This window comes from Pseudoalteromonas sp. PAB 2.2 (genome assembly GCF_001938575.1).
GTDB classification, from domain to species: domain Bacteria; phylum Pseudomonadota; class Gammaproteobacteria; order Enterobacterales; family Alteromonadaceae; genus Pseudoalteromonas; species Pseudoalteromonas lipolytica.
Genome location: NZ_LYPI01000027.1, coordinates 1 through 41914 on the forward strand (window position 1 = coordinate 1; position 41914 = coordinate 41914).

The window sequence follows — 41914 nt, forward strand, 5'->3', positions numbered from 1 at the left end:
GCTGACCTATAACTTGGTCAGGTATCAAATGGTGCAGATGTGTAATACTTTAAATGGAGACTACTTGCCGTATCAACTTAGCTTCAATGGGGCGTTGGCTCATATCATGCGCCTAATAGTAGGGCTTCCATACTCGTCACCGGGAGCAATCCCGAGGCAACTCCAAAACTTCTACTCAATGAGTGAGAGTTTAATACTTGAGCCCAGGCGAGAAAGATCCTTCCCTAGAGTCGTTAAGAAAAAACCAAGCCGATACCCTCGAAAATACAATGCCGCTCACCTTAAGTGAACGGCATTAGCCCTTATAGGCTGCTTTTTTGGTTGGAAAATCAATTAATTAAAATACATAGCTTGATGCACGTTCGAGTAGTTGCGACGATTTAATATTCCCCACTACACACTGTTTAATATCTGCTTTTTTAAACACTTTAATGTGATCCTTTTTGCTCTGATCGAGTCCGCGAATAACAACACTGACGTGCTCATCGTCGGGTAAGCTTCGTAAACCACTGCCATAATCACACAACGATAATGCAATACTGTTATTTACACTGTTTGTTAGGGCCATCATTTGCTGCTGCTGCTCTTTTGCGCGCGCTTGCTTTTTCTCTGCAAGTTGTTTGCGTAACCTTTGCTGCTTCAATGACAGCGTTTGTTGCTCTTTTTCAAGCTCTTTAATAGAGGCTTGTAACTCTTTTTTACGTTGCTCAAGTGCTTGATTTTCAGCTTCCTTATCATGACGACGCTCAAATTCAATATCACGTTTTTCGCGTTCAAGATCACGAATTTCACGGCTAATATCACGCTCTTGCTCAGCCACTTCACGGACTTGCTCTGCACTTTCACGCATCATTTCCATCGCGTGCTGATACGCTTCTTGCGTTTTAACGACCACAGCGTCGCTTATCACCTGCACATGGTCACCAAGAATCTCAATGTCGCTTATTTCATCAAAATTAATATCTGGCATAGGTGGCAAAGGAGCATCAGGCACCGATGCAAAAATAGTTGACCATCGCGACCCCCGCACGTCAAAACTAAACACCACACCTTGGTGCTGTAAATAACTTGCTGACACGTTGCTCACTTTGTTATCCGTATCTTGCTTTAAAGCAGCCGTAAGAATTTTTTCCATAATTCCCACTTCACGTTGAATTTTATCTAACTCATCACTACTTTGTGCAAACACTGGGTTCACTGTTGCTACACCACATAGCAATAACACCGCACTGGCTATCATGTTCTTTGGCATTTTAATACTCCACGTTGTTGGCAACGGTTGGCATGGGTCGGCCATCCACTTGCTCTGCTAAATCATTCAATTGCATACGCAAGTATGCTTGGTCTTGGGCGCGTTGCGTTTTGATATAAGCAAGCACACTGGCAATATCTTCTTGTCGCTCTACACGACCCGTTTTAATCGCTTCTTTCGCTAGCTGATACATATGCTGTTGCTGTATGTCATTTTGTGCTGTTAGCATGTTCTGCAATTGATCTATTTGTTTTTGTTGTGACTCTAATAAACGAGTTTGCTTAGCCACTTGCTCAAGCAACTGTGAGTCTGTTTGTTCTGGGCTGGTTATTAATAACCAGGCACACAATGCGATAGACGCAGCCATCGCCCATAAACCAGAACCAAAATACACAGCCTGCTTTTGCGTTTGTGGCATACAAGAACCACGATCCCAGTCAGGTACTTGTAACGGTTGATAGTTAAGACTATGCTGCTGCCACTTTGTCGCATTTTCCATCATCAAGGCATACTCAGGATTACTTTCGAGCAACCTAATTTGCTCTTCCGTTAAACTTTCACCTTCTAGCCATGCTGTAAATAACGACTCTAAATTAGCCATCTACTGCCTCCAAATGCACTTTTAACTTACCTAACGCACTGTATAATCTTGATTTAGCAGTATTAGTTGAAATACCTAACTGCTCTGCAATTTCCTCAAATGTGCAATGCTGAAAAAACTTTAACTCTACAACCAAACGCTGCTCCCACGGCAAATTGTTCATCATACTTTTAAGCTCATTATGCTGTTGAGATTGCTGTTGATTCGCTTCTATTTCACTACGCTCACAGGCTTCTTCGGGTAAAGCATCTAGGCTTTGGTGGTGCTTACGGCGACGATAATACTCAACACTTCGTCTATGCACGATTTGGTAAAGCCAAGTATTAAAGCTGCAATCTCCTCGAAAGCTAGGCAAACTCTTATACACAGAAATAAACACTTCTTGCATTAAGTCCATTGCATCATCAGGGTGACTCAACATTCGCAAACAATAGTTATAGACCTGCGTTTCATATTGCTTCACTAATTTCAACCATGCCCGTTTATTGCCTTGTTGCGCCTTGGCAATTAATGTGTCGAGTGATTGAAAAAACACGGTAGCCTCGTCATGTTATTTATCTATCGTAAAAAGGGGTAATGTATAAAGTTAGTCGAGGGAAGGAAAAAAATAGTTTGCTTTAATAATAAAAAACCCCAAATTTTTATTTGGGGCTGCAATTTATTCTGCTGATTGGGTATGTAAGCTGCATTGCTTGGCAAGAAACAGCTCTAACTGTTGACTAAACAGCCTAAAATCGCGGATTCGCCCGGTGGTTTTACGCCACACAATACCAATATCTCGGTATGCGTCGCTTTGTGATGGCGTTGCCACCATGTCTTTTTTCTCTAGAATGCCGGCGTTAATCGCCATTTGCGGTAAAAAAGTAACGCCCAGTTGATGCTCAACCATGCTCAGTAACGTATGTAAGCTGGCCGCTTCAAACGGGTTAATGCAACTTGAGCGATTTAAATGGCAAGCACTTAAGGCATGACCTGTCATACAGTGCTCTCGCTCTAGCAAAAACACACTGGCATCGGGCAACAAGTTAAAGTCTTCGACACCTTTCGCTGGCATATAATCTTTATGGTGAACTAAGCTAAAGTGGTCTTTAGCGAGCACTTGGGTGTGAAACTTTTCGGTATCGAACGGCAACGCAAGCAACGCGATATCAATTTGCCCGTGTTCAAGCTTATCCAGTAACTTTTCACTGGTATCTTCAACAAGTACTAACTCAAGCTCGGTAAATGTTTGCTTGCAAAAGTGATACAACGGCGCCGCGATAAAGCTGGCGATGGTAGGGATCACGCCTAAGGTTAACTTACCACTTAACGGGGTTAAAAAGCTTTTGGTGAGTTCTTTCAAACTTAGCGTATCGTCAATGATTTTACGTGCTTTCTCTACGACCTCTTCCCCAATGGCAGTAAACATTAAGCTGCGATTTTCACGCTCGATAAGCTGACAACCTAAGGTTTCTTCTAAGTTTTGAATCGCACTGCTTAACGTGGACTGACCAATAAAGCAGGCACTTGCGGCACGACCAAAGTGTTGGTGCTGATGAACGGCGAGTAAATATTGTAGTTGTTTAATACTGGGTAAGTTATTCATACTCTTTTTTACTACCTGCAAATAAAAAGACCCCAATACCTAGGGCATTGAGATCTTTTCAAGCTAAAAGTCTGTTAGTACTTTTTAAACGCCGAAGGCTGTTCTCAGTACGTAGAAAATAACAATAGCAAGGGCTGCGCCAACTGGCAATGTAATTACCCAAGAAACTACAATGTTTCTTACAACACCCATGTTAAGCGCTGCGATACCACGCGCCATACCAACACCTAATACAGCACCTACAAGCGTTTGTGTTGTAGAGATTGGTAAACCCGTGCCTGATGCAATAACAACCGTTGATGCAGCAGCTAGCTCAGCAGCGAAACCACGGCTAGGTGTTAAGTGAGTAATACCTTCACCGATTGTTTTGATTACTTTCTTACCTAAAATAGCAAGGCCAGCAACAATACCCAAACCACCCAGTGGTAGAATCCACCATGCGATAGCGGCTTTCTTAGCAATTTCACCGTTGTGCTCAACAATGTTTACAACAGCAGCTAGTGGACCAATCGCGTTTGCAACATCGTTCGAACCATGGGCGAATGCCATACAACAAGCTGTTAATACCATTAATACCGCGAACACTTTTTCAACGTTATTAAATTGCATTTTCTTGTCAGCTTTAGGATCAATTTTTAAGCGTGAAATAGCAAACTTACCAATAATACCAACCACGACAGCGATCGCGATAGAAAGTGCGTAACCCTCAACAGCGCCTAGGTTAATACCAATGTGCTTCAAGCCTTTCTTAATCGTAACTAAAGACATAATGAAGCCCGCTAGACCCATATACACAGGGACAAAGCGCTTAGCGTTTTTAAGTGGAGCATCGGTATCAAAAATAAGCTTTTGCGCACTCATAAAGATAAGGTAAGCAATAAAGCCCGAAATTGCAGGTGTTACAATCCAACTCCCCACAATGCCCAGTACTTTATTCCATTGGATTGCTTCGCTGCCAACAGCCACTAAAGCAAAACCAATAATCGCACCGATAATTGAGTGAGTAGTCGATACAGGCCAGCCAAGGAAAGAGGCGATTAATAGCCAGCTACCTGCAGCAAATAACGCGGCAATCATACCTAAGATCATAAGCTCAGGTATATCAATAAATGGCGTGGCGTCGATAATTCCTTTACGAATAGTTGATGTAACCTCACCACCGGCAAGGTAAGCACCTGCGAATTCAAACACCATCGCAATAATAATTGCTTGTTTGATAGTAAGTGCTTTTGAACCTACTGATGTACCCATCGCATTGGCAACGTCATTTGCACCAATACCATAAGCCATGAAGAAACCGACTGCTGCGGCAATTAAAACTAAAAAAGTGCCGTAATTTGCAATGATATCCATTGTGTGAAACCTTTAATTTTTCGTATTTGAACTGATTTTAAATTAACGAGCTAACATCAGCTCAAGACGAGAACCTACGCGCTCTGCAATATCAGCTAGATCGCCGACCCACTCAATGATCTTGTACAAGAACATCACATCAATTGGGTTTAGTTCATTTTCAACGGCGCGCAATTGACGGCGTATTTTGATTTGCATGTCATCCGTGTCTTGTTCGATTGCATCCAATTCAACGAGCATTTTTTCTACTAAAGTCACTTCGCGACCTTTGAAGCCCGTTTCAAGTAGCTCATCTAACTCGTTAATTGCTTTTGATGCTTGTTTTGTCGCATCAACACAACGTGTTACATAAGCAAGAAAATCTTCTTGAATTTCTACCGGAATCGTCATTTCTCGACCAATTACACGACCTGCAATGTCTTTTGCTTTATTCGCAATTTTGTCTTGTTGGGTAACAAGCTCTAACAAATCGGTACGCTCAACTGGCATAAATAAGCCGCGCGGTAGTTGAAGGCGAATGTTACGTTTCATGTCATCCGCTTCACGTTCTAAATTACGAATGTTTAGACGGATTTCCTCCGCTTCTTTCCATTCTTCTTTAAAAACGTGATTAAAGAAAGGGATCAAGGCTTTGCTTGCTTGATGTACTTTCTTAATGTGATCTTCCATAGGCTTAATAGGAGATTTAGCAAAAACCCCTAAAAATGCATTTGTAGGCATAACTGACCCTTTATAAATTAGTATGCTTTGGCAGGTTCGAATTTTACAGCATTGTGTACGATTTTGAACGCTTTTTCTGCCTGACATCACCAATAATAGACAAAGCGGCCTAAAGCCGCTCGGTTTAAAAATGAAAAGTGCTTAAAAATTTACAGCGACTTTTCGATATCTGCTTGAGATGTATGACGAATATCTTTACCGTTCACAAAATAGATAATGTATTCTGCGATATTCTGACAACGGTCGCCAATACGCTCAAGTGAACGAACTGACCACACTAAATCCATAATTTTAGGGATTGAGCGTGGATCTTCCATCATATATGTCATAATTTGACGCGTAATTGCTTCATATTCACGGTCAACTTTTGCATCTTCTTTGTGAACTTCGAAGGCACATTGCACATCCATACGGGCAAATGCATCAAGTACATCATGAAGCATCTTCGACACTTGGCGACCCATATTTTCAATATTAACAAGAAGATCTTGTTGATCTTTGGTAAATGAATCAAGCGCCACTTTTGCAATGCGCTCTGCTTCGTCACCAATGCGCTCTAAGTCGGCGATTGTTTTCGCAATCGCAATAACTAAACGTAAATCACTAGCAGCAGGCTGACGACGTGCAATAATGCGTGTGCATTCTTCGTCAATATTGACTTCCATGGCGTTTACTTTGTAGTCGTTTTCACGGACTTTTTGCGCCAATTCTGCATCACCTTTACTAACCGCATCAAGCGCACTATTTAACTGCTGCTCAACTAAGCCACCCATGCTAAGTACATGGTTACGAACATTTTCAAGCTCTTCATTAAAGCGACCTGAAATATGCTTATTAATATTATGTTCCATTGTCTACCTCTATAAAATTCGTTTACGTTACCAAGTGTTTTATTCGACTAGCCGTAGCGGCCAGTGATGTAATCTTCTGTTTTCTTTTTACTTGGTGTCGTAAATAAGGTGTTGGTATCTGAATACTCTATCAATTCGCCCATGTACATAAACGCTGTTTGGTCTGATACACGCGCGGCTTGTTGCATGTTATGAGTAACAATAACCACGGTAAACTTATTCTTTAAGTCGTTAATGAGCTCTTCAATAACTAATGTAGAAATTGGATCAAGTGCCGATGTTGGCTCATCTAACAAGAGCACTTCTGGCTCAATCGCAATTGATCGCGCAATCACAAGACGTTGCTGCTGACCACCTGATAGGCCAAATGCACTATCGTGAAGACGATCTTTTACTTCATCCCACAATGCAGCACCACGTAAAGATTGCTCAACGACTTCGTCTAATTTACGCTTTTCTTTAATTCCTTGTAAGCGTAGGCCATAAACAACATTTTCGTAGATTGATTTTGGAAATGGATTCGGACGTTGGAATACCATACCAACATTACGACGCAGTGCGGCAACATCGACACTTTTATCGTAGATGTTATGACCATGTAGTAAAATTTCACCGGTGATACGACAGCTATCAACTAAATCATTCATACGGTTAATACAACGAAGCAGCGTCGATTTACCACACCCCGATGGGCCGATAAACGCTGTTACCTGACCTTTGGGAATCTTCATATTCACGCCGCTAAGCGCTTGTTTATCACCGTAGTATAGATCTAAATCTTTAATCTCTAACGCAGTTTGCTCTGCGGTTAGATTCTCTAAGTCTAGTTTTGCCGCGCTTTTCGCTTGGTTTACGTGTGGTGCAACTGTAATCATCTCTGTCTACCTATAAAAATTCTGTATTAATGCTCTAGAGCTCTAAACTTTTCGCGTAAATGGTTACGAATACCAATCGCGGTGATATTCAGGGCGATAATTACTGAAACCAGTAAGAATGCCGTGGCATATACCAGCGGACGCGCCGCTTCTACGTTCGGGCTTTGGAAACCAACATCATAAATGTGGAAACCTAAGTGCATAAATTTTCTATCTAAATGTACGTATGGGAAGTTGCCGTCTAGTGGCAATGTAGGCGCCATTTTAACCACACCCACTAACATAAGTGGCGCAACCTCGCCCGCGGCACGTGCAACCGCTAAAATTAATCCAGTCATAATCGCTGGGCTGGCCATTGGAATAATAATACGCCATAAGGTTTCAGCTTTTGTCGCACCCAGTGCTAATGAACCGTGGCGAACAGTACTTGGAATACGTGATAAACCTTCTTCTGTTGAAACGATAACCACAGGTAAGGTTAAAATCGCAAGGGTCAATGCCGACCATATCACACCTGGCGTACCAAAAACGGGGCTTGGCGATGATTCAGGGTAAAATAATTGGTCAATACTGCCACCCAACATGTAAACGAAGAAACCCAGACCAAATACACCGTAAACAATAGACGGTACACCCGCAAGGTTGATAACGGCGATGCGAATCATCTTCGTGACAGCATTTTTGGCTGCATATTCGTGCAAGTAAATTGCCGCAACCACACCAAATGGCGTCACAATAACGGCCATCAGTAATACCATGAACACGGTACCGAAAATCGCAGGGAATACACCCCCTTCGGTGTTTGCTTCGCGCGGATCGTCTGACACAAACTTACCTAGCTGTACAAAGTAATGACCTAACTTAGCAAAGAACCCCATGTCATTTGGGAACCACACATCAAGCACTTGATAAAGTGGTAATGTAACAACCTCACCGCGCATATCTTTTACGGTTACTTGGTCACGCTTTGCTTCTTTGCGTAGCGCAAAAAGTTGTTTTTCAAGTACCGAGTATTCTTCACGTAGCTCAGCACGGGCAGCTGCCAGCTCTGCAACACGTTCATCGGTAAGTTCATTATCAAGCTGATACGCTTTTTCTTTTAAACGTAAGCGCTCAAGTTCATAGTTAATGTGACCAATGTCGCCATTTTGCAGATCAAGTGCTTGGTCATTTAACTCAACAGCACGCTCAACAAGATCATAGAGTACGTCTATTTTGTTCTCTGTGATAACTTCGCCGTCTTTAATAACTTGGTCAACATAGCCGTAAAAATTACCATTTTTACTGCGCTCAAATACGGCAAGTTCAGCCGGCGCTGTGCGTGATTTGATATCGGTTTCTAATACCCAACGGAAATCTAAATCAACGTATTCACGGTTACCGGTTTTAATTAATAAACGTTCTAACTGCTCTTTGTCGTAATGAGATAAATCAACGCCTGTTGCCTCAATACGTGACTTTGCAACGAGCTCACGATCATAAACTTCACCAATCACAGTTTGTTTTGCAACTGAGCCTTGTAACTCAAGTTGAATAACTTCTGATGGCCAGAAAAAGCTTAAACCTTTCCAAGCAATCATGGCTAACAAACCAAGAACTGAGATTAAACTGATGCTCACCGCACCACCGGTCATCCAAATCCAAGGAGAACCAGACTTAAACCACTGCTTTACCATGTCGTGTCTCTCCACCTACATTGAACTGTATTTATCACGCAGTTGCTGACGAACAAACTCAGCCACTGTGTTGAAAATAAATGTGAATATGAATAGTACAAACGCTGCTAAGAATAGAATGCGATAATGCGAGCTGCCTACTTCTGACTCTGGCATTTCAACCGCGATATTCGCTGCAAGTGTTCGCATACCTTGGAAAATACTCCAGTCCATAATAGGCGTGTTACCTGTTGCCATAAGTACAATCATTGTTTCACCCACTGCACGGCCAAGACCCATCATCACTGCTGAGAAAATACCTGGGCTTGCAGTAAGAAGAACCACACGTACCAGTGTTTGCCATTGTGTTGCACCGAGTGCCAGTGAACCATTCGATAAATGTTTAGGAACACTGAACACCGCATCTTCTGCAATCGAGAAAATAGTGGGGATAACCGCAAAGCCCATCGCAATACCGACAACGAGCGAGTTACGTTGGTCGAATGTCATGCCTAATTCATTGGTGAGGTACTGACGAACATTACCATCGAATACCCATGATTCAATTGTGCCACTCATCGCAAATGACAACCAACCAATAAACAGCACAACCGGAATCAATAAGATTGAGTGCGAACCTTCAGGCACACGGTGACGAATAGAAGCTGGCAGCTTATTCCAACCAAATGCAGTCAGTAAGATACCAATCGGTAGTAACAGCAGTAAGCCCACAATCGCTGGTAAATGCTCTTCAATTAACGGCGCTAACCAAAGACCGGCTAAGAAACCTAAAATAACGGTCGGTAACGCTTCCATAATTTCAACGGTTGGCTTTACGACTTTACGCAGCTCACTCGACATGAAATATGCGGTGTAGATAGCCGCAGATAAGGCAATTGGTACCGCAAATAACATCGCGTATAGTGCGGCTTTAATGGTACCGAATGAAATTGGCACTAACGAAAATTTAGACTCAAAATCATCACTCGCTGAAGTTGACTGCCAAATGTATGAAGGTTCAGGGTAACCTTCGTACCAAACCTCTTGCCATAATGCAGACCACGTTACTTCTGGGTGCTCATTATGGATTTCAATCACTTTCAATGCATCATCAGCAAGAATAAGTGCAGCATTTGAACGCGGCGCAATTGCGAAATTATCAATTGGGCCGTCACTGACTTTACCTTGCCACAGCTTTGCTTCACTGGTGGTGTAGTAAATGCCTAGTTCGCCATTGGCACCCGCAGTAAAGAAAGTGCGGCGATAGAATTCAGTGAAAATACTTAACTTTGATTGTTTGCTGGTTTCAAACGCGCGAATTTTTTGAAACTCACGGCCTTCGTCGGTATTCACCTCAAACCACTGCGAAACTTCGCCATTATCATTGGCAAGCATCAATGAGTTTGCACCGGCAAGTAATTGCGTAGAAACGAGGTTTGCGTTTTCTTCGTTTGCAGCAAGTACTTGAATAAGCTCTACCTCAGACGGATAGCGCGTATCGTAAACATAAATTTGGTTAGCTGAGCGAATCAAGGTGCGCGTCGTATCTGGCGACATTAATAACTCATCAACACGGCCATCAATATCAAGCTCTGTGCGCTCAACGCTCCATTCAACTTCGCCAGTGAACATGTTCTCTTCAGCTAAAAAGCTGCTAAATAAAACACGTTTATCCGCAGTTAACGCAACCACCGCGGTTTTATCTTCGTAATGGCTAAATGCAAACTTCTTAATGGCAGCGCCTTGCTCATCAACTTCTAACGCCACTTTACCCAGAGGGTAATCTAAACGAGGCGTTAATTGACGCTCATTGTTAGGGAATGTGACCAAAAACTTCGGCACCACAACCATAACAGACCCGTTTTCAAGGCCATAAGCGTATTGCCCTTGAAAAGGAGCTGAGCTTGCAAAACTGCTTACATCACTGGGGAGTTCAGTGTTAAGAGTGGTGATTTTTTTACCGAAGTGTTGTTTTTCAACATTGTAAAAATCAACCGTGCCTTTTTCGCCTAGTAAAAAGGCAACTTCGGTTTGTTCTTCAATACCGAGCCCAACAATTTCTGACGCATTTTGTAGTTTTACACTGTTACGTGTCTCTACTTTTGCTGATTCAAAAATAGGTTGAACAACATAAAGAAGGTAAAAGAAAATTAGTAACAGCGCGACAAGCACCATTACACCACCTGCGGAAATACCCCACTTGGCAAACCGATCTTTAAATAGACGGCTTCTATCCGTATGAAAGGTCGGTTTATTCGGATTGGAAGTCATCAAAACACCCTTAAATCTTAACGTTGGGCGCATTATATTTCACCAAGATGACAGTATTGTTACAAACGTCATATTTCAGTGTAATAAAACAGGTATTTTAGATACGGGGTTTATCCCTAAAACATGACCAAAATACTACCAAAAACAATACTCTAAGAATGCCAAAGGAATTAAGCTAACAATTTGTTATCGCTAATTTTTTATTACTCTATGGAAAAAATTGGACAAACGTTAAATCAGCATTAATACTCAATGTGACTTATTTTTTTCAATAATAAGAATCATCTTAACCCAACGCCTCCTTCCTTTTTTGCATTTTTCAGAGGCTTTTTATAGAGAATTAAATATGAAGCAGTTAGTAATTACTATTTTAGGTCCCGATAAACCGGGCCTCGTCGAAGATATTTCAGCCACGATTTTAAGCCATCATGGCAATTGGTTAACCAGTAACTTAAGTCATTTAGCGGGCCATTTTGCGGGCATTATTGAAGCCGCAGTTCCTGAAGAACACTTGCAAGAATTGCAAGATGCGCTGCACAGCTTACCGCATTTAGAGGTAAGGATTGAGCGCGGCACTGATACCTTACCTGACGTGCCTTCTGAAGAAATTAATTTTGTGATCACCGGTAACGATAGACCAGGCATCGTGCAAGAGCTTGCCAGTGTCATTCGCCACAAAGGCGCTAACATTACGCATCTCAATTCAAAACAACAGAGTGCGCCAAATTGGGGAGTGCCTATTTTTAGCGCGGTGGCCACCGTTGCGCTACCAGTGGGGATGAACAAAGACGAAGTCATCAGTGCGCTTGAATCGATTACCACCGATCTTATTGTTGATATAGAAGATGCTTAATCAACGACTATAAGGGCACAAATAACCCTTGATACCTAACGACGTGTCACATTAGTGACACGTATGTCACATAACCGTCATCTGCATCCTCTATATTCTAACTAGCCAGAAACGTTGGAAAAACAGATGAACGCAAGTCACTCCTCTTCACACGCCGTCACTTACTTTGCCAAAGAGCTTAGTTGGCTGTCTTTTAATGAGCGCGTACTGCAAGAAGCAAAAGACAAGTCGAACCCAATCATCGAACGAATGCGCTTTTTAGGGATTTATTCAAACAACATGGACGAATTTTTCCGTGTGCGTGTCGCCGATGTTAAGCGTCGTATTCTACTTAACAAACTGCCTGACGCGAATTTTGAAGAAGACGAAATACTGTTACAGCAAATACAAAAAAAAGTACTGCAACTAGGTAAGAAATTTAATCAAATTCATAAGGATATTTTAGCCGACTTAAATGAGCACAATATTCATGTTGAATTACCCGAAAAGTTAAGCGAATTCCATTTAAACTGGCTAGAAAAATTCTTTCACGACAGTGTATTGCAACATATTTTACCTATTTTGATCACAGAGAAAAAAGACTACTCCGATCAAATTAACGACACAATGACCTACTTTTTTGTCGAAATGAGTACGCAAAAAAGCCATTACGCAATGCTTGAAGTCCCTACCGACCGAGTGCCGCGTTTTATTATTTTGCCGCCAGAGAAAACTCGTCGCCATAAAACCATTGTGATGCTGGATGACATCATCGCTTATTTTATTCGCGATGTGTTTAGCAGCTTTTTTAGCTTTGATGATATTCAGTGCTATGCAATTAAATTAACCCGTGATGCTGAGTACAATCTAGATGATGAACTTGAAGAAGGGTTGCTCGATAAAATGTCGAAGGGGCTAAAACAGCGGATTTATGCCGAGCCTGTACGCCTTGTTTATGATGAAAGCATGCCCGATGACATGCTCAGTGTCATGAAAAAACGCCTCAATATAAGCCAGCATGATGCGCTTATTCCTGCAGGACGCTATCGCAATTTTAGAGACTTTATCGCCTTTCCGAATGTGGGTCGCCAATACTTAGAAAATAAACCATTGGCGGCGTTAAAAAGTGCTGCATTTAATCAGTTTTCAAGTGTGTTTGACGCGATTTCAGCACACGATATTTTACTCTACTACCCCTATCACACCTTTAATCATTTATTAGAGTTTGTCCGCCAAGCTGCGTTTGACCCTGATGTTACGCAAATTAAAGTAAATATATATCGCGTTGCGAGCCAATCGCGCTTAGTGTCAACGCTGATTAATGCTGCAAAAAATGGCAAGCATGTCACAGTTATGGTTGAGTTAAAGGCGCGCTTTGACGAGCAAAATAATATTGAGTGGGCGAAAACGCTTAGTAATGCTGGGGTTAAAGTTATTTTTGGTATTCCCGCATTAAAAGTGCACAGTAAATTGTGCGTTATTCACCGTAAAGAAAAAAACACCGTCGTGAAGTATGCTCACATTGGGACGGGGAATTTCCATGAAAAAACCGCAAAAATTTATACCGACTTTAGCTTATTCACCAAACACGAGGGGATCACAGAAGAGTGTGACAGCGTGTTCAAATTTATTGAAAGTAGCTACCGACCTTTTCATTTTGAACATTTAATGATTTCGCCTGTGAATGCGCGCGAAACGATTATGGCGCTCATTGATGATGAAATCGCCCTCGTAGAGCGTGGAAAACAGGGCCGTATTACCTTAAAAGTGAATAATTTAGTTGATAAGCAGCTTGTCGATCACCTTTATTTTGCTGCAAGACGCGGTGTTAAAATACGTATTATCGTTCGCGGTATGTGCTCATTAGTCCCTACAACCACCAGTGCGCATGACAATATTCGTATCATAAGCATTGTTGACCGATTTTTAGAACATCCCAGAGTGATGGTGTTCCATAACAATGGTGATGAAAAAGTCTATATTTCCTCTGCCGATTGGATGACCCGAAATTTAGACCATCGTGTCGAAGTGGCCGTTCCTATTTTTGACGCAAAACTTAAGCAACTCATTATTGATATTCTTGAGCTACAGTTTAAAGACCGAACTAAAGCACGTTTGATCGACAGTGAGCAGAAAAATCACTATGTTCGCCGAGGTAATCGCAAGAAAATTCGCTCGCAAATTGCCATCTACGATCACTTAAAGAAATGGGAAAGTAACTATAATAATGAATGATTATCCTTCAATTGCTGCAGTAGATTTAGGCTCAAACAGTTTTCATTTAGTGGTCGCAAGAGAAGTCGATGGCTCTTTGCAAATACTCCATAAAGAAAAGCAGCGGGTTTATTTAGCAGATGGCTTAGATGATAAAAATCATTTGAGCCAAGCGGCAATCGAACGCGCTTTAGCTATCCTTAAGCAGTTTGCAGCCACATTACAGGACTTTCCACTTGAGAACGTTAAAGTTGCCGCCACGTATACACTAAGACGTGCCAAAAACATTCACTCGTTTTTAACCCAAGCCAGTGACGTTTTTCCATACCCGATTGAGGTCATTTCAGGACAAGAAGAAGCGCGCTTGATATACCAAGGCGTCGCACATTACATTCATCATGATAATAATCGCTTAGTCATTGATATCGGCGGTGGAAGCACCGAATTAATTATCGGTAAACACTTTAAGCATCGCTTACTTTCAAGCCGAAACATGGGGTGTGTCAGCTATACAAAGCAGTTTTTTGCTGATGGACAAATTAATGCCAAACGCTTCGCGAAAGCACAAATACGCGCAGAGCAAGAGCTTGAAGTTATCTTTGCGAACTACATCAACACAGGTTGGCAATCTGTCGTGGGGACATCGGGTACAATAAAATCAATTTTGGCAATGATTAATGCAAATGACGCAGAGCAAGAGCTGATTACTCTTGAAAGACTGCATGAGCTTAAAACGCAATTTATTGCCGCTAAACAGATTCAAAATTTACACATTGAAGGTTTAACACCTGAGCGACAAGAGAGTATTTGTGGTGGGCTCGCGATTTTAATTGCACTCTTTACGCTTTTCGACATCGATGCGATGCAATACAGTGACTTTTCACTGCGTGAAGGGCTCTTGCATGAAATGCAGCAAAAACTCGCACACAAAGATATTCGCACCAATACCATTCATAATTTAAGCGATCGCAATACCATCGACAAAGAACACGCAAACCGCGTATCTAGCACCGCTGAATGGTTTTTTGAACACGTTAAAACACCTTGGCAGCTCAGCCATCCCGATTTTTTAAATTTACTTAATTGGGCGGCACAGTTACATGAAATAGGGCTGGGCATAAACTCATCTGGTTTACATAAACACAGTGCTTATATTGTGGCAAATAGTCAGCTTCCGGGCTTTACACAGCAACAGCAAACGCTACTCAGCTGTATGATCCGCTTTTACCGTAAAAAGATTCGTTTAGACCAATTTCCCACTTTACACACAGTGCAACACCATCAAATTTTACAGCTGATCGTGATTTTGCGTCTTGCCGTGCTTTTAAATCAAAAACGCACACCAGATCAAGGCGTGTCGTTAACGGTAACGGCCAAGCAAAATAGCATGTTCTTAAAATTCAACGACACGTGGCTGAAGGAACATACTTTGCTTTTGGCCGATTTACAGCAAGAACAAAAATACCTTAAAAAAGTCGGCTTTTTGCTCGATTTTCATTAATGATACCGCTCTGCTTAATTAGTGGTCTATTTTGAGGCAATAAAACCGCGTTGATAACAAGGCTAAAATGTCGTTATTTAGTTGTTCTCGGCCATTGCTCTGCATCCTGCATACATACAGTCGTAAATCAGACCTTTTTAACGCAGGTAGCAACTGGTTTAATCACCCAAAATGATTAAGTATTATTGCGGATTAATGGTATTACATATCCCTATGACGATTAGCACTTTGCATCATTTGCTTTAAGCCTTGATGCTCAAGTTCGAGTAAGCGCTCAAGCTTTTCAATCGTGTCTTGGGTTTCTGCTCGCGAAACAAGGTACTCGTATAAATCGATCACCTTTTTATGTTGAGTTGATAGGTAAACTTGAATGGCTGTTTCGTCTATTTGCTGATCAGTGCTGATGTCACTGAATGTGATCAGTTCAGGGTTGTCTGCAAAGTATTCATAACAGTAAGTATCAAGGGTGTTTATTTCGGTAATGGCTTTAAAGCCAACCAAATCTTCGGCGAGCTTTTTCTCATAGTTGAGATAATACTCCACCAGCATTTGATTATGTTCATCCAATAAGTCTTTTACACTATGGAAGTTGGCCGCCATTTGGGTGTGAAATAAAACGGTCCAATCATAAACCTGTTGTATTGTTTTAACTTGCATGTGCATTCCTTATTAAAGTCAATTTAATAAATAAATGCATAAATCAATCCAGATTAAAAACTCTTTTAAATCAATAAATAAACTGTGTTATGTGTAACCTGTACGCAAAAAGAGCGTACAAGTTACACACTGGCTGTAAAATTTATAGGTCTCGTTTACGCCAGATAAAATACAAAGCAGGTAGCACCAGTAAGGTCAGTACCACGGCACTGAACATCCCACCGACCATAGGCGCAGCAATTCGGCTCATTACCTCACTGCCGGTGCCAGTACCGTAAAGCACCGGTAACAAACCAATTATAATAGTGGCTACGGTCATCATCACAGGTCTAACCCTTAATCCTGCACCATTGATGATTGCTTGGCGAAGTTCAACGACACCAAAGTGCTCTGCTTGCTGTTTAGCCTCGAGATAAGCTTGGTTAAGATACACCAGCATGATCACCCCTATTTCTACGGCAACCCCTGCAAGCGCAATAAAACCAACCCCGACAGCAACAGAGAAGTTGAAACCTTCAATATACATCAGCCAAATACCGCCAATCATTGCCAGAGGAAGTGTTAGCATGATCATCGCCACTTCAATAAAGCTTCTAAAGTTAAGGTATAACAGCACCACAATGATAGCGAGCGTTAGCGGTAGCACATAACTCAATTTAGCTTTAGCGCGCTCCATGTACTCGTATTGACCTGCCCACGTAATTGAGTAGCCAGCAGGCAATTCTAGCTGCTCATGCAGTGCCTTTTGGGCACGCTCAACATAGCTGCCGATATCACTGCCTTCAATATCAATTAAACTCCAGCCATTGATTCGCGCATTTTCGCTCTTAATCCCCGGAGGACCGTCTTCGATAAAGACATCAGCCACATCAGCCAGTGCAATTCGCTGCCCACTTGCAGTGACAATAGGCAGCAGCTTGAGCTCTTCTGGCGAATCACGGTAATCTTGTGGATAACGTAAATTAACCGGGTATCGCTCTTGTCCTTCAACCGTTTCGGTTACATTCATACCACCAATTGCAGTCGCCACAACCTGTTGTACATCGGCAATGTTAAGACCATAACGCGCAGCCTTGTCGCGATTGATATCCACTTTAATATAGCGCCCACCCGCTACTCGCTCTGAATACACAGACGCAGTACCCGGTAAGTCTTTTAATATCACTTCAATTTGCTCACCAATTTTCTGTATTTCACTCAGCTTAGGGCCCGCTACTTTAATACCCACTGGCGTTTTAATACCGGTGGCAAGCATATCGATACGCGTTTTAATCGGCATAACCCACGCATTCGTTAAGCCGGGGAACTTCACTAAGCTATCAAGCTCTTTTTTAAGCTTTTCGGTTGTCATTCCCTCACGCCATTGTGATTTAGGCTTAAGCTGAATAAAGGTTTCAATCATGGTGAGTGGCGCGGGATCAGTGGCTGTTTCAGCCCGCCCCACTTTACCAAAGACACTCTCGACTTCTGGCACACTGGCTATAAGTTTATCGGTCTGTTGTAAGAGTTCTCGGGCCTTACCGATTGAAATACCCGGATAGGTTGTGGGCATATACATTAAATCCCCCTCATCAAGCGGAGGGATAAACTCACTGCCAATCTTATTAACCGGATAAAAACCGACTACAGCCAAAATGATAGCCATCACTAGCGTGGTTTTTGGCGCTTTAAGAACCGCATTTAATAACGGTTTATAACTTGCCACAAGTAAACGGTTGACTGGGTTCTTTTGCTCAGAAATAACTTTTCCGCGAATAAAGTAACCCATTAACACCGGCACTAAGGTTATTGCTAAGCCAGCGGAGGCTGCCATGGCATAGGTCTTGGTGTAAGCAAGCGGAGAGAACATACGCCCTTCTTGTGCTTCAAGAATAAACACCGGCATAAAGCTGACAGTAATAATTAATAAACTAAAGAATAACGCAGGGCCCACTTCTGAAGCCGAGTCCATCACCACTTGCCAACGGTTTTCGTCGGTTAGAGGGGTTTTTTCCATGTGCTTGTGCATGTTTTCGATCATAACAATCGCGCCATCCGTCATCGCGCCAATCGCAATCGCAATTCCCCCAAGTGACATGATATTGGCATTAATACCTTGCCAATACATAACCACAAATGCGGTTAATATGCCCATTGGTAAAGTAATAATTGCCACAATTGATGACCGAATGTGAAACAAGAACACCACACACACCAAGGCTACAACGATCAATTCTTCAATCAGTTTTGAGGTCAAATTATCCAACGCTTTGGTGATTAAATTAGAGCGGTCATAGACAGGCACAATTTCAACGCCCTCGGGTAAGCCTTTTTTCAAAGAGTCTAACTTTTCTTTAACCTGTTTAATTGTGGCTTGTGCATTTTCACCAAAGCGCATCACAACAACGCCCCCAGCCACTTCGCCTTCACCATTAAGCTCAGCAATACCGCGACGCATTTGCGGCCCTAATTTTATATCGGCAACATCGCGAAGCTGCAGCGGTGTTCCGTTGGCATTAGTCCCCAACGGGATAGCCTCTAAATCGGCCACACTTTTAATATAACCGGTGCTTGATACCATGTATTCCGCTTCGGCCATTTCAACAACAGAGGCACCTCGCTCTTGGTTACCTTGCTTAATTGCCGTTTGAATCAGGCTCAGAGGAATACCATAAGCACGCAGTTTATCGGGGTCTACATTGACTTGGTATTGCTTAACCATGCCACCGACCGATGCAACTTCTGACACCCCTGGTACAGTTTGCAATTCAAACTTTAAAAACCAATCTTGTAAGCTACGTAGCTGACTAATATCGTGCTTTCCTGTTTTATCAACTAATGCATAAAGGTAAATCCAACCGACCCCTGTTGCATCGGGACCAAGCTCTGGTCGAGCCGACTCAGGTAAGCGAGCACTCACTTGACTTAAGTACTCTTGCACCCGACTGCGTGCCCAGTATAAATCGGTGTCTTCATTAAATATGACGTAAACATACGAATCGCCAAAAAATGAAAAGCCCCTGACCGTTTGTGCCCCTGGTACCGAGAGCATAGCGGTGGTAATTGGAAACGTTACTTGGTCTTGCACTACTTGTGGTGCTTGCCCCGGGTAGGATGTTTTAACGATGACCTGTATGTCAGATAAATCAGGTAGCGCATCAACTGGCGTATTCTTCAAAGAAAAAATACCAAAGCCTGCCAGCATGACGGACAGCAGTAATACAAAGAAACGATTACCGACTGACCAGCGAATGACTGCTGCAATCATTTCATCTCTCCTTGCATTAGATGGCTTAAGGTCATGATGTCAAAAATCATAAATTCACCCTCTACCAGCTTAAACGTGAAATGTACTTCGTCATTAGGCTGTAGGTGTGATAAATCGATACGCGGCGAAAAATGAAACTCCACGGTTGCCGCCTCACGGCCCCATTTTGGAATTGCTTCACGGCTGATCACCGCGGTTCTGGCTTTGCGATCAATACTGTTGATCACCCCATTGACCATGGCACTCTCGCTATCAGGCTCTTGCATACGCATAAAGTCAGAGCTTTTGCTTGATTCGGAGTCAATCAAGAATTGCGCTGATGTCACTACGTTATCGTCTTTTAGTAAGCCTGATAAAATTTCAATGTCGTGATTATCACTGCGCCCAATGGTCACAGCGACGGACTTAAAGCGCCCTTCACCTAAATCAACCACCACTCGGTCTTGGCTACCTGTGCGGATCACCGCTTCTTTCGCTATCACTATCTGTGGCTCTGTTGGCTTAGTCGTAATACTAACCTCAGCAAACATATTCGGTTTTAATAAGCCCTCATCATTCACAAACCGGAGGCGCACACGTAATGTACGGTTTTTCTCATCGAGGGTAGGATAAATATAATCAACCTTGCCGTGCCATTGACGGCCCGGTAAATAATCTAAGGTCATTGTTACAGGCAAACCTTTACTGATAAGCCCAGCTTGGCGCTCGAACACTTCAGCTTCAACCCATACTTCTTCAAGGTGAGCAATACTCATCATGGTTGTGCCGGGCTTCACATAAAAGCCTTCTCGAATGTTTAGCTCATCCAGTACACCACTTTGCTTGGCATAAAAGGTGATGTTTTGTCTGACCTTCTGACTTTGCTCTAAGCGCTCAATAAAATCATTCGATACATTTAATGAGGCCAAACGCGCTTTGGCAGCACGAATAAGCACACTATTATTGCGCTTTAGGGCAAGTAGTAACTCTTCTTGCGCATTCACCAACTGTGGAGAATACAAGGTATAGAGGGGTTCACCTTGCTTTACTTGATCACCCGCAGCTTTCACGAACAGCGTTTCAATCCAGCCTTCAACACGTGGATGAATATGCACTAATTGATCTTGGTCGTATTGCACGTAGCCCACAGTATCAACGGTAGTTTGCAGTGACTTAAAACGTACCGGTGCGGTTCTAACACCTAAATTGTTGACAACGGCAGGTGATATTCTAACTGTTCCGGGGCTGTCTTCGGCGCTGTTTTCTTCATACACTGGTACTAACTCCATGCCCATTGGCGACAATCCTGGCTCATCACGTCGGTAGTTGCTATCCATGGGAGCAACCCAATACAGAGGTTTCTTTTCTGCACTTGGCATAGCGGAATGATCAGCAGTAGAAAGCTGATTTACTACGGTTGCCAAAGCGGCACCCACTGCCAAAGCCACTCCTAATTTAACGGTATTATTCATGATGTGCTCCTTGGCTTTGTGCTGCATTAATTTGGCTGTCTTTTGCTGCTGCGTAATAATTTAAACGTGCCAGCGTAATTTGTGTGTCGATATCGATATTTAGGGCATCTATTTTTGCATTTAGCTCACTGATACGAGCACGCATGACTTCTGAAAAGTCCCCATCATCATTGGTATATGCATTTAATGTGGCTTCGGCTTGCTCTGCCATTTGTGGTAAAAGCTGCTCGACATAAAGCGCTCGACGTTGGGCTAGGCGACTTAACTGGCTAAGCTCTTTAAAGTATTGACCTTGCAGTTTTTGTAACGTGATCAGCTTTGTGGTTTTAACTGCTTCAGCATTTGCAATAGCCGCATTAACTTGCTGATCTTGGCGGTTATCTGTAAATAAGGGTAAATCAACACTGACCCCTATCGAGAATAAATCGGCGCGCGAACTTCCCATCGGCGTATCATCACGATAACCATAGCCAACATTCATACCAAACTGTGGCTTATAGGCTTCTTTTGCCACTTCGATTTGTGTGCTTTTTGCACGTAAGGCATGCTCAATAGCCACAACAGCAGGATGCCCCATAAGCACTTCGGTCACGCCTGTTGGTTGCATATTTTGGTATGGCATTAAAGCCGCCACATCACCATTATCACTGCTGACAGGACCACTTAGCATGTCAATTGGCAACCACTGTGCTAAGCGCTTTTTCGCACTATCGAATTGCTGCTCAAGCATCACCAATTTATCTTCTAAGCGTGTAAGCTCTAACTGAGCACGAATGATATCTTGCTGGCGCGTAGTCCCTAAAGAATTTGCATAGCTTGCTTCTGTGATATCAATCAATTGGTTGAATAAGGCTTTATCTTGGTTAATTAATTGGATACTTTGCTGAGCTCGGTAGGCATTTAACCATGCTTCAGTAACAATAGCCTTTACTTGCGCTTGTCGGTCAGCACGTTGCCATGGGTATTGCTCGGCCGATTGCCTTAACGCTTGTTGCTGTAATGCCAAGCTATCACCGCGGCTAAACTGTTGTGATAAACCGACCTTAAATTGCGTCATGCCTTCTTGATCAAAGGCAAAACCATCCGTCGGTAAATTCATTAGCCCTACCGTCAGAACAGGGTCTGGCAAGGTGCCTGCGGCAATACTTTGCGCTTCAATTGCCTCTTGCTGATATTTGTTTGCTTGTAGCCAAGGCTCATGCGTCAGTGCGTATTCAACCACGCCATTCAGTGTTAATGGATTAGACTGAACCATACTGGAAGTCGTTACTAATACACCAAGGCAAAATGCCTTTAAAAATTTGCTGTGAGTCATCACATGCTCCACTAAAATTCTAGAAAGTTAAAAAACAATAGAGTTAGGGGCAGAATGGGTTGTAAAGCAGCGCTTAGCTGAATTTTTGACAGACCTATCCTGCTTAAGCAGTAATAGGTGGGCGATATAAAGAACTTATAGGGTAGCTGCGTTGGCTAACATTAAACAAACGTACTTTTTCAGATTGTTTGTTAGCATTCATCACTGTGCTATTAAGAGGAAGGAGTGAATGCGCAGTACACGCATTAAATGGACACGCACAGTCGGCACTGTCCATGGTATCTTCATGACAACAGTCCATGTCAGACATGTCGTTATCATTGTCCATATCGGCATGATGATTCATAGCCATTGAAGCATGCGGCATGTCGCAGACCATTGACACAGACGCAACTGACTGACTCACAAATGTGAGCAGCATCATGGCTATTAACATATAGCTTGAAAGTCGCGTCATCAACATACCTTAAATATTAATCGTGTAAATTGTAGCCTGAAAATTACGCCAACTACAAGGGTTTCTCTATTTTTATACTGCTACTAGCGGCTATTGCAAATAAACAGTAGCCAGTAAAATACCAAAAACCCACCCCCAGCTCTGCGTGCATTTTTATCAACTCACCCATTTGACCATCGGCATTGCCTGCTAAATAAGCAACGATTAATGCAATGACAAATACATCAACCATACTCCATTTGCTGAGTTGCTGAATAAGTTGACCGAGTAACTGCTTAAATTTATTCACGGGAAGAAAACAATACAGTAACTGCATCAATAATTTTATTGTCGGGATAACAATCGAAAACACCGCAACGAGTACCGCTACTAAGTAGTTTTTATTGTTAGCAAGCTCGTTCACAGTGCCCCAAATACTGCGCGTTTTTTTGTACGCGTCTATTTCGCCTTCAAGCTTATCAAGACCTAACATACTGGAGGCCATCATCAATACGCTGCGCGTATTTCTGTCACCTTCATCTGCTAACATTTCAATGCCTGTTTTAGCTAACTTAGATTTATCTATTTTACCTTCTAACGTGAGAACGGGCTGAGTAACCCCTGGGACAAGTAAAGCGAGGGCAAAAATAATCGTCACAATTGGAAATATTGAACGCATGGTATAAAAACCTTATCCACTAACAGTGCGAACATAATAACCAACTCAATATCATTAGTCTGCAATTGATGACAAGGTCGTCAATACTTCATCTGCGTAAGCACGTGCGCTGTACATTGCTTTAAATACAACGTCCATGTGTGAAGCTGGCCGAATCATGGTTAAAAATGACCGCACGTCTTGCCATTGTTCTTCTTCGATTGCTTTTACAAGTCGCAGGCTAATACCTTGCATACCATTAAAGCTTAACAATGCACTGGAAAGTTCTGCGCCGAGTGAAAACTCTTTTGTAACTCTATCTAATTCCATATCGAGAATGGCATCAAGCACAGACAGCAATCCGACTAAATAACCTTGCTCTGATAGCTCTTTACCACCGGGTTCAAGCATCAGCGCAATAAACTTTGCACGTGTAAGCGCAAGCTTGGTTAATTCTTGTGGTTTATCATTCCCCAATTCACTTAATGCTAAAACACGGACAAACTGACGAATCGCATCTTCACCTAAATAAATAACCGCTTGTGAGATTGATTTTATCGTTTGTTGTGAATTAGGTGAGCGTGCATTTACCAATCTTAAAATACGCGCTGTTAAACCAAGGTCTCGACCAACGCGTTGCTGCACCGCATCAAAGTCAATATCGGGCCTTGCTGTACAGCTTAGTAAATCAAGTACTGCCATTTTCGACGGTTCAACATTACCAAAGCTAAGCACTTCTGGCTTTGCAAAAAAGAAGCCTTGAAATAAATCACAACCCGCGTCTTTTAACTGTTTAAAGTCATCATAATTTTCGATGCGTTCAACAATTATGATTGCATCTGGGTAACTGCGTTTTAGCTTTTTGATCATCATATTGGTTTTAATAATAGGATGCTCAACCTCTAACTTGATGAAGTCCATCAAAGGAAGTATGTCTTGCCATTTTTCAGTGCCATCATAATCATCAAGGGCAAAAAAATAGCCCTCTTTTTTGAGCTGTTTAACACGTGTTACAACTTTTGGGATACTTGTCGTTCGCTCAACTATTTCGAGTACTGCACTGCTTGGTTGGAGCAGTCGCGGAAAATCATCAAGAATGGCATCGGTCGATAAATTAATAAACGCAGGTTGAAACCCTGTAAGCTTTTCAAGTCCCATTAACATCAATGCATTAAAAAAGAGTCGTCCGGTGGCTTGGCCATCACTGGTTCCTATCGGAAAAACATTATCGCTCGATTCTCTGTATAACAATTCATACGCATACACACTTCTATCAGCATTAAATATTGGCTGCCTGGCTATATACTGAGTCACGTTTTGACTTTTTTTACCTTCCATATTTAACTCTGACATATTACTTCTCACTAAATGTAACTAAAGCCACATTACAATTGTTATAAGTATAGTGAAAGATGTTTTCCTTGCTAAAAAAGAAAAACCCGACCAAACTAAATTTATGAATAACTTTAAACATAGTCCATTGCACTTAATTTTTTCGTTATTTTTCATAATTTTATACGGTGCTATTTTTAGCTCTGCGTATGCGGCATCGCCCCCTGCGTTAAAGTATAATATTACGGCCTCTGGAAGCTATTACCCATACTATATTGATGACGAAAACTCGCCCGGTATCCTGCCAGAAATCATCCAACATGTGCTAAGTCTGTCTAACATTGATGCACAACACATTGAATTGCCAGCCAAACGCACGGTTAAGTATCTTCATTTAGGCCACATCGATTTTGATGTTATCAGTCCTGAATGGCTCAGTGAGAAAGAGCGAGAAAATGACATGTTCCGCTATTCAGATAATTTATTTACCGTCGAAGAATACCTTGTTAGCTTGAGTAAAAATATCAACAAATGGCAAGATTTAGAGGCAATAAAAAAGCACCCTGTCGGCACGGTACTTGGCTATTACTATTATGATGATGAGCGCTTCACGCGCGTTGATTTTCACTCCGAAAAAGAGCTGGTTAAAGCATTACAACTCAACAGAATAGAGGTGTCAATTATTGATAAGCTCTCTGCGATATACTGGTCAAACTGGTTCAATATCAATACGCAGCTTGGCGCCCTTCATTCACAAGGTAATTTGAAAATTCGTATCCGAGCAGAACATCAGTCGCTCCTCAAGAATATAAATGCAGCTATTGAGCAACTTAAAAATAATGGCACGATTGATACCATCATCAATAAATACACAAAAAACATACCCCCACAATAATTAGGGATATTCCGCTTTGGGGCTACATTTGCTATACTGCGCGCTGTTTTTCTTGTTAACTAAAAAGAGCCTCCTATGAGCATTGAACAAGCCCTTATCGAACGCAGTAATAACCAATGTGAACTGTGCGCCGCAACAGAGAATTTATCTGTATACGAAGTCCCTCCTGTCACGGAAGCTCACTCTGATAAATGTATCTATGTCTGTCAGACTTGCAAAGACCAAATCGAAAATAACGCAGAATTAACTGCAACTCACTGGCATTGCCTAAATGACAGCATGTGGAGTCAAACGCCTGCCGTTCAAGTGGTGGCGTATCGTATGTTAAAACGTTTAGCGGCAGATAATGGCTGGGCACAAGATGCTTTAGACATGATTTACCTTGAAGAAGACACGCTAAAGTGGGCGCAAACAGCCCTTGCTGAAGATGATGACATTAAACATATCGACAGTAATGGCGTTGTGCTGCAAGCCGGCGATACAGTAACGCTAATCAAAGATCTCGATGTAAAAGGGAGCAGCCTCGTTGCTAAGCGCGGCACCGCCGTAAGAAATATTGGTTTAACCAGTAACCCTGAACACATTGAAGGACGTGTCGATGGGCAACGTATCGTTATTCTAACAAAATACGTGAAAAAATAATTTCTTATTAAAAATGGGCCTTGCGCCCACTTTGACTCAATTAAGCTATGATTAAGTCAGCGAACTTTATGCTAATACAATAATCTCAGTGTATAACACTAAAAACGCAAGGAAAATATCATGGCTTCGGATACCATTTCATCTTTAAAACGTGCTTCACTTTGCAGCGTAATGATCTTAGGAAGCAGCTTAGTCCTTACCGGTTGTGGCGAAGATTCTGCCGCGCCTCAAGCAGAGCAATCAACAATGAAAACGCTCAATACGCAAATTACTTATTTAGACCGTAGCATGCTGCCACCTGGCTCTGTATTGAAAGTGCAGTTAGCCGATGTATCAAAAATGGATGCAAAAGCAGACGTGATCAGCGAACAAGAAGTTGCGTTAAAAGGGGCGCCTCCTTATAACGTCGCACTTGAGTATGATGAAAGTAAAATTGCTGATCGCCATCGTTATAGCGTCGGCGCTCGAATCGAAAACCAAGGCAAGCTGTTATACATTAGCACCACTCACAACAACCCGTTTGCTGAAGGTGCTCAGAATGATGTGTATAAAGTGACGGTATCTAAAGTGTCGGCGAAAAAGCCCGATGTAACGTTAACTAATACATATTGGAAAGCAGTCACGATTAACGGTGAACCCGTTAAAGTAAAAACAAAAGAGCCTTTCATTCAATTTAAAGAAGATGGCTCAACGCATGGTTTCCTTGGCTGTAATAGCTTTTCAGGCAGCTATGACGTGAATAATCAATCACTCACCTTCAACCCGTTAGCCAGCACTAAGAAAATGTGTATCGAGCAAATGGATATTGAAGCTGCAATGTCAGCTCTACTCACTGCGACAGCGCAATTTTCAATTAATGGTGAGCAGCTTACGCTATTAGATGGCAGCAGCGAACCCCTTGCTACATTTGCAGCAACCTATATGAATTAATGACAGTTAACACGAAAACGCCCCGCAATTGCGGGGCGTTTTTTATTTATACCCTTTATTAAATAGGCACATTGTTGCAGCATTACTCTTCAACTAATTGCTCACTGCGATAAAAGCCACTACTGTCACTTAATACAGAAACAAGCTCAGGTAAAACCGCGTCCATCGTCTGTTTTAGTTTCCATGGTGGGTTGATCACTATCATGCCTGAGGCCGTCATACCATGTACCTCAGTATCTGCTTCGGTGGCTAATTCAAATAATTGAATATTACGCATGCCAGATGCGATTAAACCTGCTTCCATTTTATCTATGCGCTCACGATCAACGACCGGATACCAAATCATGTACGTACCCGTTGCAAAGCGTTTGTGCGCTTTAACGAGGGTTTTTACCACCGTATCATAGTCATCTTTAATTTCGTATGGAGGGTCAATCAGCACACATGCACGACGCGATGGCGGTGGCAGCAGACCAACTAACCCTTGAAAACCATTTTCGCCACGCACACGGATAGAGCGTTTACCTATCATATTCTGCTTAAGTAATGCTAAGTCGCGAGGATGTAACTCAAAAAACCAGCCATTATCTTGGCGACGCAAAAAGTGTTCAGCAATTTTTGGCGAGCCAGGATAGAAATCTAATTCGCCATTCTGGTTAAACGATTTAATCAGCTCTATATACTCATTTAACGGTGCATGCTCACTCTGGTGCTGCCAAAGCTTTGCTATGCCATCTAAATACTCTTGTGTTTTTTGTGCATCACTGCCCGCTAGTTCAAAAAAGCCCGCCCCCGAATGGGTATCAATATAATCGAGAGGCTTATCTTTAATTGTTTGGTATTTAAGAACTTCAGCTAAAACCAGATGTTTAAGCACATCAGCAGGATTGCCTGCATGAAAAGAGTGTCGGTAACTAAGCATATTTATAAATCGCTAAATGCAGTGCTGCATGAAAAATAGATGAAGATATTGTACATGATAAATAGTGAATAATCCTAAAATCTAAGCGCAGAGTGAACCATAAATGAATAAAAATGCAGCTACGCTGAATTACACCTTAATTTTAAATAAAAATACGCTAAAACAGGCGTAAATGCTGGCATATCAACACACTTTCCTTTACATTTGCATGACAATAATCACAGTTTTATGAGCGCATTTATGAATAACGAAACCCTTTCCCAACTCGAACAACTGATCGACAAATTAATCCACCGAAACAGCGAACTTGAAAGCGAAGTGAAAAGCTTAAAAGATCAAACTGCCAAATTAATAGACGAGAACGAAACGCTTCAACTTGAAGTACTCGATAGCGAAGAAAAACAAAAAGAAGCAAGCAGCACATTAACTGGCCTGCTTGAGAAATTACAAAGCGTACATCAGGCTAGCTAATGAGCAGCCCACAAAGTCAGCGGGTCACCGTAGAGTTACTAGGTAAAGAACATGAGTTCTCTTGCCCACCGGGACAAGAGAACGCCCTAGTTGCTGCTGCACAACATTTGAATGACTTAGTGGACCAAATGAAACAACGCTCTTCTGTTCGTAATGAACAAAAAGCGTTATTAATGGCTGCGCTGCACTTAAGCCATGAATTGCTCGAAGCACAATCGCAACAAGCAAAACAAGAGCAACAGCATGACTCTTTAATCGATAAACTTAGCCAGTACTTAGACCAAACTCACTCGACTTAACACGCCGTGAGTGGTATTGGTTATATAAAAAGCGCATCTTGCGCTTTTTTTGTTTACAATGCTCAACCTGAATAATAACCGAGCAAATTAGAATGCGCATATATGCTTTATCAATGTGGGCTTTTTTAGCGCTACTAACAGCAAGTTTCTCATCTAAAGCCAAGGTTACATGGCAGACTATCAGCCCTGAGATTCAATTTTTACAACAACAGGCATCGCTGCGCTTTTACGATTCAAACCAGGTCCTTATTGAAGGTAAAACGTGTGCACTTATGTTTGATGCCAGCGGTGATTTTGCCGCGGTTGAGCAACTCGCACAGCGTTTGAAAAAGCGCTTAAAAACACCTTTATGCTACTTGGTTGCGAGTCATTATCATGATGACCACTTGCTGGGTCTTGCAGTGTTACAAGCCACGTTCCCTGATGCAAAATTGATTGTTCATCAGCAACTAGCGAATGAATTCACCCACTATCAAAAAGCCTTAAACGATAAACTTGATGGCTATGAAAAAAGCATAGAACTAAGTTATCAACGTTTAGCAAGCCAACCACAAGAACAACAAGCCGTTTGGCGAGAAAAACTATCACTTGCTAAAAAACGCCTGTTTCGTTGGCGCGAATTAACACTCAACCCCCCCGCAATCCGTATTGCTAAAGAAACGCATCTCGACCTTGGTGATTACCCGATTACTGTTATGCCGTATCAAGCACACACGCATGGCGACTTAGTATTAACAGCCGATCATGGCCGGGTATTACTTGGTGGAGATATAACCGATTGGTTACCTTACCCAGGGCATGGGCAAATAGATAATTGGCTCGCAGCGTTAACTGAAATTCAACAAAATAGTGCTATCACAACAATTTTACCGGGTCATGGTGCACAACTAACTCCTGCAGAACTTAATCAGCCGAAAACATTTTTATCTGCTATTTTGACACTTGCAAATGCACAGCCCGAAAAGCCTATTGGTGAGTTAATTCCCCTGTTTCCTGAGCAAATAAAACAAGACTATCAACTTGATGAAGTCGGTCAACGCGCTTTCGTCATGTTTCTAGAAGCTGGACTTAAGCAGGCCAAATCGTCAAAATAGCGCTAAAATAGTAAAGGGATTTTATTACATGGCTTTAATGCGTTTGAAATATTTACTATTGCTGAGTTTTTTTATTGGCCTACAAGGATGCCAAACAACTCAGCAAGATACACAACAAGAGCAACAGGCTCGGCCAGAGATTTTTAGCCATTTCAAGCCTGATTTAAGCTTACAAACACAGCCGACTGAGCAACCTGTTGCTACAGCCGATAAGACTGCTGAACCTGTAAAACTTCAACCTTATAAAGATACGCCACTCGCTAAACCGCGAGCGGCTGATTTGTGGCAACACATTGCAAATAATCTATCGTTGGTATTTCAAACCAATAAGCATACGACAGCTCGGATAAAGTGGTACTTAAAGCAACCAGCCTACCTTGAAAAAGTGAACCGACGCGCTGCACCGTATCTTTACCATATCGTCAAACGCGTCGAAAAACAGAATTTACCGATGGAGCTTGCATTACTCCCCTTCGTAGAGAGTGACTTTAGACCCACTATTCAATCATCAGAGCAAGCTGTGGGGATATGGCAGTTAGTTGGGGCAACTGCCTATCACTTTGGCGTGCAGAGCGACCAATGGTATGACGGCCGCCAAGATATTCTCGCCTCAACCGATGCTGCCTTAGCGTACCTCAGTTATTTGCACAAACGCTTTGATGGCGATTGGTTACACGCAATCGCGGCCTATAACAGTGGTGAAGGGCGTGTTAAGAAAGCCATCGAGAAGAATAAAAAACTCGGTAAGAAAACCGATTACTGGTCGCTGTCATTACCAAAAGAAACCGCTGAATATATCCCTAAATTATTAGCACTCAGCCACTTAATCAGACACCCTGAAAAAGGCCTAAAACGCCCAAAACTCGCTAATAAACCGCTCACAACGGAGTTTAATGTCGGCCAGCAATTTGATTTTTCGGTAATTGCGAGTTTATCTGGGATTGGGCGTAACCAATTACATAAACTAAACCCTGGCTATTTAAAGAATCAAAGCTCTCCTAATGGCCCCCACACGCTGATATTACCAATAGAGCAGCGAACTTTATTACAGAGTAAGCTATTTCGTAATAACTTTATTGGCGAGTACACCGTTCAAAAGGACGATACGCTTTATCGCATCGCAAGACGTTTTAATATGCCTATAAGCCAATTAAAAATGCTCAATAATAAAACCTCGAATCTCATTAAAGTGGGTGAGCAATTGCGCCTAAGTAAACCTCAAACGATGCCTGGATCGTTAATAGTTGATTACAATATCAGCCCGTATTTAGAGCAACAAGAAGACGTTGTTTCAACTGTTGCTGTCGATTATCAAGTAAAGCCGGGGGATTCTATTTGGAGCATTAGTCAGCTTTTTGATGTCCCTCATAAAGACGTGGCTATTTGGAATAAACTCAGCGCGTCTAGCCTACTAAAACCAGGCACCATACTAACTTTGCATATCCCTCAAGCAAAGCCACCAGCCCCTCAAACATCCGCCAGCGAGGCTATGCTGTCGGGTATTGAAAGCTCTTTGAAAAAGCCTTGATTGCTGTGTCATTGTGGTTAGCGTAAAATCAGTGTTTATATTCTAAGTTTACAAGAGAAAAAACATGCAAATCAGCAAAGACACTGCCGTTGAGTTCCACTACACATTAAGTGAAGCAGGCGAGCAAATTGAATCAAGCAAAGATGGCGAGCCACTTTCATATATCCATGGTACAGAAGGCATGCTACCGGGTCTTGAAAAAGCCCTTGAAGGTAAAAGCGCTGGCGATAGCTTTAGTGTAACACTTGAGCCAAGCGAGTCTTATGGTGAGCGTGTTGATGACCTTATTCAGCGTATTCCACTTAAGCACTTACAAGGTAACACTAAAGTGTGGAAACCGGGTATGACTGCGATTGTTCACTCAAACCAAGGCCGTCATCAAGTGACGATTGTAAAAGTAGGTCGTTTCAATGCAGATTGTGACTTAAACCACCCATTTGCAGGTAAAACACTGACTTTTGACGTTGAAGTACTCAACGTCCGTGAAGCGACACGTGAAGAATTAGCGCACGGTCACGTACATGGTGAAGGCGGTTGTGGTCATAGCCACTAAGGGTAAATAATGACAAACGTTGCAATTGTCACAGGTGGCAGTAAAGGGATTGGTAAGGCTATTGTTGAGCGCTTAGCGCGCGAAGCATACATCGTGTATAACCTTGATATTACACCATCAGAAGGTCACTACCGCTACTGTGATGTCAGTAATGTTGAGCAGGTAAAAGCGGTTATTGCTGATATAGCACAAGAAACAGGCCGTATCGATGCGCTTATTTCTAATGCTGGTCGTCATTTAAGTGCCACCATTGAAGATACTGACGAGGCAACGTTTGATGCTCTTTTTGCGCTCAACGTAAAAGGCGCGTATGCGGCAATTCAAGCAGTTTTACCCAGCATGAAAGCAAAACGGCAAGGTAGTATTGTTTTAATTGCCTCTGATCAAGCGCTTATTGGTAAGCCCAATTCTTTTGCTTACAACTTAACAAAGCATGCACTTGCTTCAATGGCAAAAACAACCGCTCTGGATTATGCCGCATTTAACATTCGCGCTAACGCTATTTGCCCAGGCACCATTGAAACACCTTTATTTCATAATGCAATTGACGCTTACTGCAAGCGAAGCGGCGCCGATAAAACCGCCGTCGTCGCAGAAGAAGCTGCATTACAACCATTAGGGCGCTTAGGTCAACCAGAGGAAGTGGCTGCATTGATTAATTTTTTAGTTAGCCCTGAGGCAAGCTTTATCACTGGTAGCCTACACAGTATTGATGGTGGGTATACCACGCAATGAGCGACAAGATTATTGACCCCCATGTGCATTTTTTTAACCTCACTGAGGGTCAATACACTTGGTTGCAAGGCGAGAAACCACCTGCGTGGCCTCACCTCGATAAGATCAAAGCTCCTATTAGCATGGCGCAACTAAAATCAGCATGCCCATTTCAATTAGAAGCACTTGTTCATATTGAGGCAGGGTACGATAATAATGACCCTATTAAAGAGCTCAACTGGCTAGCACAGCATTTAAACGGCTACAAATACAAAGCCATTAGTTATTGTCGAATAGACGCTACCTTGAACGAATTTAGTCTGGCGCTTTCGGCATTAACACATTCACACCTTGTGGGTATTCGCGATATTACTGAAGGTAAAGATGCGACTCGTTTACTCGCACCTAATTGCCTTGAAAACTTAGCCTATCTTGCTGCGCAAAACTTGCGATTTGAAGCACAGTTTGAAATTGAAAACCTACACATTACCGAGCAGCTCATAAAATACTGCCATGCCCTTCCCTCATTACGAGTCGTAATTAACCATTTAGGCTTTATATGCGATGAACAACAATGGCTAAACGCGGTTATTAAATTAAGCCGCTGTGATAATATTGCGATTAAGTTCTCAGGCTTAGAGTTCAGCAAACTGGCTGCAAGTAAGCACCAATGGCTGCTTGATACACTGCTGCAATACTTTGGCGAGCAGCGTATTATGTTTGCCAGTAATTTTCCTGTTTGCCAAATAAATACACGCTACGAGACATGCTGGCAGCATTACTTTTCATTGTGTAACCAGCACAGCGTATGGCATCGTCTAAGCTACAAAAACGCCCACGAAATCTATCAAATTGATTAAAAACTAGCTATATTTAGTTAAATAAAAGCGGTTTAGGTTAGTGGTTATGTTTATTTTTTCAAAAGAAGCGGCCATTTTAGGTGCGTGCGTATTTAGTCTTGTTGGGTGTGGCGGCAGTGGGAGTGACAACTCCGATTCAGGCAATCTAGACCCAGCCACCATTACGTGGACACAAGGTGTGTTTGAGCCATCGAGTAAGTTTGATCAACAATGTCAGGCACTCAATGAAAAGCACTGGCTGCGTTCATGGAGCCATGAAACATACCTCTGGTACGATGAAATAATAGACCGTGATCCAGCCCTCACTGATGGGGTTCTCAATTATTTTGCGTTACTAAAAACCGAAAACACCACGGAGTCAGGGGCTAAAAAAGACAACTTTCATTCCAGTTTACCCACCGATGAATGGCGGGCACAAAGCCAGTCGGGACAAACCTTTGGCTATGGCTTTAAAATACGTTTAATAAGTGCCAGCGCCCCACGTCAAGCCATTATAACTTATACCGAACCCAACTCACCCGCGGCAACACAAAACCTAGCGCGTGGTTTTGAAGTGTTAGAAGTGGATGGTGTAGACTTTGTAAATGCCAGCACCCAAGCTGAAGTCGACGTACTCAATGCGGGTCTTTTTCCTTCTGAATCCGGGAAAGTAACGACCTTTGTGTTTAAAGATATCAACACCAGTGAAACCCGCGAAGTCACCATGACAGCCCAAACTATTACGGGACAAGCTGTAGGCAATATTAAAACATTCGCAAATGGAGAAGTCGGTTACTTCCAATTTAATCGCCACAATGCGATTGCAGAAAAGCCCTTATTTGATGCTTTTAATACATTAGCAGCACGTAATGTAAAAGACCTGATTATCGACATGCGATACAACCCCGGCGGTTTCCTACAGATGGCAAGTCAAGTTGCTTATATGATTGCAGGCGCCGAAAATACTGACGGCAAAATTTTCGAAAAGACTATCTTTAACGATCAACACCCAACCTTTAACCCAATCACTGGGGAGCGTTTGGAGCCCGTGCCGTTTACCGATGAATTTGTCGGATTTGCAGAAAACCCAGCAATCAACCCTGGCACACCATTGCCTAGTTTAGACCTAAAACGTGTTTTTGTGTTAACAACAGGCAGTACATGTTCAGCCAGTGAAGCCGTAATTAATGGCTTAAGAGGGGCCAATATTGAGGTCATTCAAATAGGGGAAAATACCTGTGGTAAACCCTATGGTTTTTACCCAACCGATAACTGTGATACGACCTACTTCAGCATTCAATTTACAGGGGTTAACAATAAAGGCTTTGGTGAATATGCCGATGGTTTTGCCCCCCAAAACAGCACTGGCAGTGAGTTTCAACCCGTGCGAGTTCCAGGTTGTGCAGTCGCCGATGACTTTAGCCATCAGCTAGGCGACGAAAATGAAGCATTACTTAGTACTGCACTGGCATACAGAGCGACTGGCACATGCCCTGTAGCAAGCTCAATGACCAGCAAACAGGGTTTTGCACCAGCGCTGTTCACTGATACACCAAAAGTACAGGACAACCGAGCAACAACGCTTATTGAGCAAAACAAAATACTTGAGTATTAGAGGCGTGTATGAACTTTAAAGTAGCCACAGCAATATACTTTGTGACTTTGCTTGGGTGTAGTGCACAAAGCCAAGAGCCGACTCCTAAGCTACAACATGCGGTGTTAACAACACCGCAAAGCACCTTGATTGCACAAGGTATTGCCAGATTAATGCACAGTCAGCCTATTGCAGTCGCCGATGATGCCTTTATCAATAGCAGTATCCTCGTTACTGACAGCATGGGCATCACAGATGCGCAAGGCAATCCTATCATGGGAAAGCAGCTTTCTATGCCCGATCGCTTTGAATTACTCATTAAAGATAAAATGTGCTTTGTTCGTCATTTAGACAGCAAAGCAACAGAGCCACTGCCGCTGGTAAAGTGTAAAGCGGTTAACTAAGCCTCACATATACCTAAACACCTATAAAAAAAGCCCTTACGGGCTTTTTTATTGCTGAATCTATTTATTTTATTTCGACACGTTGCGAACGCATCACAACATCATCGTTTAACTCAATACCAATGCCGGGTTCTTCGGATACTTGGAAAAAGCCATTTTTAGGTTGTGGGTCTTGAATACATAACTCACGATTCCACTTTTTAATCGCGTAAGTGTGATGCTCATGAATTAAGAAGTTAGGAATGGCTGTTTCTAAATGCAATGATGCCGCTGTTGCAACTGGACCGCCACATACATGCGCTTGAATACGCACATCAAAAATATCAGCGTAATCACAGACCTTTTTCGTCTCGGTGAAACCGCCACATAAACCAAGATCTGGCTGAAGCACATCAATGCTTTGATCTTCAAGATAAGGACGTACACCCCAACGATTATACAAGCGCTCGCCACCGGCTATGGGCACTGCAACTTTATCAGCGACTTTGGCATGCAATGAATGGTTTAGGTAGTTCACTGGCTCTTCATAATACATGCAATCGAATTCTTCGGCGATTTCACCAATTTGAATTGCAGATGTTGCCCCTGGCAAACTATGACATTCAAAAATAATATCAACTTCATCACCCACCGCTTCACGAATAGCCTGCATACGCGCGCGGTATAACTTCATTTCACCACGAGAAATAATATTAGTGCGGTCATAATAAGTATTGCCGTGCTTATCGTATTGGATAGGGTCAACTTTCACTGCATCGTAGCCTTCAGCAATCGCTTTTAATGCCGCTTCTGCATATTCTTCTGGGTGAATAAGTGCTTTAAACTCGCTGTCCCAGTCAAACTGTAATTGCGATGCGTAAGTACGAAGTTTGTCGTTAACTTTACCCCCTAGCAATTGATAAACAGGTAAACCTAATGCTTTTCCTTTGATGTCCCACAGTGCAGTATCAATCGCACTCATCGCAGCGTAGACAACTGGTCCTCCGCCTAACCCCCAAAAGCTCTCGCGTAGCATTCGTGACCATAGCTTTTCAGTTTGAAACGGGTCATGGCCTATTAAAAAAGCATCAGCCATTTCTTTGATCATCGCAGCGGCTGCACTGTGACCTAAGTCATAAGCAAGCCCGGCTTCACCAACGCCACTAATACCTTCATCTGTATGAATACGCACAAACACAGGTGTCCAAGCAGGTCTGTCTGGACAATGAATATCGAACACTTCGACGCGATTAACTTTCATGGTTACTCCTTACTGAGCAAAACTAGGATCAAGGCGATAAGCCTTACGCAGCATCGCAGGCCACGCTAATTGGCCTCCAGTACTGCCGCTATGCACGACATTCGCTTGATTATAAATATTATCGATAATAGGTTGAGGCACCGGAATAGCTGTTTGACCACTGGCTTGAATCGCCAATTGAATTTCACAGGCGCGCTGTAAATCATAGAAGCGCATAAATGCATCCCCCACCGTTGGGCCCACCGTTAAACCGCCATGATTTACTAAAAGCATATGATTTGTAGTGCCTAAATCATCTTGTAAGCGTTTTTTTTCATCCTTGTTCACGGCTAAGCCTTCATAGCCATGGTATGACAGTGACGGCAATGAAAACATCGAGTATTGGCTTAACGGTTGTAAACCTTTTTCTTGCGTTGCTACTGCAATAGTCTCTTTGGTATGAAGGTGGATAACACAATGCGCATCATCGCGTACTTCGTGAATAGCACTGTGAATAGTGAAACCTGCAGGGTTAATTTTAAACGGTGTATCGTCGAGAATATTCCCTTCTAAATCAACCTTCACTAAGTTTGACGCGGTTACTTCATCAAAGCTTAAACCAAATGCATTGACCAAATACTGATTTGTGCCCGGTAAGCGTGCAGATAAATGGGTATAAATTAAATCACCCCAACGAAAATGCTCGACCAAACGATAGCATGCAGCCAAATCTACGCGAAGCTGCCATTCTTGTTCAGATACTTTATTTTTTAAATCGAGTTTTGGTAAGTCAAACATGGAAAACCTTGTATATGCGACAAGCATAAATAGATGTATAGAAGTCTAAATTACTATTAACCGATGATCAATAGCTGATACAAAAAGGCCACATCAATTGATGTGGCCTTTTTTATTAAATGTAGCGGATTATTTAACTTGTGATAAATAATCTGCAATTGCTGCCATTTCTTCTTCAGATACGTTCGCAACCATTGCTTTCATCGCAGAAGCCATACCGTTATTACGTGCACCAGACTTAATGTCTTTCATTTGTGCAAGTAAGTATTCTTTATTTTGGCCATTTAGCTTAGGGTATAGCGGCATAATGGGTGCTTTACCTTCTGCACCGTGGCACGTTTGGCAAAGTTTTGCTGTGTATAGCGTTGCGCCATCAGCAGCCATTGTATTGAAAGATAGGCTTGCAGCCATTGCAAGGCCAGCCCCACATAGAATTTTAGTTATCTTGCTCATTTGTATCTTCTCTTTTTAACGGGTTAGAAAACATTTTCTTTAGTGTAGACCATGATTTAACAATATTGCACCCAAATTGCCCCCGAAAAATTGTTACAGCAACCTAAATGCTATGCAGTTATGCGGGTTACCATATTAAATCATCAGGCACTTCAAAATCAGCATAGGGATCATCTTCATCCTTTTGCTTATCTTCAGGTTCGACATGGAACACTATATATTCTTCGCTAACTTCAGCGACTTTTCGAGCTGGTTCATCTTCCAGAACAAAAAATTGGCCTTCTAAAACACAAATTGCTAAGCGACCACCCGCTAACGCTTTTTGTGTTTTTTCATTTACGTCGAGCTCTTTCACTTTATTTTCATAAGTGAAATTAAAGGTGCGATCGCCACGGATCTCATCCTGATTATTATGCTCTAAAATTTGCTTAACGCGAGCAACTTGCTCACGTTGTTTTTGCTCTTCCAAACGCGCTTTATTTAGTTCATCTGCTTTTTTCTGCTGCTCGAGCTTGGTTTGCTCAATGTGCTTTTGCAAATCACTTGGGTTACTGGTAGCCCCTTTCTTTTTTTTCTTTTGCTGCTTACGTTTTTCAGTTTTAGCTACTTTCGCTTGGTGCGAGGTAGTGAGCCCAGCTTTAAGTAGCTGATCTTGTAATGAACCCATCACTAAATTCCAATAATTAAAATGCGTATAAGGGCTATTTTAATCAGCTATGCAAACAAATAACAGTACTGAACCCATTTGAATCTTTGCTATTTATATTATTACACGCAGATTAACACGCGATGAAATCATGACACTTTGATTTAACGCAATATTTCTTACTTTAATCATTATGATACTTGTAAAATTACTCGCACTCTATAAGCTAATACTTTTTCTTCACGGAGCTAAAAATGCAGCTGCGACATTTGTTACTTTGCTCTGTATTTATTTTCTTTGTTTTATACGCACCCCAGCCCCTACTTGGATTATTTGCTCGCCATTTTTCTGTGTCGCCAGCCGCCGCCGGCAGTTTAATGACAGCCACAATGCTCCCGCTAGCAATCGCTCCATTAGTGTATGGGTTATTTTTAGCAAAGCGTAACCCGCTGGTTATTTTAAAAATCGCTATGGTTATACTGGCTATTAGCTGCGTTATTTTTACCTTTGCGCCGAGCTTTAACGTGTTACTTTTGATACGTTTTATTCAAGGTATTACGCTGCCAGCCGCACTCACCGCGATGACCAGTTATATTGGTGTCACTTACCAAGCCGACCTACTACAGCGTAATATGACCTTGTATATTGGTAGTACGATTGTTGGTGGTTATTTTGGTCGTATGTTAGCGGCCTTATTTACTGATTTTTTAAGCTGGCAAAGCTTTTACTATGTGATAGCGATTGGCTTAGTCTGTCTTGCCTTCGCTATCCCTAAACCCCAAAAGACAACCGCAATTCATACCCCACAATCACCCCTTTTATATTTAAAGCAATTAAAAAGCCCATTAGTTTTGAAGCTCTATGGGGCGGTTTTTTGTATGTTCTTTTGCTTTGCAGCGCTGTTAAATTATTTGCCCTTTATTCTGCAAGATAGCTTTGCCATTACTAACACGCGCGAAATCGGACTTGTTTATACTGGCTACTTAGTCGGTGCGCTTGCGTCAATAGCCACACCTTGGTTACTGAGAAAGTCTTCATCTCCTTGGCGCTTGCTCACTGGGGTATTTTTATTTTATAGCCTCACAATGTTGCTGTTGATGAGTCAACAACTGCTGTTATTTGTCATCGCATTTACAGGTTTTTGTGGCGCTATGTTTGTGATTCATTCAAGTGCCGCACCATTGGTTAATAAAATTAGCACCGCCCCTGCCAGTGTGACGAATGGCGGCTATGTATCGTTTTATTACAGTGGTGGTGCACTTGGTTCACTGTTACCGGGGCTGATATACCAGCAACATGGTCAAGTTGCCTTTATGGCAGTACTGCTGCTGGTATGTTTAATAGGGCTCGCGTTGGTTTATTTAGCAGGAAGGAATACGACTCGAGGCTGATGCCCTGTACTGGCAAAGAAGCGTTCTAAGTCGTCTTTTTTCATTAACCAAGTCGCGGTGTTCTCAAACGGGTGGCAATGAAAAAGCGCGTTAAACCAGATTTCTTGATCAAGCCACAACGTGACATTATTTTGTTTGTCGTTTAAAAGTGCCAGCATAGACACACAGCCAGGCGGCACTTTTAAATAACGTGCAAGTCGCTCATCTGAGGCAAAACCTATCCGCGAAAGTCCTTGCTGCTTTGCAATCGCTTTTAAATCAAGCTGTTTGTCGTGGGCTGTTATCACCAAAAAATGACGTTTACCTTCGTTATCACGCAGAAATAAGTTTTTCAGTCGCGTACCAGGCCTATCAACCATAAACGTATCAGCATCGAGGCTGCCATGTAATGGTGGGTGTTCTATTTCTTCGTATTCAATAGCGAGCTGAGCAAGTGCCGCTGCCAGCTTGGTTTTATCGGCATACATTTACAAACAACGTCCTCGTAATTGCACACTCAAATCACGCCATAATACTTCGTCAATTACATGTTTGTCGTCGCAATACGAACGCTCTTTGAGTTCTTCATTTAATAATTCAACAGCTTGATCTTCTAACAGTAATTTTAAGTTGCTCGACTCTTCAAAGTACTCTTGCTCGGCAAAGTCTTTAAATTGTCGACGCGTCATCGGCTTATCTAAATTAATAGGCTTTCGGCCTTGCGCTTTTACTGACACAACATAAGCAAAAATTTTATTTCCCTGCTCATCATTTTTTCCATAAAACTGTTTGTTATTAATTTCAAAAGGAGGGGCGTCCCCTTGGCTTGCGCAACCAGCTAATAAAACAACCAAAAGCGATGCTATTTTTTTCATTATTGGATAAGCCTTGAACAGTAGATGCGACCTAGTCTATCAAAAATAAAAGCGGAGGGTAAAAATTCGATCATTTTTTAAAAAACACTTGACCGCGAATGTAAAAATAATTAAAGTTCACCCCGCTTAAGACGTAAGACTTAAGCATCCTGTATTTAGGAATGTGGGGCTATAGCTCAGCTGGGAGAGCGCCTGCCTTGCACGCAGGAGGTCAGCAGTTCGATCCTGCTTAGCTCCACCACCTTCCTACTTTTCTTAGGCACTCTGCCAAATTTAATATCAAACTTATCTAAAAAAATTATCTAGTTTATCCGTTATTTTTTCGCCGTCTTAATTTTATTCACATAAAAAAAAGCCGAGCAGAGCCTAATGCAGATCAGTTAAGCATATTTTTATGATCACTTGACTGATCTTTTCATAGCTTCACAATCCGATATTAGAAATAGTATCGGATTTTTTTATGTCTCTAATTCAACACTTCGATGATATGTCCTCCTTTTTAGATGATGTACATACACTCGACAAACTTAAGCAGGTTCTTGACCCTGATATTCTTGAACAAGCATTTGAACATGCGGGAGTTGCCACTGTTCGCAGAAGGCGGTTACCGCTAGAAGCTATTATGTGGTCTGTAATTGGAATGAGTTTATTCCGAAACGAAACTGTGTGGGATATTGCTAACAGACTCGACATATCCTTGCCTGGAAAAAACAAATTAGTAGCGCCGAGTGCGCTCGTGCAAGGTCGCCAAAGGTTGGGTTACGAAGCAGTCCAACAAACATTTCAATTACTTTCACATAAAGTGTTTGCCACCCAGCCTTTTGAGCAGTGGTGTGGACTTAATTTACTTGCAGTGGATGGC

The 41914-nt window shown here is 42.2% G+C and carries 41 protein-coding genes, 1 tRNA gene and 1 pseudogene; 19 read left to right on the forward strand and 24 right to left on the reverse strand.

Annotated elements, in window-relative coordinates; genetic code table 11:
• A pseudogene (locus BWD47_RS19360) lies at window positions 1-289 on the forward strand (IS4 family transposase); the annotation flags it as partial.
• A 48-nt stretch (window positions 290-337) separates the two neighbouring features.
• Here BWD47_RS19360 and BWD47_RS19365 read toward each other — a convergent pair.
• The 10 genes from BWD47_RS19365 to BWD47_RS19410 form a co-directional block, all read right to left on the reverse strand.
• Window positions 338-1252, reverse strand: a complete 915-nt coding sequence (locus BWD47_RS19365) for a hypothetical protein (protein ID WP_075594507.1) — start codon at window positions 1250-1252, stop codon at window positions 338-340.
• A gap of 1 nt (window position 1253) precedes the next feature.
• Window positions 1254-1853, reverse strand: a complete 600-nt coding sequence (locus BWD47_RS19370; protein ID WP_075594508.1) for a hypothetical protein — start codon at window positions 1851-1853, stop codon at window positions 1254-1256.
• Window positions 1846-2388 (reverse strand): RNA polymerase sigma factor, encoded by a 543-nt coding sequence (locus BWD47_RS19375; RefSeq protein WP_075594509.1) that lies wholly within the window; start codon window positions 2386-2388, stop codon window positions 1846-1848. The genes BWD47_RS19370 and BWD47_RS19375 overlap by 8 nt, the downstream gene beginning before the upstream one ends.
• A gap of 123 nt (window positions 2389-2511) precedes the next feature.
• Window positions 2512-3438, reverse strand: coding sequence for a hydrogen peroxide-inducible genes activator (locus tag BWD47_RS19380; RefSeq protein WP_036973310.1), 927 nt, complete (start codon window positions 3436-3438; stop codon window positions 2512-2514).
• An 84-nt stretch (window positions 3439-3522) separates the two neighbouring features.
• Complete coding sequence (locus BWD47_RS19385) at window positions 3523-4791, reverse strand: inorganic phosphate transporter (protein WP_036973311.1); 1269 nt, start codon at window positions 4789-4791, stop codon at window positions 3523-3525.
• A 42-nt stretch (window positions 4792-4833) separates the two neighbouring features.
• Window positions 4834-5511, reverse strand: coding sequence for a TIGR00153 family protein (locus tag BWD47_RS19390; RefSeq protein ID WP_036973312.1), 678 nt, complete (start codon window positions 5509-5511; stop codon window positions 4834-4836).
• Window positions 5512-5660: 149 nt separating this feature from the next.
• Window positions 5661-6362, reverse strand: coding sequence for a phosphate signaling complex protein PhoU (gene phoU / locus BWD47_RS19395; RefSeq protein ID WP_036973313.1), 702 nt, complete (start codon window positions 6360-6362; stop codon window positions 5661-5663).
• Window positions 6363-6409: 47 nt separating this feature from the next.
• On the reverse strand, window positions 6410-7237 hold the full coding sequence (gene pstB / locus BWD47_RS19400; protein WP_036973314.1) for a phosphate ABC transporter ATP-binding protein PstB: 828 nt from the start codon (window positions 7235-7237) through the stop codon (window positions 6410-6412).
• A 26-nt stretch (window positions 7238-7263) separates the two neighbouring features.
• Entirely contained in the window at window positions 7264-8913 is a 1650-nt protein-coding gene (gene pstA / locus BWD47_RS19405; protein ID WP_036973315.1) for a phosphate ABC transporter permease PstA, read from the reverse strand.
• A 15-nt stretch (window positions 8914-8928) separates the two neighbouring features.
• Window positions 8929-11163 (reverse strand): ABC transporter permease subunit, encoded by a 2235-nt coding sequence (locus BWD47_RS19410; protein WP_075594510.1) that lies wholly within the window; start codon window positions 11161-11163, stop codon window positions 8929-8931.
• A 346-nt stretch (window positions 11164-11509) separates the two neighbouring features.
• Here BWD47_RS19410 and BWD47_RS19415 point away from each other — a divergent pair, with 346 nt between their 5' ends.
• The 3 genes from BWD47_RS19415 (at window position 11510) to ppx (ending at window position 15710) form a co-directional block, all read left to right on the forward strand.
• On the forward strand, window positions 11510-12016 hold the full coding sequence (locus tag BWD47_RS19415; protein ID WP_036973316.1) for a glycine cleavage system protein R: 507 nt from the start codon (window positions 11510-11512) through the stop codon (window positions 12014-12016).
• 126 nt (window positions 12017-12142) lie between these two features.
• Entirely contained in the window at window positions 12143-14230 is a 2088-nt protein-coding gene (ppk1, locus tag BWD47_RS19420) for a polyphosphate kinase 1 (RefSeq protein ID WP_075594511.1), read from the forward strand.
• The gene (gene ppx, locus BWD47_RS19425; protein ID WP_075594512.1) at window positions 14223-15710 is read left to right on the forward strand and encodes an exopolyphosphatase; all 1488 of its coding nucleotides are present in this window, start codon (window positions 14223-14225) and stop codon (window positions 15708-15710) included. Before ppk1 ends, ppx begins: the two co-directional genes overlap by 8 nt.
• 201 nt (window positions 15711-15911) lie before the next feature.
• Here ppx and BWD47_RS19430 read toward each other — a convergent pair whose 3' ends face one another.
• From BWD47_RS19430 to BWD47_RS19460, 7 genes are all read right to left on the reverse strand, one after another.
• The gene (locus BWD47_RS19430; protein ID WP_036973319.1) at window positions 15912-16367 is read right to left on the reverse strand and encodes a hypothetical protein; all 456 of its coding nucleotides are present in this window, start codon (window positions 16365-16367) and stop codon (window positions 15912-15914) included.
• A gap of 142 nt (window positions 16368-16509) precedes the next feature.
• Window positions 16510-19614 (reverse strand): efflux RND transporter permease subunit, encoded by a 3105-nt coding sequence (locus BWD47_RS19435; RefSeq protein ID WP_075594513.1) that lies wholly within the window; start codon window positions 19612-19614, stop codon window positions 16510-16512.
• Window positions 19611-21065: an efflux RND transporter periplasmic adaptor subunit gene (locus BWD47_RS19440; RefSeq protein ID WP_075594514.1), complete on the reverse strand. Its 1455-nt coding sequence runs from the start codon at window positions 21063-21065 to the stop codon at window positions 19611-19613. The genes BWD47_RS19435 and BWD47_RS19440 overlap by 4 nt, the downstream gene beginning before the upstream one ends.
• Window positions 21058-22380, reverse strand: coding sequence for a TolC family protein (locus BWD47_RS19445; protein ID WP_075594515.1), 1323 nt, complete (start codon window positions 22378-22380; stop codon window positions 21058-21060). Before BWD47_RS19445 ends, BWD47_RS19440 begins: the two co-directional genes overlap by 8 nt.
• Before the next feature lie 103 nt (window positions 22381-22483).
• Window positions 22484-22837: a hypothetical protein gene (locus BWD47_RS19450; protein WP_074989219.1), complete on the reverse strand. Its 354-nt coding sequence runs from the start codon at window positions 22835-22837 to the stop codon at window positions 22484-22486.
• Between the two features lie 52 nt (window positions 22838-22889).
• Entirely contained in the window at window positions 22890-23495 is a 606-nt protein-coding gene (locus tag BWD47_RS19455) for a paraquat-inducible protein A (RefSeq protein ID WP_074989218.1), read from the reverse strand.
• Between the two features lie 54 nt (window positions 23496-23549).
• Entirely contained in the window at window positions 23550-24827 is a 1278-nt protein-coding gene (locus BWD47_RS19460) for an EAL and HDOD domain-containing protein (protein ID WP_065979574.1), read from the reverse strand.
• A gap of 103 nt (window positions 24828-24930) precedes the next feature.
• Between BWD47_RS19460 and BWD47_RS19465 the strand changes: the two genes are divergently transcribed.
• The 3 genes from BWD47_RS19465 to BWD47_RS19475 all read left to right on the forward strand — a co-directional run bounded on the left by BWD47_RS19465 (window position 24931) and on the right by BWD47_RS19475 (window position 27273).
• Window positions 24931-25701: an ABC transporter substrate-binding protein gene (locus BWD47_RS19465; protein WP_075594518.1), complete on the forward strand. Its 771-nt coding sequence runs from the start codon at window positions 24931-24933 to the stop codon at window positions 25699-25701.
• 75 nt (window positions 25702-25776) lie between these two features.
• Entirely contained in the window at window positions 25777-26343 is a 567-nt protein-coding gene (locus tag BWD47_RS19470) for an alkylphosphonate utilization protein (RefSeq protein ID WP_036973325.1), read from the forward strand.
• A gap of 120 nt (window positions 26344-26463) precedes the next feature.
• The gene (locus BWD47_RS19475) at window positions 26464-27273 is read left to right on the forward strand and encodes an META domain-containing protein (RefSeq protein ID WP_075594516.1); all 810 of its coding nucleotides are present in this window, start codon (window positions 26464-26466) and stop codon (window positions 27271-27273) included.
• An 82-nt stretch (window positions 27274-27355) separates the two neighbouring features.
• Here the strand turns inward: BWD47_RS19475 and BWD47_RS19480 are convergent, their stop codons facing one another.
• Window positions 27356-28195 (reverse strand): 23S rRNA (adenine(2030)-N(6))-methyltransferase RlmJ, encoded by an 840-nt coding sequence (locus BWD47_RS19480; RefSeq protein ID WP_065979384.1) that lies wholly within the window; start codon window positions 28193-28195, stop codon window positions 27356-27358.
• 240 nt (window positions 28196-28435) lie between these two features.
• On the opposite strand from BWD47_RS19480, the gene zapB reads away from it, so the two are divergent.
• The 9 genes from zapB to BWD47_RS19525 all read left to right on the forward strand — a co-directional run bounded on the left by zapB (window position 28436) and on the right by BWD47_RS19525 (window position 35691).
• Window positions 28436-28666: a cell division protein ZapB gene (zapB, locus tag BWD47_RS19485; RefSeq protein ID WP_036973328.1), complete on the forward strand. Its 231-nt coding sequence runs from the start codon at window positions 28436-28438 to the stop codon at window positions 28664-28666.
• Entirely contained in the window at window positions 28666-28965 is a 300-nt protein-coding gene (locus BWD47_RS19490; RefSeq protein ID WP_065979385.1) for a cell division protein ZapA, read from the forward strand. The genes zapB and BWD47_RS19490 overlap by 1 nt, the downstream gene beginning before the upstream one ends.
• 92 nt (window positions 28966-29057) lie before the next feature.
• Window positions 29058-30059: an MBL fold metallo-hydrolase gene (locus tag BWD47_RS19495; protein ID WP_143474511.1), complete on the forward strand. Its 1002-nt coding sequence runs from the start codon at window positions 29058-29060 to the stop codon at window positions 30057-30059.
• Between the two features lie 28 nt (window positions 30060-30087).
• A complete protein-coding gene (locus tag BWD47_RS19500) occupies window positions 30088-31587 on the forward strand; it encodes a transglycosylase SLT domain-containing protein (protein WP_178387099.1) in 1500 nt (499 codons plus the stop codon).
• A 64-nt stretch (window positions 31588-31651) separates the two neighbouring features.
• A complete protein-coding gene (locus tag BWD47_RS19505; protein WP_036973331.1) occupies window positions 31652-32140 on the forward strand; it encodes a peptidylprolyl isomerase in 489 nt (162 codons plus the stop codon).
• 9 nt (window positions 32141-32149) lie between these two features.
• The gene (locus BWD47_RS19510; protein WP_036973332.1) at window positions 32150-32875 is read left to right on the forward strand and encodes an SDR family NAD(P)-dependent oxidoreductase; all 726 of its coding nucleotides are present in this window, start codon (window positions 32150-32152) and stop codon (window positions 32873-32875) included.
• A complete protein-coding gene (locus BWD47_RS19515; protein ID WP_036973333.1) occupies window positions 32872-33714 on the forward strand; it encodes an amidohydrolase in 843 nt (280 codons plus the stop codon). The genes BWD47_RS19510 and BWD47_RS19515 overlap by 4 nt, the downstream gene beginning before the upstream one ends.
• A 46-nt stretch (window positions 33715-33760) precedes the next feature.
• Window positions 33761-35308 (forward strand): S41 family peptidase, encoded by a 1548-nt coding sequence (locus BWD47_RS19520; RefSeq protein ID WP_036973334.1) that lies wholly within the window; start codon window positions 33761-33763, stop codon window positions 35306-35308.
• An 8-nt stretch (window positions 35309-35316) separates the two neighbouring features.
• Window positions 35317-35691, forward strand: coding sequence for a hypothetical protein (locus tag BWD47_RS19525; RefSeq protein WP_036973335.1), 375 nt, complete (start codon window positions 35317-35319; stop codon window positions 35689-35691).
• A gap of 64 nt (window positions 35692-35755) precedes the next feature.
• Here BWD47_RS19525 and BWD47_RS19530 read toward each other — a convergent pair whose 3' ends face one another.
• The 4 genes from BWD47_RS19530 to BWD47_RS19545 all read right to left on the reverse strand — a co-directional run bounded on the left by BWD47_RS19530 (window position 35756) and on the right by BWD47_RS19545 (window position 38828).
• Window positions 35756-36931 carry a mandelate racemase/muconate lactonizing enzyme family protein gene (locus BWD47_RS19530; protein ID WP_036973337.1) on the reverse strand — a complete coding sequence of 392 codons (1176 nt, stop codon included), beginning with the start codon at window positions 36929-36931 and terminating at the stop codon, window positions 35756-35758.
• A 9-nt stretch (window positions 36932-36940) separates the two neighbouring features.
• Window positions 36941-37708 carry a class II aldolase/adducin family protein gene (locus BWD47_RS19535; protein ID WP_036973338.1) on the reverse strand — a complete coding sequence of 256 codons (768 nt, stop codon included), beginning with the start codon at window positions 37706-37708 and terminating at the stop codon, window positions 36941-36943.
• 129 nt (window positions 37709-37837) lie between these two features.
• Window positions 37838-38161, reverse strand: a complete 324-nt coding sequence (locus tag BWD47_RS19540) for a c-type cytochrome (RefSeq protein ID WP_036973339.1) — start codon at window positions 38159-38161, stop codon at window positions 37838-37840.
• 127 nt (window positions 38162-38288) lie between these two features.
• A complete protein-coding gene (locus tag BWD47_RS19545) occupies window positions 38289-38828 on the reverse strand; it encodes a DUF2058 domain-containing protein (protein ID WP_036973340.1) in 540 nt (179 codons plus the stop codon).
• A 233-nt stretch (window positions 38829-39061) separates the two neighbouring features.
• Here BWD47_RS19545 and BWD47_RS19550 point away from each other — a divergent pair, with 233 nt between their 5' ends.
• Window positions 39062-40198, forward strand: coding sequence for an MFS transporter (locus BWD47_RS19550; RefSeq protein ID WP_036973341.1), 1137 nt, complete (start codon window positions 39062-39064; stop codon window positions 40196-40198).
• On the opposite strand, the gene BWD47_RS19555 is transcribed toward BWD47_RS19550, so the two are convergent.
• Together BWD47_RS19555 and BWD47_RS19560 are read right to left on the reverse strand one after the other, a co-directional pair.
• Complete coding sequence (locus BWD47_RS19555) at window positions 40165-40665, reverse strand: prolyl-tRNA synthetase associated domain-containing protein (RefSeq protein WP_036973342.1); 501 nt, start codon at window positions 40663-40665, stop codon at window positions 40165-40167. The two genes, BWD47_RS19550 and BWD47_RS19555, sit on opposite strands and share 34 nt — an antisense overlap.
• Window positions 40666-41052, reverse strand: a complete 387-nt coding sequence (locus BWD47_RS19560; protein WP_036973343.1) for a hypothetical protein — start codon at window positions 41050-41052, stop codon at window positions 40666-40668. It lies immediately after the preceding gene.
• A gap of 165 nt (window positions 41053-41217) precedes the next feature.
• Here BWD47_RS19560 and BWD47_RS19565 point away from each other — a divergent pair.
• Window positions 41218-41293 (forward strand) — tRNA-Ala (locus tag BWD47_RS19565).
• A 219-nt stretch (window positions 41294-41512) separates the two neighbouring features.
• On the forward strand, window positions 41513-41914 hold a 402-nt coding region (locus tag BWD47_RS19570; RefSeq protein ID WP_178387100.1), incomplete at its 3' end, for a transposase domain-containing protein.

Excerpts from the sequence above, each read along its gene's own strand:
- BWD47_RS19540 (WP_036973339.1), bottom strand. The coding sequence starts at position 38,161 with ATGAGCAAGATAACTAAAATTCTATGTGGGGCTGGCCTTGCAATGGCT.
- zapB (WP_036973328.1), top strand. The coding sequence starts at position 28,436 with ATGAATAACGAAACCCTTTCCCAACTCGAACAACTGATCGACAAATTA.
- BWD47_RS19430 (WP_036973319.1), bottom strand. The coding sequence starts at position 16,367 with ATGCAAGTTAAAACAATACAACAGGTTTATGATTGGACCGTTTTATTT.
- BWD47_RS19505 (WP_036973331.1), top strand. The coding sequence starts at position 31,652 with ATGCAAATCAGCAAAGACACTGCCGTTGAGTTCCACTACACATTAAGT.
- BWD47_RS19460 (WP_065979574.1), bottom strand. The coding sequence starts at position 24,827 with ATGTCAGAGTTAAATATGGAAGGTAAAAAAAGTCAAAACGTGACTCAG.
- BWD47_RS19555 (WP_036973342.1), bottom strand. The coding sequence starts at position 40,665 with ATGTATGCCGATAAAACCAAGCTGGCAGCGGCACTTGCTCAGCTCGCT.
- BWD47_RS19560 (WP_036973343.1), bottom strand. The coding sequence starts at position 41,052 with ATGAAAAAAATAGCATCGCTTTTGGTTGTTTTATTAGCTGGTTGCGCA.
- BWD47_RS19390 (WP_036973312.1), bottom strand. The coding sequence starts at position 5,511 with ATGCCTACAAATGCATTTTTAGGGGTTTTTGCTAAATCTCCTATTAAG.
- pstA (WP_036973315.1), bottom strand. The coding sequence starts at position 8,913 with ATGGTAAAGCAGTGGTTTAAGTCTGGTTCTCCTTGGATTTGGATGACC.
- BWD47_RS19470 (WP_036973325.1), top strand. The coding sequence starts at position 25,777 with ATGAGCATTGAACAAGCCCTTATCGAACGCAGTAATAACCAATGTGAA.
- BWD47_RS19365 (WP_075594507.1), bottom strand. The coding sequence starts at position 1,252 with ATGCCAAAGAACATGATAGCCAGTGCGGTGTTATTGCTATGTGGTGTA.
- BWD47_RS19535 (WP_036973338.1), bottom strand. The coding sequence starts at position 37,708 with ATGTTTGACTTACCAAAACTCGATTTAAAAAATAAAGTATCTGAACAA.
- BWD47_RS19445 (WP_075594515.1), bottom strand. The coding sequence starts at position 22,380 with ATGACTCACAGCAAATTTTTAAAGGCATTTTGCCTTGGTGTATTAGTA.
- BWD47_RS19435 (WP_075594513.1), bottom strand. The coding sequence starts at position 19,614 with ATGATTGCAGCAGTCATTCGCTGGTCAGTCGGTAATCGTTTCTTTGTA.
- BWD47_RS19490 (WP_065979385.1), top strand. The coding sequence starts at position 28,666 with ATGAGCAGCCCACAAAGTCAGCGGGTCACCGTAGAGTTACTAGGTAAA.
- BWD47_RS19550 (WP_036973341.1), top strand. The coding sequence starts at position 39,062 with ATGCAGCTGCGACATTTGTTACTTTGCTCTGTATTTATTTTCTTTGTT.
- BWD47_RS19380 (WP_036973310.1), bottom strand. The coding sequence starts at position 3,438 with ATGAATAACTTACCCAGTATTAAACAACTACAATATTTACTCGCCGTT.
- BWD47_RS19525 (WP_036973335.1), top strand. The coding sequence starts at position 35,317 with ATGAACTTTAAAGTAGCCACAGCAATATACTTTGTGACTTTGCTTGGG.
- BWD47_RS19530 (WP_036973337.1), bottom strand. The coding sequence starts at position 36,931 with ATGAAAGTTAATCGCGTCGAAGTGTTCGATATTCATTGTCCAGACAGA.
- BWD47_RS19475 (WP_075594516.1), top strand. The coding sequence starts at position 26,464 with ATGGCTTCGGATACCATTTCATCTTTAAAACGTGCTTCACTTTGCAGC.
- BWD47_RS19515 (WP_036973333.1), top strand. The coding sequence starts at position 32,872 with ATGAGCGACAAGATTATTGACCCCCATGTGCATTTTTTTAACCTCACT.
- BWD47_RS19480 (WP_065979384.1), bottom strand. The coding sequence starts at position 28,195 with ATGCTTAGTTACCGACACTCTTTTCATGCAGGCAATCCTGCTGATGTG.
- BWD47_RS19385 (WP_036973311.1), bottom strand. The coding sequence starts at position 4,791 with ATGGATATCATTGCAAATTACGGCACTTTTTTAGTTTTAATTGCCGCA.
- BWD47_RS19415 (WP_036973316.1), top strand. The coding sequence starts at position 11,510 with ATGAAGCAGTTAGTAATTACTATTTTAGGTCCCGATAAACCGGGCCTC.
- BWD47_RS19455 (WP_074989218.1), bottom strand. The coding sequence starts at position 23,495 with ATGCGTTCAATATTTCCAATTGTGACGATTATTTTTGCCCTCGCTTTA.
- BWD47_RS19370 (WP_075594508.1), bottom strand. The coding sequence starts at position 1,853 with ATGGCTAATTTAGAGTCGTTATTTACAGCATGGCTAGAAGGTGAAAGT.
- BWD47_RS19495 (WP_143474511.1), top strand. The coding sequence starts at position 29,058 with ATGCGCATATATGCTTTATCAATGTGGGCTTTTTTAGCGCTACTAACA.
- BWD47_RS19500 (WP_178387099.1), top strand. The coding sequence starts at position 30,088 with ATGGCTTTAATGCGTTTGAAATATTTACTATTGCTGAGTTTTTTTATT.
- BWD47_RS19510 (WP_036973332.1), top strand. The coding sequence starts at position 32,150 with ATGACAAACGTTGCAATTGTCACAGGTGGCAGTAAAGGGATTGGTAAG.
- pstB (WP_036973314.1), bottom strand. The coding sequence starts at position 7,237 with ATGATTACAGTTGCACCACACGTAAACCAAGCGAAAAGCGCGGCAAAA.
- ppx (WP_075594512.1), top strand. The coding sequence starts at position 14,223 with ATGAATGATTATCCTTCAATTGCTGCAGTAGATTTAGGCTCAAACAGT.
- BWD47_RS19545 (WP_036973340.1), bottom strand. The coding sequence starts at position 38,828 with ATGGGTTCATTACAAGATCAGCTACTTAAAGCTGGGCTCACTACCTCG.
- BWD47_RS19520 (WP_036973334.1), top strand. The coding sequence starts at position 33,761 with ATGTTTATTTTTTCAAAAGAAGCGGCCATTTTAGGTGCGTGCGTATTT.
- BWD47_RS19410 (WP_075594510.1), bottom strand. The coding sequence starts at position 11,163 with ATGACTTCCAATCCGAATAAACCGACCTTTCATACGGATAGAAGCCGT.
- phoU (WP_036973313.1), bottom strand. The coding sequence starts at position 6,362 with ATGGAACATAATATTAATAAGCATATTTCAGGTCGCTTTAATGAAGAG.
- BWD47_RS19440 (WP_075594514.1), bottom strand. The coding sequence starts at position 21,065 with ATGAATAATACCGTTAAATTAGGAGTGGCTTTGGCAGTGGGTGCCGCT.
- BWD47_RS19450 (WP_074989219.1), bottom strand. The coding sequence starts at position 22,837 with ATGACGCGACTTTCAAGCTATATGTTAATAGCCATGATGCTGCTCACA.
- BWD47_RS19465 (WP_075594518.1), top strand. The coding sequence starts at position 24,931 with ATGAATAACTTTAAACATAGTCCATTGCACTTAATTTTTTCGTTATTT.
- ppk1 (WP_075594511.1), top strand. The coding sequence starts at position 12,143 with ATGAACGCAAGTCACTCCTCTTCACACGCCGTCACTTACTTTGCCAAA.